Raw genomic sequence first — 56,377 nt, forward strand, 5'->3', positions numbered from 1 at the left:
TTTTTTATTATTTGTATTTACGGGGCGAATTGGATCTAGTGGCATTTTAAAGAAAATATTATGGCCGCAATGGGTTGCAACGATCACTTTAATTCCATTAACCATTTTTTATTTTGGTGGGATTTCAATCATTGGCTTTATTGCAAATTTAGTTGCAGTGCCGATGATTAGTTTTATCATCGTGCCTGGTTTATTAGTCGTTATGATTATTTCAGTGATAAGCAATACGCTAGCTGAAACCATAATGTTTATTGTAAATTATTTATTTAGTTGGTTATGGGGGTATCTTCAGTGGCTAAGTCATCTAAAAATTGCTTTTATACATTTAATGATTTATCCATCTATATGGTTTTTAATTTTGGCTTTAGCTGGCATTTTACTACTATTTTTACCTAAAAGTTTTCCCAATCGATATTTTGGTAGCATCTTTATACTGCCGCTATTATTTTATCGACCCAGTTGGCCTGAAGCTTGTTTAGCTAAATTAACATTGTTAGATGTTGGTCACGGATTAGCAGTAATTTTTCAAATGAAACACTATGTATTAATTTATGATACAGGTGGTGCAGTGACACCAAATCTTACAATGAGCGATATGGCAATTATTCCTTACTTAAAGGCCTTTGGTATTAGTAATATTAATCGACTTGTGATAAGCCATAGTGATTTAGATCATAGTGCGGGAGCTAAAAGCTTATTACAACAATTAGAGATTAATAAAATAGATGCTTCATCAAATAAACATATTCCAGTTGCTTATCTAAATAAGCTTAGTCGGTGTCAAGAAGGGCAAAGCTGGCAGGTTGGTCAAGCAAGTTTTAGCTACTTGAATCCAGTTTATTTAAGTACCAGTGCAAGTAAGAATAATCTATCATGTGTTTTGAAAATATCGATGCCTTATTTAAGTATTTTGCTACCTGGAGATATTGAAAAAAAAGCGGAAGGGTATTTAGTTAATTACCATTATGGGCAATTAAAATCTGATATATTGATTGCCCCTCATCACGGCAGTAAAACATCTTCTACACTACCTTTTTTAAAAGCAGTCTCTCCTAAAGTTATTCTAATTGGTAATTCAATTACAAAGTTACGCTATTTCCCTCATCAGTCAGTCATTAAAAACTATCATATGCTTAAGATTGATTATTTAGATACAGCAAACTATGGAGCCATAGAAATTACGCTCTTTAAAGGGGGTAAAATATTAATTAACACAAGATTAAATACGAAAAACTCATCGTTGACTCGATAATTGTTTCAATAAGCGGTAAGATTATAGTTAGGGTAGCATTAGATGTTATCTTAAATGATAAAGATGAACAAAAGTTGTAGTTTAATAATTGGCTAGGAATTAACGTTAGGCTACAGAAATAAATTATGTATGATGGAGGTTATGACATATGCAAATCCAAATTACAGGGCGTCACTTAACTGTTACTGAAGCAATGAAAAGTTATGTCGAAGAGAAAATGAGTAAATTAGTAAAACATTTTGATCATATTATTAGTGCGCATGTGATTATGTCAGTTGAAAGAGAGCATCATCGTGCAGAAGCTAAAATTGAGGTTCCAGGTAAGGATATTGTGGCGCATGCAGATGGTGAAAATATGTACGAGGCAATTGATTTATTAGAAGCAAAGTTAGACCGTCAAGTTAGAAAAAGAAAAAATCTAATGAAAAATCATCATGTAACGAAAAAAGATAAGTTCGAATCATTTGAATCAGCAACGCATGAATCATTTGAAGAAGAAGAAGAGGAAGGAAAATAGAGATAAGGAATGTCTACATTATCAAATTTTATTATTCCTGAACGCGTTGTCAAAGGGGCCTTAATTAATAGTCGCAAACGTGTTTTTGAAGTATTAGGCCATTTATTAGATACACCAGAAGAAATTGGTAGTGATCTTATTTATCAGAAACTATTAGCGCGTGAACGTTTAGGTTCAACCGCTGTTGGTCATGGTGTTGCATTACCGCATGCTAGAGTTCAAGGGGTTTCATTGACGAAAATGGCAATTGTACTATTAAATAAACCAATTGAATATGATGTTCCAGATAATCAAGAAGTTGATATTTTTGTTGGTGTTATCTTCCCTGAAGATGTTAAAGGTATTCATTTGGATTTTATGGCACATGTTACAGAACTTTTACGTTCAGAATCGTATCGTAAGAAAATAAGAGAAGCCGATTCAAATGAAGCTTTATATCAAATTCTAACAGAAACAGAAACAGAAAGATGACCTTATGAACATAGAAAATTATTCAACTCATGGTGTTTTCGTAGTCGTTAATCATCAAGGTATTTTACTTCAAGGAAAGCCTGGTGTTGGTAAAAGTGATTTAGCATTAAACTTATTAGATAAAGGTCATACATTGGTTGTTGATGATTTAATTCTTTTTCGTCAAAAAGATGATAAGTTAATCGGTTATGGAAATGATCATAGTTATGGTAAAATTCATATTCGTAACTTAGGTGTATTAGATTTAGCTGATAGATATTCGATTGTAGATGAGTATCAATTAGATAAGATTATTTGGTTATCAGATGAGCAAACGATTGATTCTGCATTACCTACACTTGAGCAAGCAAATGTTTTAGGGCAAAATATTCCGTTATTTCGATTAACGACTGGTAGTAATCGACCCTTAGCCGTATTAGTCGAAGCAATTACAAATATTAAATGTGAAATATGAGGTAGCAATGAATAAACTAATAGTGCTAACAGGGCGTTCTGGCTCAGGAAAGTCAACCGTTTTGCATTTATTAGAAGACTATGGCTATTTTTACATTGATAATTTACCAGCTACTTTATTAGAACAAACGATTAGGCAATTAGAAATAGAGTATCCATTACGTGATATCGTCATTGCATTAGATTCTGGAAGTTTAAATAAGATAGAGCATTTAGATTATGTGCTAGATGGTATTGAACAGTCAACCAAAACGCATTCACTTGAGTTATGGTATCTTGATGCTTCAGATGAGCAATTAATTACACGCTATAATGAAACAAGAAGAAAACATCCACTATCACATGGCATTGAGTTGCCATTATCTAAAGCACTAGAAGAAGAAAAGCAAATATTAGCGCCAATAGCTAATCGAGTAAAAAAAGATATTAATACATCGGAGTTATCTATACACCAATTAAAGCAGTTGATTAAACAAGCTGCTGATATTATTTATAGCAGTGTTCAAATTAATTTATTTTCATTTGGCTTTAAATACGGTATGCCAAGAAAGATGGACTTTTTATTTGATGTTAGATTACTACCTAATCCTTATTGGGATCAAAAGCTAAGAACATTAAGCGGTCTTGATGAAAAGGTAGTGCAGTTTTTTGCGAAATTTAGACAATCTGAACGTTTAGCAAGTGATATTGCCAAATTTTTAAATAGTTGGATTCCTGAGTTTGTTAATAAAGACAGAAGTTATTTAGATATCGCAATTGGCTGTACAGGAGGCCATCATCGATCAGTATTTATTGTTGAGACAGTAGCTAAGAAATTATCCTTAAGCGATATTACTATTTCAACATTTCATAGAGAGTCAGATAAATGGTAGAAGTTTTGTTGATTACACATGGTAAAATAGCTGAAAGCATGTATCAAGTTGCAGAAGGTATTATGCCTGAGAAAGCTAAATCAATTCATATTGTGCCCTGGAGTTTAAGTGCTGGAGCAAAATATGCACCTGAGAATTTAGAGACTGTAATTGAAGATATTGACCAAGGTGATGGCGTTTTGATCTTAACAGATATTTGTGGTGCAACACCTTATAATGTTGTTAAACATTTGACACAAATTACTACAAATGAAGTGCGCGTAGTTTGTGGTCTTAATTTACCAATGTTGTTAAGAGTATTAAATTATATAGAGAAGCCATTAGATCAGTTAGTTGATATTGCTTCTGATGGTGGTCACCGTGGAATTATTGCCGAATGAGGTCTAGCAATGAGTGAGTATAAACAGACAGTATCGATTAAAAATAAGCTTGGGCTTCATGCAAGAGCAGCTTCAAAGCTTGTGTCATTGGCTAGCCGCTATGAAAGTGAGTCAAAATTAATTGTTTTACCATCTCAAGTTGCTGCTAACTGCAAAAGTATTATGGGGTTGATGATGCTAGCTGCTTCATGTGATACAAATGTTGTTATTACCGCAAGTGGTCAAGATGCTAAAGATGCAGTAGATGCAATCGTACAACTAATCAATCAGCGATTTGGTGAAGCTGAGTAAATATAAAAAAATCAAAAAAATATAAATTTTTTTCTTTTCTTAAGATTTCTTTAAGATTTCTCTAATACAATCTGTTGGTAAGTTAAGAGCTAACTAAGAAAGAGGTTAAGCAAATGGCTAATCAATATTGCGGTAGTTTTGAACATGTTATTCAAAATAAATTTAATTGTACAGCTGAAGATGCTTTAAAGCAATGTGTTGATGAAGGGCTAACTTATGCAGAAGCTGAAGAAAAGTTAGGTTTTAAACATGGTACGATTCGTAAGTGGGCTAAACGCTTTGATTTAAAACTTCAATCAGGTGAGCCATCGGAAGAAACACATCAAGAGAATTTTGAAAAATTCTTCCGTCAGCAAAGCATGAATCGTTATAACTTTTTATCTCGCCAATGGCTAGCATTGGGCGCTGCTTAAAATGAATTTGATAGGGTTGTTGCAAAGGAAGGGGGGCCTTTCTTAAACTTTAGGGGGTTGTTTGACGCTTCTTGTTATGATTTAACATGGAGTTTATATTTGGGTAAAAATGAGGTGTTGCTTGTGTTGTTTGAAAAATCCTCATTTTACTCGAATAGTAAGCGAGACCAATGTAATTTATGTCTTAATGTTTGATAGTAGCTATAATCTGTTGGATGTAGTATCGTTAATTCAGTTTTATCTTTACGAATTATAATTTGATCTGTTGCATTTAAATCTGAATGACAATGACCATCAAAACTTACTAAAGGTTTTGGATCATTATATTCTGCTACGGTAATCTCAATGGTACTTTCAGCAGAAACAACAATTGGCCTTGATGTTAGAGAGTGTGGAAACATAGGTACGAGTTCAATAACATCTAAAGAAGGATATAAAATAGAGCCACCAGCAGATAATGCATGTGCAGTAGAGCCTGTGGGTGTGGCAATGATAATACCATCAGAGCGTTGTGAAAATGCATATTGATTATCAATACTAACCCAAAATTCAAATAAGCGACTACTATGACCACTTGATAGTACAATATCATTGACTGCCGTCATAGAACCAGTTTTTTTCTTACTTTTAATGACATCTGTTTTTAGGATAAAGCGCTTTTCAGTGGTGTAATGACCATTTAATAGTGCATGCAGTCGTGTTTTTATTTCATCGGGATTAATATCTGCTAAAAAGCCTAGTTTACCTCGATTAATACCTGTAATAGGGATATGGTGTTCACATAGATTGGCTAATTTCCGTGCTGCATTGAGAAAATTACCATCACCACCAACAACAATTGCAAGTTCAGCAGTTGTAGCAATTTCTTTTAATGTATACCCTTTGGCTTGTACATGGTGAGTGAAACTATCAGCAGTTTCTTTTTCCAGTAAAATGTTAATATTTAAACTAACTAAGTAATCATATAACTCAGAGACAGTTTGTTCGACTAATGGGTTACAATGTGTGCCAATAATTCCGATGCTATTAAATTTTATGCTCAAAAGTGATAGCCTTTTGAATAGATAATCATAGAGAGTATTGTAGAGAGCCTTAAAATCAAATGCAAATTGAAAACGAAGGCTAAACAAAAAATAAAATAAATTTTTTTCGTGTAGCTTAAAAATTATTTAAACGCTTAAATTTCTGTATGTTAGCAGATTATGTTGCAAAGGCATATTAAATAACTTAATGATTTTGAATCACTATAATTGTCTTTGACAAAAAGTAATTTTACGATTATGTTTAGGGTTATAAATGAAAAATTAAAACGATTAATAGTCTTGTTAGGATAACATTTAAATAGTGTTGAAAAGCATATTGATGCAAGAAAAGTTACTTCTTGTATGTGAGATTGACTTGGAGGTAAATCATGACGTATTCATCATCGAAAAAGCTTGAAACTGTATCAAGATTAATTGAGCAAAGAATTCCAGCTGAGATGGCATATAGACTGATGGGGCTTAAAGAACGTCCTCAAACTCCTGATATCATACTTAGCCAAGAGGATTCGTTAGAGGCAGAAGATGATTTGATATCAGATTACAGACGTTATAAACCCAAAAATACAGCAGTTAATAAAAAATAAATAATTAATTTAGAGTTATCTGAACTTAATTTATGCAACTGAACGAAATGGAATAATTTTTTTATCTTTAACTTTTTTATTTTTTTCATCGAGAGAGCCGCGTGTGTCATAACCAAGCCATAAGGTAATTAAAAAGCCTAAAAATGCACTAATGGCAATAATGAACATGGTATAGCCAAGTCCTAAGCTATCTTTCATAATAGGTAAGAAAAAGATACCAACTGCAGCACCTACTTTACCCATGCAAGAAGAAAAGCCATGGCCTGTAGCTCTAACATGTGTTGGAAAAACTTCTGAAGCTAAAAGATAAGTGGTTGGATTTGGTCCCATATTGATTGTGAAATAAAATAAGATAAACCCGCTAAATAATAAGATAATTTGTAAACTTCCTAATATAACGGTATGACCACTAAAAGTTAAAACTAGCATAGAGCTATCAGAGATATAAGTGCTAGCTCCTAAAATACATAAGCCAATTGTCATACCAATAAAGCCAATTTTTTGTAAGCGAATTCTGCCCCAGCGTTCGATAAGGAAAAAACAGATTACACAGCCGATGACAAAGAATAAGTAAGTATAAATAGAGCCTTCAGCGGCAGCAATACCTCTAGCAATAAAGTCATGTCCATCACTTGTAATCATCTGAGCTAAAATAACAGGGGTAAATAAACCAACACCATATAATGAAATATCCATTAAAAACCAAGGTACAGAAGCCAGCGTTGTTTTGCGAAGTAGATCTTTTTTGAATAAATCACGGTAAGACACTTTCTGTTCTTCTTCTTGTGCTTCAATAGTGATATTGGCATTACCAGTTAATTCAGCAGCTACTTTTTTTGCTTTCTCAAGTTTACCTTTTGAAATCAACCAGCGAGGACTCTCTGGTAGGCTCATTCTTAGCCATAAAACTAAAATGGCCGGTACAACACCTGCACCAAGCATCCAGCGCCATGCATCTAAAGAAGGATCATTCTTTAATATAATAAGGCCTAATGCTGCACCAATTAATGCACCAATGGCTTGAAAGCTAAAACTTGCAACCATCATCTTTCCGCGCATATGAGAAGGCATTGTTTCAGAGACATAAGTTGAACCTGTTGGATAGTCAGCACCAATACCAAGTCCTAATAAAAATCGAAATGCCATTAAACTTAATGGACTCCATGCAAAAGCAGATAATGAGGTAAAGACAACAAAAAACATTACACTTAGAATCAGCATGGTACGGCGACCCATTTTATCTGTAAATCGACCAAAAATGCCTGCACCAAAAATTGCACCTAAGGGGGCCGCTGCTGCAATTAATCCTGCTTCAGCAGCACCAATTTGCCATTGATGTTGGATTAATGGTAAGGCAACAGCAATAATGAATAAATCAAAGCCATCCATAAAAACGCCCATGGCGGATAAAAACCAAATTTTTAAATGATGACGACTCAATCTTGTATTATCTAAAGACGAGCCGTTAATCTGTGAATCTGAGTCATTACTCATTATAAAATGGCCTTTTACGATATTGTTGACGTTGCTATTATAGGTCATAATTGTTACATTTTTGTTACATGGCAAACTAAAGTTTATTGAAATTGTTCGAAAATAAGTATTTACAAATAGATCTAAATAGACTAAAAAGTAACACGTCTAAATGAAGCTGTGTTAAAATCCGCTATACTTAGGATGAAAAATTGTTATTAAGACGATTAAATAAAGTTTAATAAAAAAGTTTGGAAGAAATATAAAGTTAAAAATTAGGGAGTATCTAATATGCTTATCTTAACTCGCCGAGTTGGCGAAACTGTGATGATTGGTGATGAAGTCACCGTAACTGTACTTGGTATTAAAGGTAATCAGGTACGCTTAGGCATTAATGCACCAAAGGATGTGTCTGTTCATCGTGAAGAAATCTACATTCGTATACAAAATGAACAGGATGTTGATCCTGAAGAAGAAAAGTAGTACTTGTTTAAAGAAAGTGGGTTGACAATCGTTTATTGCTGTGTAGAATCTATTTCTGTTCAATTTAAGTCATTAAATTGAATTTTCATAGAAATTGGAGAGATGGCCGAGCGGCTGAAGGCGCTCCCCTGCTAAGGGAGTATGGAAATAAAACTTCCATCGAGGGTTCGAATCCCTCTCTCTCCGCCATAAAGGCGTATTTTTACATCTCATAAAATCCCAAAAACTACTTCAAACCCTTGATTTATCGTTGGTTTTTCGTCTTATGACGTTTTTTATGATCTTATAGCCACTTTTTATAAAGTGGGGTAATTTAGGGGGTAACTGTTATAATTCAATATAAAATAAATTGAAAAGTTACCCCAGATTAATTTAGGAGTTACCCCTGCTATGCCTTTGAACAGCGCTAAAATACTAGCATTGAAGCCAAAAGATAAGGACTATAAAGCCTTTGATAGCAATGGCTTATTTATGATCATTAAAAAAAATGGTGCTCGTTGGTGGCGATTTAAATATCGCTTTCAAGATAAAGAACAAACTTTATCTTTAGGTGTTTATCCTGATGTGTCATTAAAAGAGGCTCGCCTTAAACGAGATGACTATCGTAAAGTATTAAGAGAAGGAATAAATCCAGCCGATCTAAGAAAAGAGATTAAAGCTGAAGTCAAAGGTGAGAACTTATTTGAAACGATTGCACTAGAATGGCATGAAATGAAAAAAGATCAATGGTCTCAAAAATATGCAGATGTCGTCTTAAGCTCATTAAAACGTAATATTTTTCCCTTTGTTAAAAATAAACATATCAATGATATTTTACCAACTGAAATGCTTACAATTTTAAAGAAACTAGAAGCTAAGGGTAAGGTTGAGGCAACAAAGAAAGTTAAGCAAACCTGTGGCCAAGTATTTCGTTATGCAGTAGCTTTAGGGAAGTGTGAGCGTGATCCCACACGCGATATCGGTGATGCATTAAAAACAGCTAAATCTACCCCTTATGCTTTTTTATCTCACCCTGATGATATAGCAAAACTGCTAAGAGATATTGATCAGTATCATGGTCACTTTATTATTAAATGTGCTTTAATGTTAGCGCCACTTGTTTTTGATCTGGTTACCATTAGGTAGACACTTTGTTATGGGATGAATTATCATCTTATCAACAAACCAGGAGAACTTTATGACAACTAGAAAACGTCATTCTTATGATGCTGAATTTAAACGTAATGCAGCATCGTTATATGTTAATGGTAAAAAAAGCTTATCAGAATTAACAAAGCAATTAGGAGTAGCAGAATCTACTTTATACAACTGGGTTAGTGAGTATCGTCAACGAGGAGATGAAAGCTTTAAACCCAAAGAACTCTCGGCACAAGAAAAAGAATTACTTGCGCTTAAAAAGCAATTAGCTGATGTTAGCATGGAGCGTGATATATTAAAAAAGGCGTTAACCATTTTCTCAAAGAAAAAGTAAAAAGAGCCGAGCTTTATGAATTTATTAATTTGTATCGGCGAGATTTCTCAATTGAGAGAATGGCAAAGATTTTTGGTGTTAGTCGTAGCGCTTACTATCAGTACAGTCGTGGTAACTTGTCTAAGAAAGAGATAATAAATAGCCAGTTACGCCCTCTGTTAATCAAAGCATTCATAAACTCAAAGGGAGAATATGGCACAAGGCGGTTACAGCTTTTACTTAGACGACTAGATATCTATGTCGGTCGTAAACGTATTGCTAAGCTAATGAAAGAATTGGGGCTTTATGCTAAAGCAAGAAGAAAGTTTAAGGTAACCACCAATCAAAGTAAAAGACCTTATTATGTTGCACCTAATTTGTTAAAACAAAAATTCATGGTAGAAGCTCCTAATGAGGTATGGGTGAGTGATATCACTTATGTGCCAACTAATGAAGGATGGTTATATTTAGCAACTGTTGTTGACTTATTTTCAAGGAAAGTTGTTGGCTTGGCTATGAGTCAGCGTATTACAGCTGATTTAGTTTTAAGGGCAGTTAATCAAGCAGTTAAAAGGCGACAGCCTGATTCAGGGTTGATATTACACTCTGATAGGGGATCTCAATATACAAGCCGAGTTTATCATCAATTAACTAAAAAGCATCGAATTAGATTAAGCATGAGTAGTACGGGTAACTGCTATGACAATGCTGTAGCTGAAAGTTTTTTCCATACTTTGAAATTAGCAGTTGTACATGATCAGAAATACCAAACTAGGAATCAAGCAATGCGCTGTATCTTTGAATATGTTGAAGTTTTTTATAACCGCCAAAGGATGCACTCAACGTTAAACTATTTATCACCAGAGGAGTTTGAAAGAAATTATTTTAATCAACCACAATATCCCATAGCCAAGTGTCTAGTAAAAGGTTGACAGATCAGTCTATTTATATATTTGCATCGAATAATAAACTTAAGATCTCCATGCCTTAAATCATTATGTAACTCAAAAAAATCAGCTTCTCTATCACATAATAAAATTACTTTTTGCTTATACTTATTATCTTTAAGTTCTTTTATATTCTGTGATACAAATCTGCGCCAACGGCTTGAGGCAATTGCCTCGAAATCAGAACGATGTGAAGAGTATTTTTGGCTATCTTCATAGCCCATAAAATCAAGTTCCAAAATACCCAATGGAATATCATTTGAGTCAACACAAAAGGATGTATGCTGCATTAAGCCTAATTGTATATGACTTCCTTGTTTCCCTATTACTCCTAAATCAACTTTAGCTGTATGGCTAGTATAATTATAAAAAGTACTATCTTGTATGATATAAATATGTTCACTGCTATTACTACTTATTCTTTGCAATGTACTTTGACGATGCGGTAAAAGTAAATGCATCCAATTAACTTTTGGATTACTAAAGAAGTCATATGGACATCTAGCTTCATTTTTATCATCTGTTAATGACTGAATACAGCTTCCAGGGTTGCTCAAGAGATTATCACCTATTTTAAACGCTCTTTTATTTAGCCTAGCATCATTTAAATTTATACTGGAAAGCTCTTCTTCAAAAAAACTACTAGCTGTTTGCATTATTTAGATTCAACTATATGTATTTTAAAACTTTTATTATTTAAAAGCATTTGAAGCGTAATTGCAATGTCAAGTAAGACTTAAGGTGAATTGGAAGGGCTGACCTTAAGTTGACGGTGCCCTATTTTTCTAAATATCGATAATTATTTATTTTAATATGTAAGCTTACCCTACATATTATGTTATAAATACAAAATTTTTTATTCATTGATACAGAGTTAATATGAACTTAACAACGATTTATATAGTAAGGAATATTAACATGTTTTTTGTGATTTTAGTTTTAGCAGGTATTTTCATTGGTTTATTAACTGGGTTATTTGGTATTGGTGGTGCCATTGTGATTGTACCATTAGTGAGCTTTCTACTTACTGCAAAACACATTGGTGCTTATGCTGCTTTACATTTAGCTATTGGGACATCCGTTATGACAGCAACGATTACCAATATCCCAGCTTTAATTCAACATCATAAATTAAAAAATATTCATTGGCCTTTATTTTTACGCTATTTACTCCTGGGGGGAGTCCTTGGTGCTGTAGTTGGTGCAATTCTTGCAGGATTTGTGCCAGCTACTGTACTAAAAATATTTTTTAGTGTATTTGTATTGTTAATAGCCTTTATTATGATCTATAAAGCAATTAAACCTTCTTTAGAAGATCAGACAACTAACAAAATATCCGGCATTTCACATAGTGTTATCTCTTTTCTTATTGCATTAATTTCAGGTTTAGTTGGTGTCGGCGGTGTATCTGTAATGACCGCCTTTTTAAATCGTCACAGTAAAATTCATCATGCCATTGGAACTTCAGCATTATTTGGTTTACCTGTCACTTTTGTCGCAGCTATTACGTATTTGATAGTTGGATTTAATAATCCAAATCTGCCTAGCTTTAGTACAGGCTATATCTACTGGCCAGCTGTTATTTCATTTGCTGTTACTGCCATGTTATTTGCACCTATAGGTACAAAAATAGCAGCTAGATTATCACAAAGAAAATTAAAAGGTGCGTTTGGTATCCTACTTGCAGTTGCTTCTATCGCTTCATTAGTCTAGATAAGAATAAACTTTTGCTATATTGATTTAGTTTAATAAAAATAACTCCACTAACTTATACTTTAGACAAATCTACAGACATAACGCTGAGATTGATTAGACATAATTCATCTCAATGCAAACAACAATTTTTGAATTTTTTACCACTGCCACAAAAACAAGGGTTATTTCTTTTTGGCAGGCACCGTCAACTTAACTATATCTGATTAAGAGAATACCACAACCTTGAAATTTAGGCGCAAATAGCCCGTGCTGCTTCATCCCATATTGCTTTTGACAAGTTAAATTGATAACGTTGTTCATTGGCTGAACTTTTATATCGGCTAACATTAACTGAGAATAAATTACGGGTTTTACTTATCAAACTTAAGGTATGTTGTACATGAGCTGAAAGTTTAAATTTGCTTAAAAAAACAGTCCCCATTAATATTAACACTCCAATCATTTAATTATTAATAAAATATAAATAAATGTAGTATTTTATATATTTTTAATATTTACAGGTGTTTGATAATAGGGTAGTATTAAAATCATGAATGAAAAATAATCAATTTGAAAGAATTATAATAGGGGTTGTGTAATGCCGTTATCTCAAGGTGCTCAAAGATGGTTTGAGTCAGCTCAAGAGTTTTATAACTCTCAAGATAAATATACTCTTGGTCAATATATGCATAAAGGAGAAGAAGAACAGGCAAGTTTGAAAATTGATCTTGATACTGCTCCGCAGATTTTAGCTGCAGGATATTATTTTGATTATCCGCAGCAAGCTGAAGTTAATGTAAATTTAAAAGCACAAATGCAAAAAAATTTAAGCGATCAAGAATTTACTAGGCTAGGATTAACAGATATGCAAACTGTATATGTCAATGCTTACAGCCTTCAAAATCCTGATGATCTTGAAATTAGAGCAATGCTTGACCTTCTAAACTATGAGCGTCAATTTAGACAAGCAAATATTTCAATTCAGAAAGACTCTGGTTCAACAGATATATGGAAGAAAGGTTTTGCCTGTGTAATGTCACCAAAGACTTGTGAAGCTTTAGGTATAAGTAAACCTAGCTTAGAACAAATAGAACAAGCGAAAAATACACTAATGATACAAGCAGCAATTGAAACGAACTTTACTGTTATTATTGAAAACTCAGGATTCTTTACTGAAGAAGCAATTAAAGCAAAAATTAATTATGAGTTAGACAATAATGGGATTGATTCAAAAATCCTAAATATTCCTAATGATCAAGCTATCTTAATAGCAAAAGCACTTGCAGCGAATGAGAAACAGGCACCAGAAGACCAAAAGTCATTTCATAGCGTCATTTTAAATGCATTAAGTGTTCAGCATCCAATGTATAATTATGTTTTGGAACGATTTGAGTCATATATTGAATTAGAAAAAACTAAAGAATTACAATCAGAGCTATCAAATGTAGCAAAACAAGACTACTTATTAAAATTATCGAATGCAAATGATAGAGAAATAACAATAAATACACTTAGCCCAGAAGAAGCCATAGAATTATTTGACTGTATTAATAGTCGATATGACCAAAATCCTTTTATTGGTATCTTAATTAATGATAAAAAATTTATTGTAGATTTGAAAAACCAATATGATATTGGCCTATCAGTTATTAGGTCTTCTACGAGCCTTTCTTCGAATGAAAAAAGTTTATTGACTATAAGTGATATTATAAAACTAGGTCAATTTATTGAAAATACCAATGAAAGTGGTCAGGAATGTTCTGAAGGAACTCCTTTAGTTATTAATGCTTATTTAGCATCAATATACCAAAATAAAAATTATGGAGAAATCGCAACCAGACTAGCAGAAGATGTGCATATCCCTGAAAAAGATGAACAGAAGTTTTTAAGAGTATCATTAGAGCGAAGTCTGACACGAGAAGAATCTCAGTTAGTAATAAATTCTTTAAGTGATCAACAAATTGGAAATATTTACTTTAATGTTGTGTCTTTTAGTCAGCCGTGGAAAGAAGCATTAAAAGAAGAATTAAGTGTTGTTCAAGTAGATCCTCAAGTAGTGGCTGTACTACATAAATTAGAGCAACCATCATTTTCTATGTCTGCTCCGAGTTCATTATTTGCAACTCAAGCCCAAGAATTTCAACAGAATTCAACTATACCAAAGTTATTTGATAATTAAATATAGTTAATCTGATGCTATTTCTAGTAGCTGAGTATTTTTGTAGCTATGAGTTATTGCAGTTGAATTGGACTATAGGTATATCTAGAATAGTTAAATACATGTTGTTAAGAATGGACTCATCACATGTTAAATTAGCCTATACCCTTCCAATTCACCTTAAGTCTTACTTGACATTGCAATTACGCTTCAAATGCTTTTAAATAATAAAAGTTTTAAAATACATATAGTTGAATCTAAATAATGCAAACAGCTAGTAGTTTTTTTGAAGAAGAGCTTTCCAGTATAAATTTAAATGATGCTAGGCTAAATAAAAGAGCGTTTAAAATAGGTGATAATCTCTTGAGCAACCCTGGAAGCTGTATTCAGTCATTAACAGATGATAAAAATGAAGCTAGATGTCCATATGACTTCTTTAGTAATCCAAAAGTTAATTGGATGCATTTACTTTTACCGCATCGTCAAAGTACATTGCAAAGAATAAGTAGTAATAGCAGTGAACATATTTATATCATACAAGATAGTACTTTTTATAATTATACTAGCCATACAGCTAAAGTTGATTTAGGAGTAATAGGGAAACAAGGAAGTCATATACAATTAGGCTTAATGCAGCATACATCCTTTTGTGTTGACTCAAATGATATTCCATTGGGTATTTTGGAACTTGATTTTATGGGCTATGAAGATAGCCAAAAATACTCTTCACATCGTTCTGATTTCGAGGCAATTGCCTCAAGCCGTTGGCGCAGATTTGTATCACAGAATATAAAAGAACTTAAAGATAATAAGTATAAGCAAAAAGTAATTTTATTATGTGATAGAGAAGCTGATTTTTTTGAGTTACATAATGATTTAAGGCATGGAGATCTTAAGTTTATTATTCGATGCAAATATATAAATAGACCAACTGGTAAATCCGCTAGAGCAAGAAAAAATAGAATTACAGAGTTATTAAAAAAGCAATTTCCTCTTGGTAGAACAATAATTGAACTTACACACCCAAAAACTCATAAGGAGTATAGTAGTTCATTTACTATGAAATCATTAGAAAATGTGTTGATACCGCCAGTGCATCGTGGTGCCAATCATAGGCAAAACAAGCTAGATCCCGTTAAAATGAATATAGTTGAAGTAAGCAACGATGATTTAAGCTGGTTATTATTGACTAACTTACCAGTAAAAACTTTTAATCAAGTAAGATTTGTTATTGAGTCATATAAAAAGCGTTGGCATATTGAAACCTTTCATAAGGTTCTGAAAACTGCTTATGATGCTGATAAAATTTATTTACATCACTCTAGAGATGCAATTCAAAATCTCTTAACAATGATAAATATAGCAGCTTATCAAACTTATTATTTAATTTCTCAATCCAGACTAGATGTTCCAATCTTAGCGAAAGAAATGTTTAGTATTGAAGAAATTCAAGCTGTAAATGTTTATTTTTCAAGTAACATAAATGACATCCCAACATTAAAAGAATTTTATGCTATGGTCGTCAAATTAGGCGGTCATAAAAATGAAAGAAACAAGCATCCACCTGGTATTTTAGTTATTTATAGAGGAATAAAAAAATTAAACCATATCACCCAAATGTATAAAGTTATGATGTCAAGTAAGACTTAAGGTGAATTGGAAGAGTCTACTCTAACTTGACCTTTAGCAGCTATTTGAGTTGTTGTATGTGAATACTCCTTTGCGATAGCTCTATCTTTTGCTGTTGAAATTCCTGTTCCTCCAGAAGTATCAGGAGTATAGTCTTCAATAGATTTACTACTAGAGGCAGACATACCAACTTTAAAAGCGCTATTTGGATGTTGTAATGTTCCTCTATAAATCTCACCAATATAGAATTTTACTTTCTTGCCTTGGGGGTAATATTCATCCCAACCATCATTAGGGCAGTTTGCTTCAAGCGCATCAATTAAGTATAAAGAAAAGGAATGATTATTGAATGTTGTCTCATCTGACTTAAAGTAATTCTGTAATATTTGGATTGATTTTTCATCTGAAGTAGAGCTTGATAACTGATCTTTTAAATCTTGTATATGATCATACATCTTATTATCATGCCTTAACCAGGTAAACCAACCACTAGTATAGCCTGGGCGTTCAGTACTACTAGAGTAATTTTCAAGTGCATCGTCAAATATCTTTTTATAGTCAGTCATCATCATTCGCCATTTAAAATTGTATTGTTTAAATGATAATCAGATTATTAATTGATTAATACTGTTAAAATACTGTATTCAATAGGCGATTTGTGCATAACTAGATACAAAACATGTAAGTTGGCTTATAAAATAGGTGGGCTCAAATTTGAGCCCATTAAAAAGTTTGTTGAATTTAATCTCCTAAATTTTTAGGAGGTTATCTAGGGTTCCCCAAACTTGGGGCACTAAATTAGTTTTACCGCAACGCGGCTAAACCCCTATTGGTAAGGATTCAACTAGAATGATTATAATTATTTTTGAAGTATGTAATTGAATCAATAAATTTTTCAGCTAAATTTTTATTGTAGATATAAACTTTCTTAATGGTATGACCAGTATTTCTTTTTAATACAACGATATAATAATTTTTTTTAGAATAAAGTTCTATTTTATCAATGGATGCATAATATATTCGACTTTCATGTTTGTATGCTTGAGTAGTACTCTTTGACGTAGTAAGTGCTGATGAGTAAATTATAGTAGAACCACTTTTACCTGATGTCTTACTAATTACACCATCACTTAAAGCTATATATTTATTTGTTATTAAGATGCTCCTTGGGCGGAATTTTTCAGGTTGTTCTAAAAAAGCTCTTTCAATCGTGAAAAGAGCTTCATTTTCGTTTAATTGTTTTGGAGAATAAGGTATTTTAGTTGCACAACTTGCGAGCAACAAACAAATTACAAACAGAAAACAACTTTTAGTGTATATGTTCATTTGTTCTACTTTTTGACTGTTCATTTTTCTTTAAGTGTAATCTTAATTACAATGCTTTTTATGAATTATTAGCTTGATTGCTTATAAAATCTAAAAAAGGTACTTTCAACCCAAAACTTAGTGGGGGTGATTCACCCGCCAAAAGCCTATTCTGCGTCACAAAAAAAATTGATTTCGTTTCGCTTTTTTATTCTAAAAATATGAGTCCATAAATAATCATTAAAGAATATGAGTGATCACAACGTCTTAAAATTTTAGCTATAATATGATCAAAAAAACGAAATGGCTTAAGTGATGATTTCGGTTTTTGGCGTTAAATATTTAGAGCTATGGAGTTTTAAGTTGTAGTAAATCCCATAAATTACCATATAAGTCTTTAAACACAGCAACAGTACCATATTCTTCTTCTGAAGGGTCTCTAACAAATTCAACGCCTTTACTTTTCATATTATTATAATCACGCCAGAAATCATTTGTATTTAAAAATAAAAAGACTCTTCCGCCTGTTTGATTGCCAATAAAAGTATGTTGTTCTGGTTTAGATGCTTTAGCAAGAAGGATAGAAGTGCCTTTTGAATTAGGAGGAGCAATAACAACCCAACGTTTATTTTGCTTAGGTTGGTAAGTGTCTTCTATTAATTCAAAATTTAGCTTTTGAGTATAAAATTGAATAGCTTCATCATAGTCTTTAACGACAAGCGCAATATGTACTATTGATTGTTCAACCATATTCATGGGTATTTTCCAAATGTGAAATTAAAGATATCATATGATAAATGATGATAGTTATATGCGTCAATTTAGAAAATTTCACCATCCTTATTTTCGTTTTTAGCAATTTTCGCTAATAAGGCAAATTTTAATTAGCGGAGGTGAAAATAAGAAAACGCCTTATTTTCGATTTTTGCCATTTTCGAAAATAAGAGATATACTTCATGAATAGATTTAAATGAGAATTAGTTGATCAGTTATGGAAATTCGCAATTCACCAGCAGGTACAATTACTAAAACCTTAAAGGGGTATTATGCCTATAAACCAAATCCATTACCGCCAGAGATTAAATGGGATACAGCTTTAATTAATAGCCTATCTAGGGCTGACCATATTTTGGGTCGATTGTATATGGAAGGTGAAAAGCTGCCAAATCCTCATTTACTTATGCGCCCTTTTATTACTCGTGAGGCTGTACTTTCAAGTAAAATTGAAGGAACTCAAGCAACGTTAGGTGAGGTATTAGCCAATGATGCGGGTATTCATGTTGATCGTAATAAAGATGATTTACAAGAAGTACAGAATTATATATTGGCTTTAGATTATGCATTAGAGCGATTAGCCCATTTGCCAATGTCGCTACGATTGATAAAAGAAATGCATGAGATTTTAATGCAAGGAGTTAGAGGTTCGCATGCCACACCAGGTGAGTTTAGAAAAACACAAAACTGGATAGGTACACCAGGGTGTACTTTAAATTCAGCGAAATTTGTACCACCAGAGCCAGGTGATTTAATGAATTGCTTAGGCGAGTTTGAGTCATTTTTACATGATAGAAGTTTACCGCCTTTAATTCATATTGCTTTATGTCATTACCAGTTTGAGGCAATTCATCCATTTTTAGATGGTAATGGTCGTATTGGTAGGTTGCTAATTACATTATTATTAATAGAGCAAAAGCAGTTACCTTCACCACTTTTATATTTAAGTGCATTTTTTGAGGCTACTCGAGATGAATACTATAAGCAGTTATTTAATATTAGTAGCCAAGGTCAGTGGAATCAGTGGCTTAATTATTTTTTAAATGGTGTAGCTATTCAGGGCTTAGATGTATTATCCAGAGCTGAAAGAATTAATACTTTAATTAATAATTGGCAACTTCAAGTAGCAACTAGTTCATCTGATATTGCTCAAGAGATTGTAAAGTATTTAGCTGTGAACCCATATTTCACGACAAGTAAAGTTGCTGAAATGTTAGATGTTGCATTTACGACAGCACAACGTGCCGTCTCAAAGCTCGAATCTCTGAATATTATCAAACAAACGAGTGAAGGTGAACGTAACAAAGTGTACTGTTCGACAGATATATTAACAATTTTAGAAGAACCAACGAAGCTCACTGAAACAATGGATGGTGATTTATATTAAGTCCTTATTTTCGTTTTTGACGATTTTCGCTAATAAGGCGAATTTTAATTAGCGGGGGTGAAAATAAGAAAATGCCTTATTTTCGATTTTTGCCATTTTCGAAAATAAGAAAAGATCTAATTAAAGTTTCTTTAATAAGCATTAGCTTAATTAAAGGAAAACAGCTTATCCTTTAATAACGCAGATTTAATTACATTAAAATAACAAGTTATTGGCAATATAATATATTTGGTTTGTTTTACTCTTAAAATGTCTAGTATTACTAGAATTTTGGCAAGTAGTTTAAACTCATCAATTAGAATTTTGCCTGTTGAGTTTATTTTAATCTTAAAATCTAAAGTATCACTTTAGAATATGCGTCTATTTTAAACCATAAGATAATTTAGGATGACTTAAAACTAATTGATTTCGCACTAGCAAAAAACTTTTTTAACCCTTAAGTAAAAAAAATAATGTGGGGTAACTGTGGGGGTAACATAAAAATTTTAATTTAAAAATAGATTATAAATTAATTAGTTAAATATAAGTTGGTTTCCCTCTCTCTCCGCCATAAAGGCGTATTTTTAGATCTCATAAAATCCAAAAAAATGCTTCAGATTTTAGTTCTAATATGGTTAAAAAAACGAAATGGGTTAAGAGGTGATTTCGGTTTTTAGCATAAAATATTTAAAGCTATGGAGTTTTAAGTTGTAGTAAATCCCATAGATTACCATATAAGTCTTTAAATACAGCAACAGTGCCATATTCTTCTTCTGAAGGAGCTCTGACAAATTCAACGCATTTACTTTTCATATTATTATAATCACGCCAGAAATCATTTGTATTTAAAAATAAAAAGACTCTTCCACCTGTTTGATTGCCAATAAAAGTATGTTGTTCTGATTTAGATGCTTTAGCAAGAAGGATAGAAGTGCCTTTTGAATTAGGAGGGGCAATAACAACCCAACGTTTATTTTGCTTAGGTTGGTAAGTATCTTCTATTAATTCAAAGTTTAGCTTTTGAGTATAAAATTGGATAGCTTCATCATAGTCTCTAACAACAAGTGCAATATGTATTATTGATTGTTCAACTATATTCATGGGTATTTTCCAAATGTGAAATTAAAGATATCACATGATAAATGATGATAGTTATATGCGTCAATTTAGAAAATTTTCATCATCTTTATTTTCGAAAATAAGAGAGAATCTAATTAAAGTTTCTTTAATAAGCATTAGCCTAATTAAAGGAAAACAGCTTACCCTTTAATAACGCAGATTTAATTACATTAAAATAACAAGTTATTGGCAATATAATATATTTGGTTTGTTTTACTCTTAAAATGTCTAGTATTACTAGAACTTTTGCAAGTAGTTTAAACTTATCAATTAGAATTTGGCATGTTGAGTTTATTTTAATCTTAAAACCTAAAGTATAACTTTAGAATATGCATCTATTTTAAACTATAAGATGATTTAGGGTAACTTAAAAATAATTGATATCGCATTAGCAAAGACTTTATGAAATTAATATTTTATATTTATTTTTCTAATATAGAATTCATCTTTAAATATTTAAACTATATTGGATTTTATATGAAAGAAGAGATTAAGAAATTAATGACAGCTAATGTAATTGATGAAATTAGAAAGTTTATTAAATCTCAGGGTTTTACTGAATTATCCACTGAAGAGAAAATTGAAATATTAAACGATCAAAGACTTATACCAGAGCTTATAAAAATATTAGAACCTGAAGAATTTAATGGGTTACCAAGTGATAGAAAGATGGCTGTATTAAATCAACAGAATCGATTTGGTCAGCCAGTGTTACATGTAATTGCAAGTCTTCATTCTGATCAATTTGATTTAACACTAAATATTATAAGGTCAGTATCAGATGAGCAGCGTATTGCGTTAGCTAATGGAGCTGATCGCTTTGGGAATACATTATTAGATTTATATACAGAGAGAGATGATCAATTTGCTTCTATTTCAAAATTATTGCCTAAGTCAGATGATAGTAGTAATTTAAATCAATATGGTAGTGATGATTTAACAGAATTTAAACAAGAAGAAGAGCAAGACCCTTTAATATTAGAGGAGAAAAATATTAAAAGTGAGCCTCCTTATCTAATGAATGAAATGCAAAAAACTAAATATGGGTGTTTGAAGCATCTTTGTTTTGGTTTGTGATCGCTTGTTAAAAATAATAATTTAGTTTTTAGATTTAATATACATATCTCCCCAAGCTTTTAATTGTTTTAGTATAGGCTTTAATTTTGCACCCAATGGCGTTAAAGAGTATTCAACTTTTGGCGGTACTTGATGGTATACTTTGCGATTGACAATGCCTAACGCCTCTAATTCCCTTAGTTGCAAAGTTAACATACGCCTTGTAATGCCATCAATAGATCTTGATAATTCATTAAATCTAACTGTGTTATCTAATAGACGAAATAAGATAACACACTTCCATTTACCACCGACAACGGATGAAGCAATTTCGATGGGACAGTCAATTAAATGATCATTATCTTTTAGTTTCATAGTTACACTTTAGTTACTAAGTATCAAAATTGTACGTACTTGTAATTTTATTACTAAATATTATAATTTTCAAATCATATATAAAAATAACAATAAAAAGGGGTTAATTATGAAATATGATACGTTAATTATTGGTGGTTCATCTGGAATTGGATTAGCTAGTGCATATCGTCTAAAGGCTAACAATTTAAATGTACTAATTGCTTCAAAAAATGCTAAAGCAAAAACACAATTAAGTGATGATGGCTTTGGTTTAATTAATTTAGATTTAACTAAGTCAACAGATATCGAAAATGCGTTAAAAGAAAATCAAGCAATAAAACATATTATTATTACAGCAATCTACCCACTTCTTTTTGATAGTTTAGATCAGCTAGAAGTCAAAGATGCCAAAGCAGCGTTTAATAAATTTTGGGATTATATGATAGTTATAAAGTATGCAATTAGACAATTAAAAGCAATTGAATCATTTACACTAGTTACAGGCTCGATTGCTTATAAAAACTTAGCCAATATTTTATCACCTAAAATTACCAATTTAGCCATTAATGAAGCAGTTAAAACACTTGCGATTGAATTAAGTCCAATCAGAATTAATGCTGTTTCACCTGGTCCTACGGATACGAGCTTTTATGATCAAATAAGTGATAAAGAATCCTTATTTGATTCCATGAAACAAAGTGTGCCATTAAAACGAATTGCAAAATCTGATGAAATTGCTCAAGCAATAGTGTTAGCAACGCTTAATTCAAATATAACAGGATCAATTATTAATGTTGACGGTGGTGCTTATTTATAAAAGGTTTAAGGTTTTTTAGGTAATAATACTTCATAAACAGGCAGGAATATTTCTTTATTTTTTAAGGCAAAATTACAATTATTCTTAACCACCTTACCAACATAATAGCGATTATCAACATTTACTCTACAAATATAAACATAGTGACCTCGTTCATAGCCTCCAAAGACAGGTATATTTTTAGGTAACTGATGATTAACCTTAACTGTTTTTGAAGTGGTTTTTGAATTGCTAGGAACATAATTTTTGGTATTTGCATTTATAAACACAGGATTATTCAGATAACGAGAGTGGTTTGTATTACCTATATAGGGAATTTCAGTGCCAACTTTATTACCTGCTTGCCAATAACCAGCTACTGTCGCGATTAAAACATTATATGTGGTTTTAGTATAAGCACGCCCTGCATAAGTAACAACGCAGCCTTTAGCTGTAATCATACCAGGGTAAAGATAGCCAGCATGATAAGCCTGACAAATACCAAAAGCAGACTGGCTTGAATCTACTTTATAAATCGAAGCATCAGACTTTACTTCTTTAGAGTTTATCCAAGAAAAACCATTATTCGCTTGCAAATTGAGTGTAAGAGTTCTATTGATTGCTGCTATTTGCACTTTTACTTCAACTAAACTTTTCATAATGCGATCAAGTTGATATTCTAAAGCGGCTTCTTTGTCTTGTAAAATTAGTAACTCTTGTGCTGAACTTAATTTAGGTGTGGGTTTAGTGTCTGGTTCAGGTAAATACCTGATATTAGTAGCCATAGTGACAGAATTACAAACAAACATTAAAAGCCCAATAACATTAATGATTACTTTTTTATTACTCATGATGATTAAATCTCCAATGTATCTATTAATTAGTTAATAGCTTAAATTAATAATAACTTAAAATTTTACTAGTAATATATCGTATACATTGCAGTGTTTATTTTCAATCATTATTGTAATTTAAGATATATTATTAAATAATCATATCAAGATGTTAAAAATTAACTTATAAGTAATTTTATAATATAAGTTATTTATTTTTTAAATAAAATTATTTCAATTTGATTGATTTTATAATAGAAAATTTTGGTTTAATAATTTAAATTAATGTAATATTTTTGTAAAAAATACAATATGGACTATTATCATTATGCCTGGATTAAATATTAATAATGAAGAGCTAGAACTTATTATTGAGGTCTTACATAAGCTACAGCAACAAAAGGCAAAAGAAAGCGGATTACAAATAGAAAAAATTATTCCATTAGATAGATATAAAGAACACTTAAGAAAAAAAATTGCAGACAACCCAGAGAGTTTTATCAATTTTGCAATCACAACTTTAGATTATGATGGATATCATCTTAATGATGCACTTTTTCAAAGTATTGGTAGGGCAAAAAATATAATAAATGACCTGCAAAGCAAGCAACCTAATTTGTTTTCTGAAAAAAGTCATGGTGTTATTCAACCAATGACTCCAGATTTTCATATGTTAAATGAACAAGAAGAAATAAGTCAGAATAACCAACTTTCAAAATCATGGTAAAGTATATTATTTTCTTTTATGATTTAAATAATATCTTTTAGTAAGTATTGCTCAAATATTAATCTAAAATATAGTTAACTATGCTGATTTGTAAGCAAAATTTAAATTCATTTATGTTAAACATCAAATTTATAATTACAAAATAATATAATACATATATATTATTTTATATGCTTTGTTAATTAAATAATCTAATTTTTATATCAAATATTTATCTAAATACTTGAGATTTATTTCTAATTAACTTACTATGCCTGCGTTTATCAACTAATGAGATTTTTATTATTATGAAAATACTTTCTTATCGATTTATCATATTATGTTTCTTGTTTTTATCATTTAATGCGCTCTATGCATCAGATGACAGTAAGTCAGAAAATGATCAAACTACGACACAAGATGTAGAACAAAAAAATAAATCAGTCACTAATACTTCAGAAAAAGCAAAATCAACGCCGACAACTAAAGATGCTGTTAAAGGTGATCAGCCAGCTACTAAAAAGGATAAGGATAGTAAAGCAAAAAAATCAAAAGACTATAAGTTTTTACAGTTTAATCTAATGCGTAGTCAAGATGCACGTCTACCTTATCATGCTGAAGATACTACTTATTTAGAAATGGAGTTTGGTGGTCGTTCAGGCTTTGTTGATTTATATGGTTATTTAGATGTCTTTGATATTTTTAATGATAGCTCAGATGACCGTCATGGCGGTGATAATTTATTTTTTAAAATTCAACCACGTTTTTCATTAAATGATATTTTAAATAAAGATTTAAGCGTTGGTCCAATTAAAGAATGGTATATCTCAACGTTAGCTGAGGTGGGTGATCGAGAACTGTTTAATATGTATATCGGTCCAGGTGTCGATGTCATGGTGCCTTGGTTTGGTAAAGTAGGTGTCAACTTATATGCACGCTATGTAAGAGAGAATTATGGCGCACCAAATGAAAATACTTGGGATGGTTATAAATTATCTATCAATTGGTTTAAACCATTTTATACATTTAAAAATGGTAGTTTTATATCTTATCAAGGCTACTTTGATTATGGCTTTGGTATGGATACTTATGATGATACTCGATCAAGCTATTCAATCGAATGGTTTAATGGGTTTTATTGGCATTATCAGTCATTTGCACTTGGTTATGGTTTAAAATATTTTGGTAATATGACAGGTATTAAAAATGGTAGTTCAATACCTGGTGGTGGTACTCAGGATACAACCGGATGGGGGCAGTACTTTGATATTACTTATGTATTTGCCTAATAAAAAAGACTAAAATCAAGCAAAATTCTTAAAAAAATTTACATATAAACTAACAAAATTGTAATATAGTTTGATAAAAACATAAGTAATTAGCCTGAAAATTGAGATAATTAATTTTAAAAAATTAATATGAAATAATAAGTTATAAAATGCAAAATCACTTAAATACAGAGTAATTTTTTGCAACAATTCATCACTTTCATTTTGGGTTGTTTTTGCTACAATGAAATCTCCTAAAGTGTTGTTCCTTGTGTATGGGAGGTCAATATTTATCAGGCCAGATAATGTATCTCCCATTCATATTTTAACTTTCAGAAATTTTCAGTTTTTTAATTTAAAGTTAATGCTTCTGTTTCATCAGCTTGTTGATTAGCTTCATCATTAACATTAAATAGATGAGGTACCCGTTGTTTAATTCGTTGTGTTTTAGCCTGTATATCTATATGAGTAAACGCACATATATATTCCATTTGTACTTCTTTGGGTAAGCTTCCTCTGATGCTCTTATGATCAATAAGCATTTTCTCTCTAATTGGTGCTGGTATTTCTTTAGCATTAGTTTTTTCATGAAGTATTTCACTAAAGTCAGTTGGTATAAGATCACCAGATGTAAGTTTGATAAAATTTCTAGAGCATGCATTGGCCATATAAAAGCCATTTTTTGCCAGAGTAATGATTGCTTGTTGTACTTCTTGATGTGATGGTTCGCTACCTTTTATATCAGGTTTTTTTATAAACGGTTGTGAGTTTATGGTTATGATTTCTGCCATATTGTGCTGATTATAAAGTTCTTTATAATATAAGGAACACATGCTACATTCATATTCTAATTTTAAATTTTTTTTACTAACCTTATGAGTTTTCATTGATAATACCCCTCCCTTATTATTCAGAAACAATAGTCTAAAATAATTTTAGTCACTTTTCCACACTGGTAGGGCACCAAAACTTTGCACCGTTGGCATCACTTCAATTGAATTAATATTGACATGTTTAGGCATTGAGCTTGCAAAAAAGACAGTTTCAGCAATATCTATAGCAGTTAATGGTTTTGTATTATGATAAATCGATTGTGCTTTTTGAGCATCACCTTTAAAGCGAACATTGGAGAATTCTGTATCAGCCAAACCTGGTTCAATGTTGGTAACGCGTATATTCTTGCCTAGTAAATCAGCTCTTAAACCACGAGAGAACTGAGCAATAAAAGCTTTTGTTGCACAATAAACATTACCACCAGGGTAAGGCCAGCTGCCGGCAATTGAACCAATATTAATAATATGTCCCAAATTATGTTTGACCATTTCAGGTAAAATTAAATGTGTAAGATCAACAACCCCTTTTATATTGACGTCGATCATCTGGTTATAGTCAGTTTCAGGTAGTTTATCAAAAGTATATGTTCCTAATGCAAGGCCAGCATTATTGATTAAAATGCCAATTGGTTTAAAGCTTTCAGGTAAGTCAGCTAAAAACTGTTTAATTTGTCCTTGATTGGTAATATCGACTTCAGCGATATAGCACGGTGCATTTTTTTCAAACTTATGTTGTAGCTCTACTAAGCGTTGATAGCGTCTTGCAATTAAAATTGTAGGATAGCCATGCTGATTGTAAATTTCAGCACAAGCTTTACCAAACCCAGAAGAAGCGCCAGTAATTAATACAATTGGTTTCATCAGAACTCACCATAAAAATTATTATATTTGTCATTAGCATAATCTTAATGTAGATATTGCAAACTGAAAAGTTATATTGTAGCAAGTTCACTATTTTAAAATTTAGAAAAATATATTTTATTATTTTTAATATTATATATGATTATTTTTGATATAATTTATCTCAGTTTAACGATCATTTATATTTCTTGATCAAATAGTTAATGGGGGGCGTTAATGAAATATTATAATTTACTCGTTATTGCGAGCATTACTATAGGTGCTTTATCTAGTACAGCTTTGGCAAATAATACAATATCTGATAATAATGACAATGTTGTACTAAATAGTGAAAGTACATTACTTAATATAAATAATTTTCCAAATGTTAGTCATGATAGAAAAAAATCAACATTTACTGGTTTTTATGTTGGTTTGGGTATCAATGCAAATCATATGGATTATCATTATCAGTCAACAGCAAAAAATAATAATTTCAAACAAAACAAATATGGCTTATCACTACTATTGGGCTATGGTTATCAATTTAAAAATAATCTCTATTTAGGTGCTGAAGGTCAATTAAGCTATTATCCTAATAATTCAGCATCAAGCAATATCTTAAATTTACCTGCAAATGAATGGGGTAATTTTTATGTTGGACTTGCTCCAAAATATAGCTTTAGCCTACATCTATTGCCAGGTTATGTTTATCATTCATTTTTATTTTATGGTGTAATTGGCACATCTTTAACAAGTTATAATAATCAATTTGGCTATCATGCCTCGCAGTGGAATAAAAATAATAAAAATGGTCATGATTCTGTTTATCTTCAAAACCAAGTTTCAGCATTAGCACTTGATCTAGGGTTAGGTATTAAATATAAATTAATGCAGCATATGATACTTGGATTAGAGTATGATTACACCTACAGTGCGCCTATTTCAATGAATCGTTATGGGCCAGGTAATGCGAATGAATATATTCAGCCAAAAACACAATCGATTAATTTTAATATTAACTATTTATTTTAAGCTAGAAGTTTTTATTTCTAAGTTGGGGGGATTTTATGAATATTTATCAAAAATCATTTGCTGGGCTTATGATGCTAAGCATAGGATTAACAACTGCATTTGCAGATAGTGCCTTTACTGGATCTTATTTGGGTGTCGGTGAAAGTGCAACTTTCAATAACTTTCGATACAGTCACTCACCTTCTTCAGGTGGAAGAAATCAAGATTTTAAAAAGACAAGTACAGAAACTTCTATTTATGTAGGTTATGGTTATGAATTTAAAAATAATTATTATCTAGGTGTTGAAAGTGGCTTTCAATATAATTTTGACCGTTCATTATCAAATAATGAATTTAATTTTCCTAGTGATAAATGGGGTAATTTTTATGCTGGTATTGCACCACAATATAGTATTTATTTTGATTTAACACCGGGTTATGCAGTTACAGATAACTTACTTATTTATGCTATATTTGGTGCTTCATATACACAGTATCGTACTAATTATGGTTGGCAAGTATCTAGCTGGAGTAAAAATAAATTTGCTAGTACAGATAAAGTATTTATGTCTTCACCAGCTTATTCAATCGCTGCAAGAATAGGTTTAGGTATTAAATATAAAATTACAAAGCATATTGTGACAAAGCTTACTTATATCTATAGCTATGGCTCTCCTATGAGTGCATCCTATTGGGTAGATGGTAGTTTTCTAAATTATGAATCACAATCAATCAGGCCACTATCACAATCGGTTATGATTGGATTAGCATATCAATTTTAAAGCTTATCAAAAAAGTGCTGATTATGAATTATTCGACAATATAGCATTACGGTGCTATGATTTCATATGTTTTATATGTGTTGAATCAATTTAATATGGTTAGGGTGAGCTTATGAAGAAAACGATTCATTTAGCAGGTATTTTATGTGGGCTATTTACGGTAAACTCGGCATTAGCCGAAAGTTACCCATCAGATATTAGTCCTTACTCAAAAAGCTTTGTTTATCAAGAGCAGCCCTATGATCCAAGTATTGCAAAACCACTGATCCCTAAAGTAATGAACTTTACAGGCTATTTCTTGGGTGTCAGTGTTATGGAGACTTTTTTCCATTATGATGTTACCGCTAGTCCTCAAGGGGGCCAATTTAGTAAAAATAGTCCTGGTATTTCTTTATTTTTTGGCTATGGCTATGAGTTTAAGAATGGTATTTATTTGGGTGGTCAAATCAATGCGGTATGGTATCCGTTTTCTCAATTAGATAATAACGAGTTTGGTTATTCAGGTAGCGGCTATCGTAGTGGAATTGCACCTGTTGCATCAATGAATCTTGACTTTAATCCCGGTTATGAAGTAATTAATCATTTATTGTTATATGGAATTATTGGAACTGGGTTAGAAGTTTATCGTTATAATTATCAGCTAGAGTCAGGTAGTACAACGACCAACCTGATTGATGATTCAACTGATGTTTCTGTTACATTTCGTTTAGGTGGTGGTGTAAAATACCAATTTAGTAAGCATTTCATGCTTAATTTAGATTATGTTTTTGCTAAAGGTTCTCCAATTAAAGATAATGGTGCCTCTAATACATCACAATCTTTTAGACCACTCGATCAAACTATTGAGTTAGGTATTGCGGTAAAATTCTAATCTAAATTAGATTTTTGCCAAATTTCAAAATCAAAAGCGTATTCATTATGCTCATTTTTTGGATAGAATTGATGCTGTGTTTTTTGCCATAAATTACTATCCCAATCTGGGAAAAAAGTATCACCTTCAATATTGGCATCAATTTTTGATAAATACATTTTTTTTACTAAAGGCATATAAAGCTTAAATAATTCGGCACCACCAATAACAAAAACTTCAGGTTCATCTTTTACTAGCTTATCGATTTGCTCAATATCATGACATATCTCAATGCCATTTGTTTTATAATTTTTTTTGTGTGTTAAGATAATGTTACGTCTTTTGGGTAGTGGACGACCAATTGACTCATATGTCTTTCTTCCCATAACAATCGGTTTGTTGAGTGTATATTGTTTGAAGAGTTTTAAATCATCACTAATCTGCCATGGCAGTTGATTGTTCTTACCCATTACTCGGTTTTTGGCATACGCAACTATAAAGGAAATCATTTGATAATTTTTTTGGTTTATTTAAAGTGTCTTAAGTGTGCCAGAAATTACATTACTTTGCCAAGCAATGTATAGTGTTTATCTGAAAATTTAAAATTGCTTGAGATATATCTTACAAGTTGAAGGTCAAAATTGCTATATATTCGGTTATTTAGAATTGCTAATATACTAACTGAGAGAGCAGGGAATATAGGCAAGGAGCCTTAAAAAGGGAACCTTCACAAGGGTGTCGACATGAAGTTAGCACAGTGAAGTTGGATATGGATAGCTAAAACAAGGGATAGTTTGTCTGGGAAGACATAGATGATGTGTTAGAGTCCCTGCTCAAATTTAACAGGAAGTTGAAGTTTGATTGATTCCGCTATAGGCGGAATTTTTGTTTTTGAGAGATCTAAGTTTTTTAATAGTTTTATTGCGATGGTATCTAATTGGCTATAGCCACTAGAATGGATTAATTGGACACTTTTAATAGAATGTTTGGGTGTTAAGATAAATCGAATTAACACATAGCCATGATGATTTTGATACAGTGAAGGATTAATTTGCCAAAGGCGTAATTGTAATTGTTGATTTAGCGATTTGAGTAATTGTGTTATTGTATAATTAGATAACTTTTTAGGTGTTGGTTGTGATGAAATATCTAAAGCACTATTTTTAGAACTATTTTTGTTTACTATAGCTTTAGCTTTTTCTTGTCTATCTTGATTTTGTGGTTTTTTTTCGATTATTTTTTCTTTGGGCTTTGTTTTTGAAGACTGAATCATTGCTTTGGGTGAAATATATTGATTTATTAGCTGTTCAGAAATTATATCATGTGTATTTAGTGGATGCTCTTGATGCTTATTTTGATACTTTGATTTTTTAGTATTAATTAAACTTGCATAAATAATGGCTTTTATTTGATTTGAATGTGGTTGAAGGCTTAATGGTGTTTGATCATTTATTAAGGGAAGTAAACTAAATACAATAACTAGGTGTGCTAAGATAGAAATTAGCCAACCAATTGTATTTATTGCTTTCATTTATTAGCCTTCATATATTATTTAAATCGATAGGTAATGGTTAGAGAGCCATTAATACCATTGCCTGGATAATAATTCCACTGATGATTGATATCCGTAACGTATTGATTGTATTTTTCGTTAAGCAAATTATTGATTCGTAAAGATATGATCCAAGGGAGTAATTGATAGTTAATTGCAGTATTAATTAACCAATAAGCTTGAACTTTGCCATCAGCATTGGCAAAGTCACCATCGGCATATTGACTACCATGATACTGTGCTTGTAGGTACCATTGATAATGATCCAAAAATGAGAACCGACTATGAACTTCATAATTTGTATTAGGGATTCCTGGAACAGAGTTACCTTCTAAAGAAGTACCATCGGCTAGCTGCCCACTTTTAAATTTTGCAACATTAAAATTAATGCTCATGCCAATTAGTAGTTTTTGATTAATGGTAATCGTGGTGATTAAATCACTACCGTATTGAAAAACTGGTGGTAAGTTAACATTGGTACCGGGAAACGGGTTAGCTGATGGTTGACTTGGATCATAAGCAATTTGATTATCAATCCATAGAATATAAAGATCACCACTAAATTTAATGGGAATTAGTTGATGGTTTTTATAGATTTGTGTCAATGTGAAACCGTTGGAGGTCTGAGGCTCTAAGCCAAAACCTGACTGAATTTCAGGCGTTAAATTAGATTGATCAATAAATGGTAACTGATAGTTATGCGCAAATGCAATACCACTATGTAAGTTAGGACTAAAGCGATAGGTTACACCTAGATTATAAGAAAGTGGGTAATACGTTTCATTACTTGGTGGGTTTGTTGTTGCTGGCATTGTACTGTAATTAATAAAGCTGCCATGATCATAGCTAATGCCATAGCTTATTGCTTGGGTGAATTGCCATTGATTTAATGATTCTTCAAATTGGTTGGTATTTAATAAGCTTTGTCGATAGGCATTATTAATTGATGAGGTATTAACAAATGACTCATAACGGTAATTGATACCAGCACGTATTGAAAATGTTCTGTCTAAATTTTCATTACTAAAAAAAAGATTTAAATTTGGAGAAATTGAGATTGTTTGATAGGTTTGTTCAAAAGAACTACCCCATTGTGGGAAATAGCCTTGAGCATCTATTTGACGGTATTGTAATTGGCTTTGGAAGCTTTGTTGTTCAGTTAATTGATGTTGCCAATTACTTTGAAGGTTTAAACTACGTTCTTTATATATCTCCCAACCAGATGAAGCTTGATAAGGGTTTTGATTATATTGATCTTCAGTTAAAGCGCCTGGGAATTGACTATTTTGAGATAAATAAATCAAATTACTATTAAATTCGCCTCGATCATAGTTATGCTGATAGGTAAGCATACTTTGGGATGATTGGCTATTATCATGATTTCGATAGCCATAGCTATTATTAATAGACTGCATGATGCCTAATTGATTGTTTGAATCAATGGTTTTAGTAAGACTTGCAGATAATTGACCATATTTTGGATAAGTCGGTGTAATACTAATTTGAGTATGTTTAATTTTAGTAACAATATTGATAATGCCACCAAGCATGCCATCATGGTAATTTGTACTATCGCCATTGGTGTAAATATTAATATAATCAACACTATTGATTGGGATTAAATTAACCATACTGGCACTACTATCAAATCCAGATAATGGCTGTCCATTAAGTAGTACCTGCGCTCTTAAGCCATGAATATAAAAAATAGGGTTACTACTTGTTTGGCTATAGACTTGTACCGTACTTAGTTGTTTTATAGCTTGTGTGATCGTTTTAACACCACTTGATGTAATTGTTTTATGATCAATATGAAAGTTTAAATTGGCTGTTGGTGATATTGTAGTTTTTATTTTTTCTTGTGTGTTATCATCTTGATAGCTTGAAATACCAGGTAACTGGTAAGTTGTTTCAGCAACTAGTTGATTAGCCCAAAAGAGATAAATGCTGAAAAATAGCAGATTTATTTTTTTTCTCATATAAATAAATAAAAAGTTAGCTTAAGATGTTATTTGGAAAATAGTCGCAAGTTTAGATAAATATGATGACAAAGGCAAGTATTAAGCTTAGGTGTTTTTTGCACATTTGATTTTGTTTGATTAAGCTTACAGTCATAAGATGGCAAATTGGAGAAAGGTATGGAATTGGCCAGATTATTAAAGCGGTTTAAAAATCGCTTAAAGGCAATTTACATTTTACCAAAAGAATCAGTTTCGATGCATCGAATTTTAAATATCTCATTATTTGTATTTATTACCTTGATTATGGGGTTTTTGACGTTAGTAAACTATATGCAGTTGGATAAACAAAATGAAAAGTTATTTAATATTCAAATGGTACATGCTGCAGGTTTGGTTGATGTCTTAGTTTCTATGAATATTCAACATACATCATTACAAGCATTAGCTAAATTATTAAATACTGAACAAGCACAGAGAATTACAGATAGCGATGTTAAAGCTTATACAAAACCTCAAACGCAAGAGTTTTATAATATTTATAGCGAAGCGTTCTTTTTTCAAGTCTATAGTCTAAAGGATCATCATATATTACTTAAATCCTCTAATGCACCAGATAAGCCATTAGGTGTGCCTTATGGCTTTAGTACAGCAAAATCAAAAGATTCGATTGAATCTAGTTGGTATGTTTTTAGTATGAGAAGTCATTACCAGCCTATAAGAATTGTTATTGCAGTTAATCAGAGTTTTAAAAATCAAGTTGTGATGGAATTATTTTGGACACTGTTAAAGGAAATCTTATGGTTATATGTCATATCAGCAGTGATGCTAATGCTTTTAGTTAGAATTATTTTTGCACCATTATTTAAAATTGCTCAAGCATTAAGAAAACGTAACCCAAGAAGTATTGAACCATTAGTTGTTAAAAAAATTCCTAAAGAAGTACAGCCGTTATTAGATCAATTAAATCAATTATTTATTAAATTCAATCAAATACTAGAGAGAGAAAGCCGTTTTGCAGGTGATGCAGCACATGAATTAAAAACTCCTTTAGCAGGTATAAAAGCACAAATTGAAGTTGCACTGAATTTAAATGATATTGATTTAATTAAGGAAAAAATGATCGTTGCACTGAAAAATATGGATCGTTATTATCATATTATTGATCAATTATTAACGCTTACTAGGCTTGAGCCAAATAAAGCTTTACAGTCAAGAGTTGAGACAATAGAAATCAATCGTTTTGCTGCAGAGTGGGTTGCTGAAATGGTACCTGTAGCAATGCAAAAATCAATAGAGTTAAGTTTAAATCGTTCGGATGAACCTGTTTATATTCTAGCAAGTCATGCTGCACTTGATGTATTATTTCGTAATCTTTTAGATAATGCCATTCGTTACACACCTGACAATGGGCAAGTTATGTTAAATATAGTTCTAGAAGATGCAAATGTGCTGATAGCAGTAATTGATAATGGTATTGGTGTCAAAGCGGAGCAATTAGAGCGTATATTTGATCGATTCTATCGTCAAACAGGTACAAAAGAGCAAGGTAGTGGACTTGGGCTATCTATTGTTAAAGAGGTTGTTAGATTGCATGATGGTTCTGTGATTGCCAAACATGTTGCTTCAGGTGGATTAGAAGTTCAAATACGCTTGCCAGTCTGTCACAATGATCATCATGATATAAAAAAAGTATAGTTAAGGGTTAATATGCAAAAAGTAGAAGGCATTCGTTGGCTTTCGTTTGATCAGTTATCATTAAATGAGCTATATAGTATATTAAAGTTAAGGTCAGATATTTTCGTTGTTGAGCAAGTTTGTGCTTATCCGGATTTAGATAACTTAGATCAAAAATCATATCATGGATTATTATATCAAGCTGATCAGTTGACCGGTTATATTCGTATCTATCAAACAGATAGTGGACAGTGGACTTTTGGTCGTGTTGTTGTTAACCCTGCGTATCGAAAACAAAAGTTAGGTACTTATTTGGTGAAAGGGGCATTGGATAAAATAAAAGAGTTACATAAAAACGCTACAATTATCATTGGCGCACAAGCCCATTTAGAAAGTTATTATCAACAGTTTGGATTTATTACCTTATCAGAGCCTTATGATGATTATGGCATTTTACATGTTGATATGAGACTAGAATCTAGCTAGTTTCTCTCTTTCTATATTGGTAAATGCGCATTAAATAAAAAATAAATCGCCCAATAAAAAGCCCTGCGGTAACGCCATAAACGCTTAGCATTGTAATTGTAAAGTATAGGTTATGTATTAAATTGGGGTTATCACCAACTTTAAAGCCAAAGTAATATTTAGATATAAAGATAATTAGTATCAAAATCAACGTTAGCCAGCTACCAGGTAATATGATTATATATTTATTGTTTTCTTTAGTTGCCTGTGCACCAATAAAGCAAGCGATAATAAAGCCTATGATAATACCAATGACTAAGGCAATAGCATAAGCTAATAAATTAATACCATGTAGATTGGTTTGATTAATCAATGACTCAATCGATAAGATTAAGAAAATGGCAGGAATAATAGCAAGTTTACTAATTGGTTTATGGCTTGGTTTGCTAGCTTTAATACCAATAAAGAGTAAATAAATAAATAATACATAAACCCACCAGGGTGTATAGGCTAAGGTATAGTAAATTGTAGTTATAATATTATTCATAATTAAATTAAGCTCCTTTGACTGTTATTATATTTTATTCTTTTTGAAGTCTAGCATTGCATCAAAAAATGATTAGTTAATTTTATAATAATCAAATGGATGGTGATTATAAGCCAATTATTTGCTAGAAAGCAAAATTAAAAATTATGCTTCATGGGCTAACTATTTTGTATAAGGAAATGAGATTATATAATTAGTTGGGTTGTCTGGACATTCTTTTAATCCACACTCTAAGTATAAAGAGATGATATTCGCAATTAATAAAGCAATAAATAGTAAAAATGCAATAGATGTAAAAGTGCGCAATAATTTGTTTTTTGGTTTGACAACTTTTTCAGAATCTTTCTTTAAGTGATACTGTCTGGGTATACTTAAAATAATTGCAATATAGATAATCGCAAGGGCAGCAAAAATAAATACCCAAGTATACATATGTAATCCTAATACAGCACTACCATAACCTTGATCGCCAGGTTCAATATGTAATAAAATTTGTCGCATGGCAGTCATTGCAGTAATAATTGCTGCGAGAATTGATAATGCATAATGACTGGGTCGTGGTTGATAATGAATATTTAATAAAAAGCCAAAACAAATAGCTAATAAACCAAGTCGTTGGAGTAAGCACAAAGGACAAGGTAGTTCATTAAAAATAAATTGAAAATAAAAAGCAATGATTAAAACAATAATAATACCAAGGATATCAATAATGTTAATAAGACGCAAAAATCGACTGACTTGCTGATCATTCATAATACGCTCCTTTATAAAGAAATGGGTAATTGATCAGTCATATGATGATAAAGTACTAAAGCATAGAGTACTAAAAAGATAATAAATAAGAAGATACCAAGCTTGCGACTAATAAACCAACTAACTAAGATTGTGATTAAATAGAAAATAAAACTGATTAATATCCAGGGCATATTGATTTCCTTACTTCCTACTTTTACGTTATTTAAGTTTCAACTAAAGTTTAGTTGAATAATAGTTAAAAGGTAATAAGAAAAAATTATTGATATATTAATATTAATATATTTTACCAATTATAATTTAATTATTATGCTTGAATATAGCTAGTTTAAAGAATGAATATAGAGGTGGTTAGATGAAAAATTCAAAAGAAATTATCAATACAGACCAAGTAAATAATTATCAGCATTATGGTTTTAGTCAAGCAGTGGTTCAAGGTGATTATGTATTTGTAACAGGTCAAGCTGGTTTAGATGCCAATGGCAATTTAGTTGGTCACTCAATGAAAGAACAAGCATATAAAACATTTGAAAATATGGGGATTATATTAAAAGAAGCATCACTATCATTAGAGCATATTGTTTATATGACTTGCTATATTGTATCACTTTCAAAGCATGGCCCTGACTTTTGGCAAGTACGAAAAGAAGTAATGCCTAATAGTCATTATACGAGTACATCCATTGGTATTAGCGAGTTAGTACAAGAAGGGCTTTTATTAGAAATTCAAGCGATAGCGCATCGATAATAATTGTTTCTAAAGAAAATAAATAAATTGAATCTGAAGTATAAAAGCACTAGTATTGGAATACTTAGCATAATAAACTAGTATAAATATAATTCAGATTATGAAATTTAATAGAACTTATTTTTCTTTTGGTACGATTTCAATGGCGTTTTTTATGTGGGGTTTATTAACGTCATTAAATGATATTCTAATACCACACTTAAAGGCACTTTTTACACTAAGCTATGCACAAGCAATGTTGGTTCAATTTGTTTTTTTTATGACTTATGCGATTCTATCAATTCCATTATCACGACTTTTGCATTGGTTGGGTTATCGTTGGACAGTAGTCATTGGTTTCTTAGTTGCAGGAGTTGGTTGTCTTGGGTTTTGGCCTGCTGCAGGTTATGAAGTTTATGCTTACTTTTTAATTAGCTTATTTGTCTTGGCAGCCGGTATCGTTGTTCTACAAGTTGCTGCAAACCCTTATGTATCCTTATTGGGAAATAAAAAGAGTGCATCTGCTCGCTTAACATTTGTTCAAGGTTTAAATTCTTTAGGTACAACGATTGGACCTATTATTGGTGGTGTTTTTATTTTAGGCGCTATTGCTAAGGCTGGCAATGATATTGAAGCTACAGTTAGAGCAATTCAAATACCTTATTTAGTACTAGCAATTATTATGTTCGTGCTTTGTTTATTTTTTATGATTTTTCCTTTGGCTAAATTAAAAAATGATGTCGAGCATGATGAAAATGAGCAATATTCAGGAGAAGAAAAACAAATTTGGAAGCATAAGCATTTAATTTATGGATGCTTTGCAATTTTTGCTTATGTCGGTGCAGAAGTTACCATTGGTAGTTTTTTGGTTAATTACTTTGGTAGTGAGCATATATTAAAGTTAGTGCCTGAAGAGGCAGCGAAATATGTTGCATTTTATTGGGGCGGTGCAATGATTGGTCGACTATTAGGATCTATCGTTTTGACAAAAGTGCATCCACCTAAAGCCGTTTGCTTTAATGCCGTTATTGCAATTATCTTAGTTGCTATTTCAATTTTATCTTATAGTCATATTGCCATGTGGGCAATTTTAGCAGTTGGCTTATTTAATTCAATTTTATTCCCAACTATCTTTAGTTTAGGTGTCAGAGAGCTAGGTTCAAAAACCTCTTTAGGTTCAGGGCTATTATGTGTTTCAATTGTCGGAGGTGCGATAATACCATTAGTTCAAGGTATACTTGCAGATCATATTGGCTTAACCTTATCTTTTATTGTGCCTATTATTTGCTATTTATATATCTTCTTTTTTGGCTTTTATGGCTATGATGCCAAAGTTAGAATTGAATAAGCCTTTATTTTATGTTTTTTTAATGATTAATAAGTGACGATGTGCATTAATTTTAGGTACATTTAATGGTATTGTTTGAATATCAAATCTAGCTTTTTGATCAAGTAGTTTAATTTCATCAATTGGATTAGTTCCTTTCATAGCCAAATATTCGCCATCAAATTTTAATAAATGTTGGCATAGTGTTACCATTTGAGTAAGTGAGCTAAAGGCACGAGAGATAACATAATCAAAGCATTCATTGGGTTGATAATCTTCAACTCGAGTATGTATGACATCAACATTATCTAACTTAAGTTCGAGCATTACTTGACGCTGAAAACGTGATTTCTTAATATTACTATCAAGTAAGGTTATGTGTTTTTCAGGAAATAAAATTGCAAGTGGAATACCAGGTAAACCAGCGCCACTACCAACATCGATGATTTGCTTTTTTGTAACATAGGGTGCAATAGATAAGCTATCATATAAATGATGAGAGTACATTGAAGATTTTTCTCTAATTGCAGATAAATTATAGGCTTTATTCCATTTAAATAAAAGTTCAATGTATTGTTCAAATCGTTCTAACTGTTGATCTGTAACGGATATATTAAGTAATTTGAGTGTTTTTTCAAGCATTTAAACGAGTGCCTAAATAGGTTGATATTAGTGATTGTCTTGGATTATAAGCTAACTGGAAGAAATGTAAATATACAGGTCAACTAAGCCGTTTTAAATATCAAAATTTGTAATATTTAAATTTCAGGTATTCATAGCAAAATTGATTAACCAAGCATATAATTAACGTAGTATTTATTCTAAATTTTTGAGATTATGGAACATACAGGGTTAATATTTACATTTTTCTTAATATTTTTTGGTGCTTCTATATTTGCAACGGTTGCTCTATATACAAGGCAAGCGATCATTGTTGCCTATATTGCGCTTGGGATGTTAGTTGGGCCTTATGGACTTAAATTTGTCCAAAGTACTGAGATGATATCAGAGGTATCTGACTTTGGTATTATGTTTTTATTATTCTTATTGGGTTTACATCTTCAATTAAAAAGTTTAATCGAAATGTTAAATAAAATGGTAATTATTACCGTTGTTAGTAGTCTTGTATTTGCAACGATTACTATTGTTATTTGTTATGAGTTTGGTTTTAGTTTTGTTGAAAGTTTGCTCGTTGGTGTATGTATGATATTTTCAAGCACCATTATTTGTTTGAAGCTAATGCCAACGACAGCACTACATCATCAGCGTATTGGTAATATCGCCATTGGTATTTTGCTATTACAAGATATTATTGCTATTTTTATGTTAACCGTATTAGATTTATTAACAACAGGTGCAACTGAGTTTAACTGGTGGCGCTTGTTAATGATGTTTATTGCATTACCAGTACTCGTATTAATCGCTTATTATGCGGAAAAATTTATATTATTTAAGTTATTAAGGAAATTTAATCGCTATAAAGAATATATCTTTTTAGTTGCAATTGGTTGGTGCCTAGGCATGAGCCAATTGGCAACTACATTGGGTATTTCAAGTGAAATTGGTGCATTCATCGCAGGTGTTACCATCGCAAACTCTCCAATATCACAATATATTTCAGAAAATTTAAAACCTTTAAGAGATTTTTTCTTAATTATCTTTTTCTTTTCAGTGGGTGCAGGCTTTAACTTTCCTTTAATTATTGATGTTTGGCAAGTGGTGTTATTATTAACAGTGATCATTATGATCATTAAACCTATTGTCTATGGTGCATTATTTGCAATTTTTGGTGAGAAGAAGAAAACTGCACTTGAAATTGGTGTTAGATTAGGCCAGGGTAGTGAGTTTTCATTATTACTTGGGTTTATGGCCTTTCAGGCAAGTGTATTAACCTCTCAAAGTTATACAGTAATACAAGCAGTAACGATACTAACGTTTATCATTTCTTCTTATATTGTTGTTTTATTTTATCCAAACCCAATTGCAATTTTCGATCGCTTACGTAGAGATTAGCTAAGTTAACTAAAATTCTTCATTTTTAAAATTGACACCTGCATCTGGATTTTTGTTTGGGTCAATAAGATGATTCATATACTGTAAATAAGCATTTCTTGTTGCCACATAAGGATCGAATGCAAATTCAGTTAAGCTATTATATTGAGGCAGATAAATTGCTGATTGGTTTAATCCATAAATACCTGCAGTTGCAAGATTAAGTGGGAAAGGTATTTTACTATATTGTAGTGGATATAAATAATAATCTGGGATTAAGCCTATGGTATCTCGTACAGTTGAAGGGCCTATGATTGGTAGGACTAAATAAGCAGAGTTTGTATAACCCCATTTGGCAAGTGTTAGGCCAAAAGTTTGTGTGTGTCGATTAAGACCAACAGTTTTTGCGACATCAAAAAAACCAAAGACACCAAAAATTGTATTTAAAACTAAGCGGCTACTATCAACGAATGCATAGTACCACTCAGCTTGAAGTAAATCGTTAGTGATATTGCTAACATTACCAAGGTTTGTAAAAAAGTTATTAATACCACTTCTAAATTCACCAGGAACTGTATAAACATAAGCATCAGTTGCAGGGCCTACAGCATATTTATAAGCTTTATCATTAAAATTAAAAATAGCACGATTCATTGGTTCGTAGGGGTCTGGATTACTTTTAGTCGCACAACTTGAGATAAACAGTACTGATAGCAATAGCAGTATAGAGTTAATAACCTGTTTATGCATTGATATTTCCAAGTGTTGTTTTAAATTACTTAAAAGCCGCATTATACTTTCTATTAATTGCCTGTGTACACTTATTTTTTAGTGGTATACTATCTTAGTATACGTTGTTTTTGAAAATAATGTTCAAAAACAACGAGGCAAGATTATTAAAAAAATTTAATTATGGTATAAAAAATATTCGAGTTTTAATGTGATGAATGTCGATCAAAAAGAAATAGAAAAGTTTTCAGAGTTGTCAAATAAATGGTGGGATGCTCGTGGTGAGTTATGGACTTTACATGCAGTGAATCCATTACGAGTTGAGTTTATTCAGCGTAATATCAATTTAAATGGTAAAAAAGTACTCGACGTCGGCTGTGGTGGTGGCATTTTATCTGAGGCAATGGCCAAAGCTGGTGGTGATATAACAGGTTTGGATTTAAGTGAAGATGTTCTAAAAGCTGCAAGGTTACACATAGAAGATCAGGCGATTCATGTTAATTATGTCTGTCAAAATATTGAAAGTTATGCCGAAGAAAACCAACAGCGATTTGATGTAATTACATGTCTTGAAATGCTTGAACATGTGCCAGAACCAGAGGCGGTAATTAATGCTTGTTATCAGGCATTAAAACCAGGTGGAATTGCATTTTTTTCTACATTAAATCGAAATGCTAAATCTTATCTTTTAGCTATTATTGCAGCAGAGTATGTTATGGGGATGATACCAAAAGGAACACATCAATATCATCGTTTTATTAAACCCTCGGAATTGGTTCAATGGAGTCAATCAATTGGATTTGAGCCACATGAGATCACTGGAATCCACTATAATCCTATTATAAAGCAATTTAAATTAGGAAAAAATGTTGATGTTAACTACATCCTTGCCGTTAAAAAACAAAATTAAAGGCATTTTTTTTGACTTAGATGGTACATTAGAAGATACAGCTGGTGGTATTTTAGCAACGGTTGAATATATCTGTAATCGCTTTGATATTCCTTATGCCGGTGATGATAAATTGCGTCCTTATGCAGGTGAAGGTTTAGTTTACTTAATGCGTTTATGTCAGGCTGATTTGGCTGATGAAGTATTACAGCAAGGTTTTTTAAGTGGCTTATTATATTATCGTCAAGAAGGTCATCGTTATAACCGCCCATTTCCAGGTGTTGAGGGTTTATTATCATTATTAGATCAACAAGGTATAATTTGGGGCATTGTTACCAATAAAGTACGCTCTATTATTAAGCCATCATTAGATAATTTACCTTTACTGCCTTTAAGTGAATTAATTATTTGCCAAGATGATTTACCAAGACATAAGCCAGATCCTTTACCATTAAAAGAGATTTGTTATCGAAGTGGTATTACACCTGAAGAAGCATTATTTGTCGGTGATTCACTAAGCGATATGAAAGCTGCCGAAGCTGCAGGGTTATATGGTATTTTTGTTACTTATGGTTATGGTAAATATAATCAATTAAAGGCATCTGGGATAAAAAGTGGTACAATTGACCATTTGGATGAATTAAAAATATGGCTTACATCTACCAGTTAGAACAATTTGAAACCAACCCGAAATTATATAGTCATTTATATTACTGTTATCGAAAAGTATTTGATGAGCAAACTAAACAGAAATTGATGTTATTTGAAAATGTACACTTTCAGATGATTAAAACTGCTTGGTTTTATCAAGATCAAGATGTGGCTCGGCAAAAATTAATTTGGTGGCATGAAGAATTAAAAAATACTTTTAATGGATCACCACAGCACCCAATTAGTAAACAATTAAATCAAATTGATTTAACAAATAATCAACAGCAATTAATTATAGAAATGAGCGAATATGCATTAGCGTTTGTAATTTATGATAGTCAGGTTGATTCATATGAAGTTTTAGTGAGTCATTTGATTAATTATTTTTATGCTTTTGAAAAATTGAAAGCTTCTTGTTTTGTTAGTAATGATTTGGAAACTAATATAAGACCAATTGCAGAGATAATTGCATTAGTACATTATATTTATTTTTTACCTGAATTAATGAAAAGAGATTTATTGTTACCAACAGATAGTTATTTAAATCACTACAACGTCACGTTAGCACAATTAAAACAATATAAGCTATCAGAGGGCATAACTTATTGGCTTAACTCATTAAACAAACAAGTTCAAAAGATACATAAAACGTTAAAATCACAGTTAAACTTAAAAAGTAAAAAGCAATTAAAGCCTTTAATGATTAATTTAAACCTGTGGTTAAAATTATTAAAAGAAACTAAAAAAAATAATTATGATTTATTTAATACACAGATTCAGTTATCGCCTGTGCAGATGTTATTACAAAGTGTTTAGTTTTTTGCTATAGCTTATTTGATATTATATTTAAAATTTGATATATTGATTCTATGGTGGGGTGGTTATTCAGTAATTTTTATAAAATAATTCGCTCCAATTAATAGTTTTAGTTGAATTGGGGGGAGTTATGTCAAATATTACAAATAGAGATTTAATTGAATTTTTTGAGAAAAATCCTAAGGCATTAGTTCTTTTATTTTGGGATGGTGTAAAAACAGTTGATTCAAAGTTAAAAACGCCATCAGAAATAGAAAAACAAGAACAAGGTTATTTTAAAGCATTAGCCAGTGCATTTTTAAATCGTTTGGGCTCAAATACAGAATTAACATCAAATGAGATTAAATCACTACATAAAGACTGTCAGAATAGTGTCAATGGATTGAATAAAAATGTGGGGATGGGCTTTACTGCAGGTATGCAACAATTTGAAGCTAAAATAAGTACCTTAGAACAATTTAAAAGTCACCTTGATCATCACCTAATGATTAAACAGCAATTAGATAGTAAGGGTAGCTTAAATGAAGAATATAAAGAAGATATACTTAATCTGCATATGCAGCTATATGATAAAAATTTCAAAAGAACAGTTCCTATAAATGAACTAGTGAATACAAAATTAGATAATAGTGATATTGAAAGATTTAATAAAATTACATATATAAATTTATATGATAATAACTCTCTTGTGTCTGAATTGGTTAATTCTATTTTAGAGCAGTACCATAGTAATATAAGTGCTAGTCAAACCGAAGATGATAAATTAACTGCTATTATCAATATGGCTCAATCTTTAGAACGATTGCATCCTTTTACTGATGCAAACTGTAGAACACTATGTATGGTACTTTTAAATTTAGAGTTAATAAAAAATGGATTACTGCCTAGCCTACAGGATAACCCAAATTTATTTGAATCATTGCCAGCTACAGACTTAGTGAATAAAATAAAGGAAGGCCAACAACGTTTTCAATGTTTGTTCAATGATGAATTAACAATTGATCAACTAGAGTATAGACTTGAAAATAATCAGCTTGAAAAAATATCTAGTAGTTGGCTAAATGATGATTTGCTTGATAGTGAGATAGTTTCACAAATGATACAGTTAATTACTGATGTTGGTAATGACATTAGTCATAATACTAGTGACTCTGATGTGTTTTATAATGAGCTAAATAATCAGCCTAAACTATTGTTTATGGATAGTTTTTGTAATTTTGAAGATATAGAAGAAAGCTTAAATCAATTTAGTAACTAAATAGTATTTATATAAAAAAGTAATTAATTTTTAACTATATTGGTTTATGCGGGGAGGCGTATTATGTTAAATTTAGATAATCTATATCGAAATCGATTTCAAATTCACAAAGTTCATATTTTAAATCTTAATCTTAATGGTGATGAATTGAGTCAAAAATTTGAACCTGGTATAAAGCCAGGGCAAAGGTATTATGATGCACCTAGTGGTAATCAAGCAAATTTAAGTAGTAAAAAAGTTAATCTAGCTTATATTCAAGAGCAAAAGCAAATTGTAAAAGACCAAAATATACAATGGGATAGTCGAAACAGTTTTACATGCGAAGAATATGAAAGATTATCAGAGTTACGACAGCTGCAGTTAGAAAGACTACATGCAATCAAAGATGAAGTTAAAGGTATTGTTACTTTTCAAGGTGCAAATGCAGCTTTAGATGAATTAACGGAACAATCAGTTTTGGAACGTATCAATAAAATAAAAGATGTTGTCTATTTTGAAAAGAAGGAAAATGTATTTCAAATTAATCACTGTGCACGCATTATTAATTTTTATAATGATCAATTTGCTCAAAGTGATGGTGTACTTGACGCGGATGTAAAACAGTTATTTCTTAAAGAGTGTGGCTTGCCATTAGATACAAATATTGATCAAGTATGCCAATATGAAAGAAAAGTTGATCAATTAGCTACTAAAATTAATTATTTAAATACCCATTCAGAAAATTATTTCACATTTCAGAATTATCAAGGAGCAGAGCTATTAGGTAGTGTTATAGCTAAAATAATGAAACTAGATAATATAGAGAGTAATTATAGTGCGATAGAGCAATTAGATTTAGCAGATGAGACAATAAGTCAGTTTATTAAATTTATTAACACAAAAGATATAGAGTCTATTTTAAATGAGCATGAAATTATTTCTTCCAAATTAAACTTCACAGATATGTTTAAATCTCAAAATTGTGTAATTTTAGGTGATGTAAAATATACAGTTCCAAGAGATTTATATAATCAATGTAAGCATTTTTTTGAAAGTAATAGTCATAAAATTTCAGATAAGCATTTAGAAAAATTAACTTTTAGAGAAGACTTTATCAATGGTAGAGAAAAGTCTACAAAAAATCCTTTAATTATTTTTCTAAACGCTAATATAACTACAAATGAAAAAACGGTAGGGCGGGCGGTTAAATAACAATAGTGCTATTAGAATTTAATAAAAATTACAAAAATTAAAAATTCGCACTTCAATGAACATTAACGCTTGCACTTAATGGTGCAAACCTATATACTTTGCGCAAATTTTAATCCTTTAATAGAGATAGGAACTAGTTTAAAGAGAATGAAAAGACTTCAGATAAAGCCTTTTTTATTATTTCAGTTTGCTTTGCTTGTTGTTGGCTCTTTAATCGCGTTTGCTTTTTCATATCAGTCTTTTATTTCCTTTTTTTTAGGTGCAGTTATTCTATTTGTCGGTAATATGCTAATGCTATTGAGATTCTTTTTAAAACCGATATTGTTCACAGCACCAAATGAAGTCTTATTATTGTTTTTAGGCGAATTTTTAAAGTTATTAGTCATCGCAGTCGGTAGCGTGTTAGTCGCAATGTACATTAAAGTTAGTTTTGGTGTATACTTGATCGGATTAATTTTACTGCAGGCAGCTATGTGGATGATGCCTTTATTTATAAAGTAAGAGAGACAAGGAAACTATGAGTGAAATAACAGAAGATTTAACATCATCAGGTTATGTTAAACACCACTTACAATCTTGGCAAATTCATTTCGGTGATAGCAAGTTTTGGGCATTAGATTTAGATACGATGATTGTATCGATTCTTTTGGGTGTTTTATTTTTAGGTGCATTTTATATAGTTGCAAAAAGAGCAACATCAGATGTGCCTGGACGCTTTCAGAATTTTGTTGAATTAATTTGTGAATGGATAGATAACACAGTTGCTGAATCCTATCACAGACCCCGTGGTTTTGTAACACCGCTTGCAATTACAATTTTTGTTTGGGTGCTTTTGATGAACTTTATGGATTTATTACCTGTTGATCTAGTGCCGTGGCTTATTAGTAATATTAGTGGTATTCCATATCATGAAACTTATTTTAGAATTGTGCCGACAGCAAACCCATCATTAACTTTTGCTTTATCTATTAGTGTCTTTATTTTGGTTGTTTTTTATAACTTAAAAGCGAAAGGTATTTTTGGCTTAGGTAAAGAAATGTTAACAAGTCCATTTGGACCATGGTTATTTCCACTAAATATTGCATTTCGTTTAATTGATGAGTTGGTAAAACCATTATCATTGTCACTACGACTATTTGGTAACTTATTTGCAGGTGAATTAATTTTTATACTAATTGCCTTATTACCATGGTGGATACAATGGCCTTTAGGTGGCTTATGGGCAATATTTCATATTTTGGTTATTGTCATTCAAGCCTTTGTCTTTATGATGTTGACAGTGGTCTATTTGGCAATGGCACAAGATGAACATTAGAAAAATTTTGAAGTTTAAAAGTAAAAGCGTAATCAAACACTAGAAACTAAGGAGTAACGTAAATGAACTTAAGTCAACACGCAATCGATTTGTTAACTCAATTAAATGGCTTAACTGCAGTAGCAGTTGCACTTTTAATTGCGTTGCCAGCACTTGGAACAGCTGTCGGTTTTGGTGTGCTAGGCGGTAAATATTTAGAAGGGGTTGCTCGTCAACCTGAATTAGGTGGTATGTTACTAGTTCGTATGTTTATTGTGGCTGCCTTCGTAGATGCATTTGCTGCAATCTCAATTGCGATGGGTTTCTACTTATTATTTGCAAATCCATTAGCTTCGGTTATTCTTGCTTGAATTGATAATTAATCATTTAAACTTAGATGTTTTAAGTAGGTAACCATTAGGAGATGATATGAATATTAACCTCACCCTGATTGGTCAGATGATTACTTTTGCAATTTTTGTTGCATTTACGATGAAGTATGTATGGCCGCCATTACGTGTAGCTTTACATGAACGTAAGAAAAAAATTGTAGAAGGCTTAGCTCAATCTGATCGTGCAGCGAAAGAATTAGAATTAGCACAGCGTCAGGCTAAAGAAATTATAAATGAGGCTAAAGCTCAATCGACTGTTATTATTGAGCAAGCAAATGAGCGTGCTCATAAGATGGATGAAGAAGCAAAAGAAGAAGCGCGACTAGCAGCTGAACGTATCAAGCATGCAGCATTATCTGAAATTAATTCAGAAAAGCTTCGTGTGCGTGATCAATTGAAGCATGAAGTTGCACAAATTGCTATTTTAGGTGCCGAAAAAGTTGTTGGTAATCAATTTGATAAAGCAGCAAATGATCGAGCATTGGAAAAATTAATGGCTGAGATTTAGAGATTCAAAAAGGTAAGAAAAAACGATGGCGGAACTTTACCATTTAGCTAGGCCGTATGCTAAAGCAGCATTTGAATATGCAGATGAAAAGGGTGTATTGAAAGAATGGTTATCATTATTTCAGTTAGCTGAGAAAGCAATTTTATGTGATGAAATTACTCAGTATTTAAATCACCCTGAAGTATCTCAAATTCAAATTGTTCAAACAGTAATTAGCATTTTAAATATACAGGATCAAGCATATATTAATTTATTAACTGTAATCGCTCAAAATAAACGCTTGGCTTTATTTGGTGCTATTAGTGAGCTGTATGCTGATTTTAAAGCAAAAAAAGAACGATCAGTTTATGCAGTGATGACCTCTGCTTTTGATCTGTCTGATCAAATTGTATTAGCAATGAAAAATAAACTTGAGCAAAAATTTAATGCTGAAGTTAAGCTTGAGACACAAATTGATCCAAGTTTGATTGGTGGCGCTGTAATACAAGTAGGTGATTTAGTAATTGATGGTTCCGTATTAGGTAATTTTCGACGTTTAAAACAAGAGCTTTTAGCTTAAAGTAATTGGTAGGTAAATGGTTATGACATTAAGTGCAGCAGAAATTAGTACTCTGATTAAAGAAAAAATAGAAGGCTTTCAAGCTAAAGCGGAAACATTAGCTGAAGGTACAATTGTTAGTGTCTCTGATGGTATTATTCGTATTCATGGCTTAGAAGATGTTGCTTATGGTGAGATGATTAAACTTCCAGGTGATGTCTATGGTTTGGCTTTAAACTTAGAGCAAGATTCAGTTGGTGCGGTTGTTCTAGGTGAATATCTTCATTTAGAAGAAGGACAAAAAGTTTACTGTACAGGCCGTATTTTAGAAGTTCCAGTTGGTCCTAACTTGCTAGGTCGAGTGGTTGATGCATTAGGAAATCCAATTGATGGGAAAGGTGAAATTACTTGTAATGAAACATCACCCGTTGAAAAGGTAGCTCCAGGTGTTATTTGGCGTCAATCAGTAGATCAACCAGTACAAACAGGAATGAAATCTATTGACTCAATGGTACCAATTGGCAGAGGTCAGCGTGAATTAATTATTGGTGACCGTCAAACAGGAAAAACTGCTGTTGCAATTGATACGATTATTAATCAAAAAGGCACTGGCATTAAATGTATTTATGTTGCCATTGGTCAGAAAGCTTCATCAGTAGCTAGCGTGGTAAGAAAGCTAGAAGAATACGGTGCTATGGAGCATACAATTATTGTTGCTGCCAATGCAGCAGATTCAGCAGCATTACAATTCTTAGCGCCATATGCTGGTTGCTCTATGGGTGAATATTTCCGTGATCATGGTCAAGATGCGTTAATTATTTTTGATGACTTGACAAAGCATGCTTGGGCTTATCGTCAAATTTCATTATTACTTCGTCGTCCACCAGGGCGTGAAGCGTATCCTGGGGATGTTTTCTATCTTCATTCTCGTTTACTTGAGCGTGCAGCTCGTGTTAATGCTGAGTATGTTGAAGCATTTACTAAAGGTGAAGTCAAAGGAAAAACTGGTTCATTGACTGCATTGCCAATTATTGAAACACAAGCAGGGGATATTTCAGCATTTATTCCAACAAATGTAATCTCTATTACAGATGGTCAGATCTTCCTGGAATCTAGTTTATTTAACGCAGGTATTCGACCTGCAATTAATGCTGGTAACTCAGTCTCTCGTGTTGGCGGAGCTGCCCAAACTAAGATTATTAAAAAACTTGGTGGTGGTGTACGTTTGACGCTAGCTCAATTTAGAGAGTTAGAAGCATTTGCGCAGTTTGCATCTGATTTAGATGAAACAACAAGAGCACAGTTAGAACGTGGTCAACGTGTCACAGAATTAATGAAGCAAAAACAGTATCAGCCATTATCTATTGCTGAGATGGCTTTATCGCTATTTGCTGTAGAAAAAGGCTATTTAGATGATGTTGCTTTAGATGAAATTGGTCGTTTTGAGCATGCTTTACATGAATATGCTAAAGCACAGTATTCTGAATTAGTTAATGAAATTAACTTAACAAGTGACTATAACGAATCAATTATTGAAAGATTAAATGAGGTTCTAACTCAATTTAAACAAACACAATCTTGGTAAGGCTAAAGTATTATGGCAGTCGGAAGAGAGATTAGAACTAAGATCAAAAGTGTTAAAAATACACAGAAGATCACACGTGCAATGGAATTAGTTGCTGCAAGTAAAATGCGTAAAGCACGTGATAGAATGGAAGAAGCAAGGCCTTATGCGGATTATGCAAGAAGTTTAATTGCACATGTCGCTAAAGCACACCTTGAATATAAGCATACTTATTTTAATCATCGAGAAGTCAAACGTGTTGGTTTTATCATTGTGTCAACTGAGCGAGGGCTTTGTGGTGGTTTAAATATTAATTTATTTAAACAAGTGTTAAGTGCAATTAAGCGTTATCGAGACAAAAATATTGAAATTGATGTCTGCTTAATTGGTGCAAAAGCAGAAAGTTTCTTTAAACGTCTTGATCTAAATATTGTATCTTTGGTGACAAAATTAGGTGATAAGCCAGGCGTTAAAGATTTAATTGGTTCAGTTAAAGTAATGCTAGATGCTTATGATGACGGTAAAATTGATCAGTTATTGTTATTCTCAAATGAGTTTGTTAATACGATTTCACAAAAACCACGTATGGTCCAATTATTGCCGGTTGTGCCTGATGAGCAGGAATCATTGGATTATCATTGGGATTATATTTATGAGCCCGATGCAAAAGAACTATTAGAGATGCTTGTTGTGCGTTATGTAGAGTCACAAGTTTATCGCGGTGTAGTAGAGAATATTGGTTGTGAGCAAGCATCAAGAATGATGGCAATGAAAAGTGCTACTGATAATGCAGGTGCGGTGATTAATGAATTAAATCTGCGTTATAACAAAGCAAGACAAGCGGCAATTACACAAGAAATATCAGAAATCGTCTCTGGTGCTGCAGCGGTTTAATCTAAGTTTTGAATGAATGAATAAAGAGGCATGAAGTAAAATGACAACAGGTAAAGTAAATCAAGTTATCGGTGCGGTAATTGATGTTGAATTTCCTAGGAGTGAAATTCCTAAAGTGTATGATGCATTAGTGGTAGATGAAACAGGGCTTACACTTGAAGTGCAACAGCAAATTGGTGATGGTATTGTTAGAACGATTGCTATGGGTGCAACCGATGGCCTTAAACGTGGGTTAAGTGTTAAAAATACAGGTGATCCAGTTAAAGTTCCTGTTGGCCATGAAACTTTAGGTCGTATTATGGATGTTTTGGGAAATCCGATTGATGAGGCAGGCCCTATCAATGCTCAAAGACGTGATCCAATTCATAAGAAAGCACCAACATTTGAAGATCAGGCATTAAGTTCTGATATTTTAGAGACAGGGATTAAAGTTGTTGACTTAATCTGTCCGTTTGCTAAAGGTGGTAAAGTTGGTCTTTTTGGTGGTGCTGGCGTTGGTAAGACAGTAACGATGATGGAGCTTATTAATAACATTGCAAAAGAGCATAGTGGTTACTCTGTTTTTGCTGGTGTTGGTGAGCGTACACGTGAAGGGAATGACTTCTACCATGAGATGAAAGAATCCAATGTATTAGATAAAGTATCTTTAGTTTATGGGCAAATGAATGAGCCTCCAGGTAACCGTCTACGTGTTGCATTGACAGGTTTGACGATTGCTGAGAGTTTCCGTGATGAAAATCGTGATGTATTAATGTTTATCGATAATATTTATCGTTATACTTTGGCGGGTACTGAAGTATCAGCACTTTTAGGTCGTATGCCATCAGCAGTAGGTTATCAGCCAACATTAGCTGAAGAAATGGGTGTATTACAAGAGCGTATTACTTCAACAAAAACAGGCTCAATTACCTCTGTGCAAGCTGTTTATGTGCCTGCAGATGACTTAACAGATCCATCACCTGCAACGACTTTCTCTCATTTGGACTCTACGATTGTATTATCACGCCAAATTGCAGAATTAGGTATTTATCCAGCGGTTGACCCACTAGATTCAACTTCGCGTCAGCTTGATCCATTGGTCGTTGGTCAGGAGCATTATGATGTTGCTCGTAGTGTTCAGCAAACACTGCAACGTTATCAAGAACTAAAAGATATTATTGCTATTTTAGGTATGGATGAGTTATCAGAAGATGATAAGTTGATTGTAACTCGTGCTCGTAAAGTACAACGCTTTTTATCTCAACCGTTCTTTGTTGCTGAGGTATTTACTGGTAACCCTGGTGCTTATGTACCATTAAAAGAAACCATTCGTGGCTTTAAAGCGATTGTTGAAGGTGAATATGATCATTTGCCTGAGCAAGCATTTTATATGGTCGGTACCATTGATGAAGCGATTGAAAAAGCTAAATCTTTATAAGATAAAAGGTTGTTAAACTTATGTCTGATGAAAAACAAAAAACAATTGCAGTTAGTGTTGTTTCTCCTGAAGGTGAAGTTTTTTCAGGTAAAGCATTATCGGTCGTTGCCAAAGGTGCTGATGGTGAACTAGGTGTTCAGTACGGCCATACGCAACTGTTGACATCACTGCCTCCAGGGGCATTACGTATCCAGCTTGAAAATAATGATGAGAAAATTCTTTTTGTAGAAGGTGGTATGTTAGAAGTTCAACCTAATCAGGTGATTATTTTAGCTGATACTGTTGAGCGACCAATGGATGTTAATGAACAAGCCGCTAAAGAAGCAAAAGAAAGAGCAAAAGCATTATTGGCTAAATCAAAGCATGATAAAATCTCTTTTGATAAAGCTCAATTAGAATTAGCAGAAGCTGAAGCAAGATTACAAGTACTTGCGTTAATGCGTAAAGTTAAATCACATTAGTTGTGCTGCTAAATAGGCTTATTTAGCAATTTATTAGACCTTTTTATTCAAAATATAATCTTTCTAAAGCAATAATAATTTATTTTGTAAATTATTTTCATTGCTGTTGTTTTAACTAAATTATTTTATAGATCTGGTAATTAAAGGCTAAAATAATCAACTTTTATGTATATTTTTTATATCTTATTTAAGATATTGATATATTTTTTATTGATTTCTCTAATTGATTGTGTATAATTCGATTTTATGTAATATAGCATATAATATATTACATATTTTATATATAATAAGTCTTGAGGAGACAATAAAATGAAAAAATCAATATTAAGCTCACTAGTTATGATAGCTTTAAGTTCAACAAGCTATGCTGCAATGAATAATGCGCCTGCACAGACAGGGCTAGTATTTGAAGGTCAGATTTCAGCAAACCATACTGGTAGTCTTAGTAATGTTACTCATCAGTGGCCAAATGGTTATAATATACTAACTACTCATGATTCAACAAATCATCGTAATGTTGGTATTGGTGGCGGTGTATTTCTTGGTTATGATTTCGCTATTACTCCAAATATGACAGTTGGTGCAAAGGTTGGTTATCGTAACTTACAAGAATCAAATAATGTAGAAAGTACTTCAACTGCAACTACTCCTGTTAGCGGTTCAATTACTCCAGATATGCCGATTTATATACCGCCTAAAATGAATATTCCAGCAAGTGGTTCAATTACTCCAGATATGCCAATTTATGTGCCGTCTAAAATGGATATTCCAGCTACTAGTAGTTATAGCTCTTCAACTAAACTTAATAATATTCAAAGTATTCCTCTTCTTGCTACCTGGAACTACTTTTTTAACTCTGGTTGGTTAGTGGGTGCTGATGCAGGTATTGATATTCAGAAGTTAAGTGTTAGCTCTACTTATTCATATACTCATAATGGGCGAACACAAAGTCGCAGCAAAACTTTTTCACAGTGGAATATAGCTCCAATGGTTGGCTTAACTGGTGGTTATAAATGGCAAAATGGTATCGCACTAACAGGTAATTTAAGTTATGTCTTTGGTAAAAACCCAAGTGACTTAGATAGTGGTAGTTATCAAGATCCAGAAATTAAAAATACTGGCGCATTAGCTGTATGGACACTGGGTATTAATCTAAGTTATACCTTACCTTTATAAACTATATATTAAAAGAGATGTTTTTATATCATCTCTTTTATAGATTTTTGCTGATCATGCACAAATTTCAATTACATTAATTCTACAATATATCATTTTTTATATTAATTATAAAAAAATTTTCTAAAAGCATATTTTTTATAATTATTATATTGATTTTAAATTATTTAATCTTATTTAAAATTATAAAATAAACTTTAACATCATAATTTGTTCATAAATTTTCTTGTCTATTTTAAAGTTCATTAACTATACTGCCATTGAGTTTAGATTTTTTAAGTAGAGATCGGTACTAAGGAGACTCACCATGAAGAAAGTCATATTCACTTCAACAATTGCAATTGCGTTAAGTTCGATAAGTTATGCAATGACAAGTAAAGCAACAGCAAAATCAGGTTTAGTATTTGAAGGACAATTTTCTGTAAATGCAACACCCCAAAATACGTTTGACTATGCTAAAGATAATAATACTAATACGAGCTCTGATGAAAGAAATGGTGGTATTGGCGGTGGTTTATTTATTGGTTATGATTATGCATTTAACCCTAATATAACTGTTGGTGGTAAAGTCGGTTATCAATATCTATATGAAGTGAATTATTTAAAGCTTGATGGTACTACTCATGGAGATATTGATGTTAAATTAAGCATGAATAACTTTCCTATCTTAGCAACTTGGAAATACTTTTTTAATTCAGGTTGGCTAATTGGTGCTGATGGAGGTATTGTGATTCAGAAATGGACAGTTGATGGTACTGACTCTACAACTAGTAGAACAGATAATCATAGTTCTCAATGGAATGTTGCACCTATGCTTGGTGTCTCTGGTGGTTACAAATGGCAAAATGGATTAGCATTAACTGGTAGTTTAAGTTATATTTTTGGTAAAAGTACAGATGAACTATCTGATAGTGATGATAATAATGCACTGGCAGTTTGGACACTGGGTATTAATCTAAGTTATACACTGCCATTATAACTTCAATAGTGTTAAGGTATTAAAAAATACCTCATTAAAATTTTCAAATTTTTTATAACTTCTAAAATTATATTTATTTCTTTTATTTTGGCAAATAATGATATATATTACCCTGGTTTTACAAGTAATTAGGGTTTTTATGATGAAAAAATTATTAATTTCACTATCTTTATTATCTTTAATGTCATCAGTATATGCTACAGATACAACATCTGCAAAATCTGGTATTGTTTTTCAAGGGCAGGTCTCTGCAAATTTTACACCAGATCAAACGCTTGATGGCGTAAATAATAATAGCCATTTTATTAGTTCACCTGAGACTTATAATGGTGGTCTTGGTGGTGCATTATTTGTTGGTTATGATTATGCGATTAACTCTAATATGACAGTTGGTGGTAAAGTTGGTTATCAATACGTCTATACAGTCAATGAGTATCAAGCTTCATCAGTATTTGGTAATGATCCCGATATAAAATTAAATATGAATAATATACCGGTATTAGCAACCTTTAAATATATCTTTAACTCAGGTTGGTTATTAGGCGCTGAAGGTGGTATTGACATCCAGAAGTGGACATTAAAGCGTGATGGTAATAATGGTTATATTAATGA

67 protein-coding genes and 1 tRNA gene (2 of these 68 cut by a window edge) are annotated in these 56,377 nt (G+C 31.9%); 47 read left to right on the top strand and 21 right to left on the bottom strand.

Translation table 11 applies throughout. From position 1 onward, the window contains the following. The 8 genes from KFE69_01930 to KFE69_01965 form a co-directional block, all read left to right on the top strand. Window positions 1-1,252, top strand: the 3' portion of a protein-coding gene (locus tag KFE69_01930) for a DNA internalization-related competence protein ComEC/Rec2 (GenBank protein ID UTW42924.1). It extends 917 nt beyond the left edge of the window; 1,252 of the gene's 2,169 nt are visible here — the last part of the coding sequence; its start codon lies off the left edge, out of view; it ends in the stop codon at window positions 1,250-1,252. A gap of 148 nt (window positions 1,253-1,400) precedes the next feature. Further along, window positions 1,401-1,769 (top strand): ribosome-associated translation inhibitor RaiA, encoded by a 369-nt coding sequence (gene raiA / locus KFE69_01935; GenBank protein UTW42925.1) that lies wholly within the window; start codon window positions 1,401-1,403, stop codon window positions 1,767-1,769. Between the two features lie 9 nt (window positions 1,770-1,778). Next, window positions 1,779-2,240 (top strand): PTS sugar transporter subunit IIA, encoded by a 462-nt coding sequence (locus tag KFE69_01940; protein ID UTW42926.1) that lies wholly within the window; start codon window positions 1,779-1,781, stop codon window positions 2,238-2,240. Between the two features lie 4 nt (window positions 2,241-2,244). Beyond that, window positions 2,245-2,694 carry a hypothetical protein gene (locus KFE69_01945; protein ID UTW42927.1) on the top strand — a complete coding sequence of 150 codons (450 nt, stop codon included), beginning with the start codon at window positions 2,245-2,247 and terminating at the stop codon, window positions 2,692-2,694. Window positions 2,695-2,701: 7 nt separating this feature from the next. Further along, on the top strand, window positions 2,702-3,565 hold the full coding sequence (gene rapZ / locus KFE69_01950; GenBank protein ID UTW42928.1) for an RNase adapter RapZ: 864 nt from the start codon (window positions 2,702-2,704) through the stop codon (window positions 3,563-3,565). Next, on the top strand, window positions 3,559-3,945 hold the full coding sequence (locus KFE69_01955; protein UTW42929.1) for a PTS fructose IIA subunit family protein: 387 nt from the start codon (window positions 3,559-3,561) through the stop codon (window positions 3,943-3,945). Before rapZ ends, KFE69_01955 begins: the two co-directional genes overlap by 7 nt. A gap of 9 nt (window positions 3,946-3,954) precedes the next feature. Then, entirely contained in the window at window positions 3,955-4,236 is a 282-nt protein-coding gene (locus tag KFE69_01960) for an HPr family phosphocarrier protein (protein ID UTW42930.1), read from the top strand. A gap of 113 nt (window positions 4,237-4,349) precedes the next feature. After that, the gene (locus KFE69_01965; GenBank protein ID UTW42931.1) at window positions 4,350-4,649 is read left to right on the top strand and encodes a helix-turn-helix domain-containing protein; all 300 of its coding nucleotides are present in this window, start codon (window positions 4,350-4,352) and stop codon (window positions 4,647-4,649) included. A gap of 146 nt (window positions 4,650-4,795) precedes the next feature. Here the strand turns inward: KFE69_01965 and KFE69_01970 are convergent, their stop codons facing one another. Next, the gene (locus KFE69_01970; protein ID UTW42932.1) at window positions 4,796-5,692 is read right to left on the bottom strand and encodes an NAD(+) kinase; all 897 of its coding nucleotides are present in this window, start codon (window positions 5,690-5,692) and stop codon (window positions 4,796-4,798) included. Window positions 5,693-6,060: 368 nt separating this feature from the next. On the opposite strand from KFE69_01970, the gene KFE69_01975 reads away from it, so the two are divergent. After that, window positions 6,061-6,276 carry a hypothetical protein gene (locus tag KFE69_01975; protein ID UTW42933.1) on the top strand — a complete coding sequence of 72 codons (216 nt, stop codon included), beginning with the start codon at window positions 6,061-6,063 and terminating at the stop codon, window positions 6,274-6,276. A 30-nt stretch (window positions 6,277-6,306) separates the two neighbouring features. Here the strand turns inward: KFE69_01975 and KFE69_01980 are convergent, their stop codons facing one another. After that, window positions 6,307-7,770 (bottom strand): MFS transporter, encoded by a 1,464-nt coding sequence (locus KFE69_01980; protein UTW42934.1) that lies wholly within the window; start codon window positions 7,768-7,770, stop codon window positions 6,307-6,309. A gap of 270 nt (window positions 7,771-8,040) precedes the next feature. Between KFE69_01980 and csrA the strand changes: the two genes are divergently transcribed. The 5 genes from csrA (at window position 8,041) to KFE69_02005 (ending at window position 10,614) form a co-directional block, all read left to right on the top strand. Beyond that, complete coding sequence (csrA, locus tag KFE69_01985; protein UTW42935.1) at window positions 8,041-8,232, top strand: carbon storage regulator CsrA; 192 nt, start codon at window positions 8,041-8,043, stop codon at window positions 8,230-8,232. 96 nt (window positions 8,233-8,328) lie between these two features. After that, a tRNA-Ser gene (locus KFE69_01990) sits at window positions 8,329-8,421 on the top strand. A gap of 201 nt (window positions 8,422-8,622) precedes the next feature. Beyond that, window positions 8,623-9,357 carry an integrase arm-type DNA-binding domain-containing protein gene (locus KFE69_01995; protein UTW42936.1) on the top strand — a complete coding sequence of 245 codons (735 nt, stop codon included), beginning with the start codon at window positions 8,623-8,625 and terminating at the stop codon, window positions 9,355-9,357. A gap of 52 nt (window positions 9,358-9,409) precedes the next feature. Next, window positions 9,410-9,703: a transposase gene (locus KFE69_02000; protein ID UTW42937.1), complete on the top strand. Its 294-nt coding sequence runs from the start codon at window positions 9,410-9,412 to the stop codon at window positions 9,701-9,703. Then, window positions 9,664-10,614 carry an IS3 family transposase gene (locus tag KFE69_02005; GenBank protein UTW43947.1) on the top strand — a complete coding sequence of 317 codons (951 nt, stop codon included), beginning with the start codon at window positions 9,664-9,666 and terminating at the stop codon, window positions 10,612-10,614. The genes KFE69_02000 and KFE69_02005 overlap by 40 nt, the downstream gene beginning before the upstream one ends. Here the strand turns inward: KFE69_02005 and KFE69_02010 are convergent. Beyond that, the gene (locus KFE69_02010) at window positions 10,572-11,285 is read right to left on the bottom strand and encodes a hypothetical protein (protein UTW42938.1); all 714 of its coding nucleotides are present in this window, start codon (window positions 11,283-11,285) and stop codon (window positions 10,572-10,574) included. The two genes, KFE69_02005 and KFE69_02010, sit on opposite strands and share 43 nt — an antisense overlap. A gap of 262 nt (window positions 11,286-11,547) precedes the next feature. Here KFE69_02010 and KFE69_02015 point away from each other — a divergent pair, with 262 nt between their 5' ends. Beyond that, a complete protein-coding gene (locus KFE69_02015) occupies window positions 11,548-12,342 on the top strand; it encodes a sulfite exporter TauE/SafE family protein (protein ID UTW42939.1) in 795 nt (264 codons plus the stop codon). A gap of 112 nt (window positions 12,343-12,454) precedes the next feature. Here KFE69_02015 and KFE69_02020 read toward each other — a convergent pair whose 3' ends face one another. Together KFE69_02020 and KFE69_02025 are read right to left on the bottom strand one after the other, a co-directional pair. Beyond that, window positions 12,455-12,523, bottom strand: coding sequence for an SEC-C domain-containing protein (locus KFE69_02020; protein UTW43948.1), 69 nt, complete (start codon window positions 12,521-12,523; stop codon window positions 12,455-12,457). Between the two features lie 51 nt (window positions 12,524-12,574). Then, complete coding sequence (locus KFE69_02025; protein UTW42940.1) at window positions 12,575-12,766, bottom strand: transposase; 192 nt, start codon at window positions 12,764-12,766, stop codon at window positions 12,575-12,577. Between the two features lie 156 nt (window positions 12,767-12,922). On the opposite strand from KFE69_02025, the gene KFE69_02030 reads away from it, so the two are divergent. Both KFE69_02030 and KFE69_02035 read left to right on the top strand, forming a co-directional pair. Beyond that, on the top strand, window positions 12,923-14,503 hold the full coding sequence (locus tag KFE69_02030; protein UTW42941.1) for a hypothetical protein: 1,581 nt from the start codon (window positions 12,923-12,925) through the stop codon (window positions 14,501-14,503). 243 nt (window positions 14,504-14,746) lie between these two features. Beyond that, complete coding sequence (locus KFE69_02035; protein UTW42942.1) at window positions 14,747-16,132, top strand: IS4 family transposase; 1,386 nt, start codon at window positions 14,747-14,749, stop codon at window positions 16,130-16,132. Here the strand turns inward: KFE69_02035 and KFE69_02040 are convergent. From KFE69_02040 to KFE69_02050, 3 genes are all read right to left on the bottom strand, one after another. Beyond that, window positions 16,129-16,677, bottom strand: a complete 549-nt coding sequence (locus tag KFE69_02040) for a hypothetical protein (protein ID UTW42943.1) — start codon at window positions 16,675-16,677, stop codon at window positions 16,129-16,131. The two genes, KFE69_02035 and KFE69_02040, sit on opposite strands and share 4 nt — an antisense overlap. Before the next feature lie 274 nt (window positions 16,678-16,951). Next, window positions 16,952-17,461 (bottom strand): hypothetical protein, encoded by a 510-nt coding sequence (locus KFE69_02045; GenBank protein UTW42944.1) that lies wholly within the window; start codon window positions 17,459-17,461, stop codon window positions 16,952-16,954. A 303-nt stretch (window positions 17,462-17,764) separates the two neighbouring features. Next, window positions 17,765-18,166: a VOC family protein gene (locus tag KFE69_02050; protein ID UTW43949.1), complete on the bottom strand. Its 402-nt coding sequence runs from the start codon at window positions 18,164-18,166 to the stop codon at window positions 17,765-17,767. 241 nt (window positions 18,167-18,407) lie between these two features. On the opposite strand from KFE69_02050, the gene KFE69_02055 reads away from it, so the two are divergent. Further along, window positions 18,408-19,577: a Fic family protein gene (locus tag KFE69_02055; protein UTW42945.1), complete on the top strand. Its 1,170-nt coding sequence runs from the start codon at window positions 18,408-18,410 to the stop codon at window positions 19,575-19,577. A 672-nt stretch (window positions 19,578-20,249) separates the two neighbouring features. Here KFE69_02055 and KFE69_02060 read toward each other — a convergent pair. After that, on the bottom strand, window positions 20,250-20,657 hold the full coding sequence (locus KFE69_02060) for a VOC family protein (protein UTW42946.1): 408 nt from the start codon (window positions 20,655-20,657) through the stop codon (window positions 20,250-20,252). Between the two features lie 495 nt (window positions 20,658-21,152). On the opposite strand from KFE69_02060, the gene KFE69_02065 reads away from it, so the two are divergent. Then, window positions 21,153-21,752 (top strand): hypothetical protein, encoded by a 600-nt coding sequence (locus tag KFE69_02065; protein ID UTW42947.1) that lies wholly within the window; start codon window positions 21,153-21,155, stop codon window positions 21,750-21,752. 21 nt (window positions 21,753-21,773) lie between these two features. Here KFE69_02065 and KFE69_02070 read toward each other — a convergent pair whose 3' ends face one another. Further along, the gene (locus tag KFE69_02070; protein ID UTW42948.1) at window positions 21,774-22,106 is read right to left on the bottom strand and encodes a helix-turn-helix transcriptional regulator; all 333 of its coding nucleotides are present in this window, start codon (window positions 22,104-22,106) and stop codon (window positions 21,774-21,776) included. A gap of 109 nt (window positions 22,107-22,215) precedes the next feature. Here KFE69_02070 and KFE69_02075 point away from each other — a divergent pair, with 109 nt between their 5' ends. Further along, on the top strand, window positions 22,216-22,905 hold the full coding sequence (locus KFE69_02075) for an SDR family oxidoreductase (protein UTW42949.1): 690 nt from the start codon (window positions 22,216-22,218) through the stop codon (window positions 22,903-22,905). 5 nt (window positions 22,906-22,910) lie between these two features. Here KFE69_02075 and KFE69_02080 read toward each other — a convergent pair whose 3' ends face one another. Next, entirely contained in the window at window positions 22,911-23,735 is an 825-nt protein-coding gene (locus KFE69_02080; protein UTW42950.1) for a DUF3421 domain-containing protein, read from the bottom strand. Window positions 23,736-24,045: 310 nt separating this feature from the next. Here KFE69_02080 and KFE69_02085 point away from each other — a divergent pair, with 310 nt between their 5' ends. Together KFE69_02085 and KFE69_02090 are read left to right on the top strand one after the other, a co-directional pair. Next, window positions 24,046-24,444: a hypothetical protein gene (locus KFE69_02085; protein ID UTW42951.1), complete on the top strand. Its 399-nt coding sequence runs from the start codon at window positions 24,046-24,048 to the stop codon at window positions 24,442-24,444. 287 nt (window positions 24,445-24,731) lie between these two features. Continuing rightward, entirely contained in the window at window positions 24,732-25,712 is a 981-nt protein-coding gene (locus tag KFE69_02090; GenBank protein UTW42952.1) for an outer membrane protein OmpK, read from the top strand. Between the two features lie 329 nt (window positions 25,713-26,041). Here KFE69_02090 and KFE69_02095 read toward each other — a convergent pair whose 3' ends face one another. Next, window positions 26,042-26,578 carry a hypothetical protein gene (locus KFE69_02095; protein UTW42953.1) on the bottom strand — a complete coding sequence of 179 codons (537 nt, stop codon included), beginning with the start codon at window positions 26,576-26,578 and terminating at the stop codon, window positions 26,042-26,044. A 48-nt stretch (window positions 26,579-26,626) separates the two neighbouring features. Further along, window positions 26,627-27,385 (bottom strand): SDR family NAD(P)-dependent oxidoreductase, encoded by a 759-nt coding sequence (locus tag KFE69_02100; protein UTW42954.1) that lies wholly within the window; start codon window positions 27,383-27,385, stop codon window positions 26,627-26,629. A gap of 216 nt (window positions 27,386-27,601) precedes the next feature. On the opposite strand from KFE69_02100, the gene KFE69_02105 reads away from it, so the two are divergent. The 3 genes from KFE69_02105 (at window position 27,602) to KFE69_02115 (ending at window position 30,031) form a co-directional block, all read left to right on the top strand. Continuing rightward, window positions 27,602-28,399, top strand: coding sequence for an outer membrane beta-barrel protein (locus KFE69_02105; protein ID UTW42955.1), 798 nt, complete (start codon window positions 27,602-27,604; stop codon window positions 28,397-28,399). Between the two features lie 35 nt (window positions 28,400-28,434). Further along, window positions 28,435-29,160 (top strand): outer membrane beta-barrel protein, encoded by a 726-nt coding sequence (locus KFE69_02110; GenBank protein UTW42956.1) that lies wholly within the window; start codon window positions 28,435-28,437, stop codon window positions 29,158-29,160. A gap of 112 nt (window positions 29,161-29,272) precedes the next feature. After that, a complete protein-coding gene (locus KFE69_02115) occupies window positions 29,273-30,031 on the top strand; it encodes an outer membrane beta-barrel protein (protein ID UTW42957.1) in 759 nt (252 codons plus the stop codon). Here the strand turns inward: KFE69_02115 and KFE69_02120 are convergent. From KFE69_02120 to KFE69_02130, 3 genes are all read right to left on the bottom strand, one after another. After that, window positions 30,028-30,519, bottom strand: a complete 492-nt coding sequence (locus KFE69_02120) for a dihydrofolate reductase (protein ID UTW42958.1) — start codon at window positions 30,517-30,519, stop codon at window positions 30,028-30,030. The two genes, KFE69_02115 and KFE69_02120, sit on opposite strands and share 4 nt — an antisense overlap. A 311-nt stretch (window positions 30,520-30,830) precedes the next feature. Continuing rightward, window positions 30,831-31,541, bottom strand: coding sequence for a TonB family protein (locus KFE69_02125; protein ID UTW42959.1), 711 nt, complete (start codon window positions 31,539-31,541; stop codon window positions 30,831-30,833). Between the two features lie 17 nt (window positions 31,542-31,558). After that, entirely contained in the window at window positions 31,559-33,541 is a 1,983-nt protein-coding gene (locus KFE69_02130; GenBank protein UTW42960.1) for a TonB-dependent receptor, read from the bottom strand. 159 nt (window positions 33,542-33,700) lie between these two features. Between KFE69_02130 and KFE69_02135 the strand changes: the two genes are divergently transcribed. Together KFE69_02135 and KFE69_02140 are read left to right on the top strand one after the other, a co-directional pair. Next, on the top strand, window positions 33,701-35,218 hold the full coding sequence (locus tag KFE69_02135) for a GHKL domain-containing protein (GenBank protein ID UTW42961.1): 1,518 nt from the start codon (window positions 33,701-33,703) through the stop codon (window positions 35,216-35,218). Window positions 35,219-35,230: 12 nt separating this feature from the next. Then, on the top strand, window positions 35,231-35,683 hold the full coding sequence (locus KFE69_02140; GenBank protein ID UTW42962.1) for a GNAT family N-acetyltransferase: 453 nt from the start codon (window positions 35,231-35,233) through the stop codon (window positions 35,681-35,683). On the opposite strand, the gene KFE69_02145 is transcribed toward KFE69_02140, so the two are convergent. From KFE69_02145 to KFE69_02155, 3 genes are all read right to left on the bottom strand, one after another. After that, a complete protein-coding gene (locus KFE69_02145) occupies window positions 35,676-36,209 on the bottom strand; it encodes a hypothetical protein (GenBank protein UTW42963.1) in 534 nt (177 codons plus the stop codon). The genes KFE69_02140 and KFE69_02145 overlap by 8 nt on opposite strands. A gap of 162 nt (window positions 36,210-36,371) precedes the next feature. Continuing rightward, window positions 36,372-36,962, bottom strand: a complete 591-nt coding sequence (locus tag KFE69_02150; GenBank protein UTW42964.1) for a disulfide bond formation protein B — start codon at window positions 36,960-36,962, stop codon at window positions 36,372-36,374. 11 nt (window positions 36,963-36,973) lie between these two features. Next, window positions 36,974-37,135 (bottom strand): hypothetical protein, encoded by a 162-nt coding sequence (locus KFE69_02155; protein ID UTW42965.1) that lies wholly within the window; start codon window positions 37,133-37,135, stop codon window positions 36,974-36,976. Window positions 37,136-37,317: 182 nt separating this feature from the next. Here KFE69_02155 and KFE69_02160 point away from each other — a divergent pair, with 182 nt between their 5' ends. Together KFE69_02160 and KFE69_02165 are read left to right on the top strand one after the other, a co-directional pair. Continuing rightward, a complete protein-coding gene (locus tag KFE69_02160) occupies window positions 37,318-37,710 on the top strand; it encodes a RidA family protein (protein UTW42966.1) in 393 nt (130 codons plus the stop codon). Window positions 37,711-37,810: 100 nt separating this feature from the next. Further along, window positions 37,811-39,037: a sugar MFS transporter gene (locus tag KFE69_02165; protein UTW42967.1), complete on the top strand. Its 1,227-nt coding sequence runs from the start codon at window positions 37,811-37,813 to the stop codon at window positions 39,035-39,037. Between the two features lie 9 nt (window positions 39,038-39,046). On the opposite strand, the gene rsmG is transcribed toward KFE69_02165, so the two are convergent. After that, window positions 39,047-39,658, bottom strand: a complete 612-nt coding sequence (gene rsmG / locus KFE69_02170; GenBank protein ID UTW42968.1) for a 16S rRNA (guanine(527)-N(7))-methyltransferase RsmG — start codon at window positions 39,656-39,658, stop codon at window positions 39,047-39,049. 195 nt (window positions 39,659-39,853) lie between these two features. Here rsmG and KFE69_02175 point away from each other — a divergent pair, with 195 nt between their 5' ends. Beyond that, window positions 39,854-41,029: a cation:proton antiporter gene (locus KFE69_02175; GenBank protein UTW42969.1), complete on the top strand. Its 1,176-nt coding sequence runs from the start codon at window positions 39,854-39,856 to the stop codon at window positions 41,027-41,029. 9 nt (window positions 41,030-41,038) lie between these two features. On the opposite strand, the gene KFE69_02180 is transcribed toward KFE69_02175, so the two are convergent. After that, window positions 41,039-41,758 (bottom strand): VacJ family lipoprotein, encoded by a 720-nt coding sequence (locus KFE69_02180; protein UTW42970.1) that lies wholly within the window; start codon window positions 41,756-41,758, stop codon window positions 41,039-41,041. Window positions 41,759-41,951: 193 nt separating this feature from the next. Here KFE69_02180 and ubiG point away from each other — a divergent pair, with 193 nt between their 5' ends. From ubiG to KFE69_02265, 17 genes are all read left to right on the top strand, one after another. Continuing rightward, entirely contained in the window at window positions 41,952-42,647 is a 696-nt protein-coding gene (gene ubiG, locus KFE69_02185) for a bifunctional 2-polyprenyl-6-hydroxyphenol methylase/3-demethylubiquinol 3-O-methyltransferase UbiG (protein ID UTW42971.1), read from the top strand. Next, entirely contained in the window at window positions 42,610-43,296 is a 687-nt protein-coding gene (locus KFE69_02190; GenBank protein UTW42972.1) for an HAD-IA family hydrolase, read from the top strand. Before ubiG ends, KFE69_02190 begins: the two co-directional genes overlap by 38 nt. Continuing rightward, window positions 43,275-44,093, top strand: coding sequence for a hypothetical protein (locus KFE69_02195; GenBank protein ID UTW42973.1), 819 nt, complete (start codon window positions 43,275-43,277; stop codon window positions 44,091-44,093). The genes KFE69_02190 and KFE69_02195 overlap by 22 nt, the downstream gene beginning before the upstream one ends. A 130-nt stretch (window positions 44,094-44,223) precedes the next feature. Next, complete coding sequence (locus KFE69_02200; protein UTW42974.1) at window positions 44,224-45,351, top strand: Fic family protein; 1,128 nt, start codon at window positions 44,224-44,226, stop codon at window positions 45,349-45,351. Between the two features lie 63 nt (window positions 45,352-45,414). Continuing rightward, a complete protein-coding gene (locus KFE69_02205; GenBank protein UTW42975.1) occupies window positions 45,415-46,542 on the top strand; it encodes a hypothetical protein in 1,128 nt (375 codons plus the stop codon). A gap of 147 nt (window positions 46,543-46,689) precedes the next feature. Beyond that, window positions 46,690-47,043 (top strand): ATP synthase subunit I, encoded by a 354-nt coding sequence (locus KFE69_02210; GenBank protein UTW42976.1) that lies wholly within the window; start codon window positions 46,690-46,692, stop codon window positions 47,041-47,043. Window positions 47,044-47,059: 16 nt separating this feature from the next. Further along, on the top strand, window positions 47,060-47,857 hold the full coding sequence (gene atpB / locus KFE69_02215) for a F0F1 ATP synthase subunit A (GenBank protein ID UTW42977.1): 798 nt from the start codon (window positions 47,060-47,062) through the stop codon (window positions 47,855-47,857). Window positions 47,858-47,919: 62 nt separating this feature from the next. Beyond that, entirely contained in the window at window positions 47,920-48,207 is a 288-nt protein-coding gene (atpE, locus tag KFE69_02220) for a F0F1 ATP synthase subunit C (GenBank protein ID UTW42978.1), read from the top strand. 58 nt (window positions 48,208-48,265) lie between these two features. Next, on the top strand, window positions 48,266-48,736 hold the full coding sequence (locus KFE69_02225) for a F0F1 ATP synthase subunit B (protein UTW42979.1): 471 nt from the start codon (window positions 48,266-48,268) through the stop codon (window positions 48,734-48,736). Between the two features lie 25 nt (window positions 48,737-48,761). Next, the gene (locus tag KFE69_02230) at window positions 48,762-49,295 is read left to right on the top strand and encodes a F0F1 ATP synthase subunit delta (protein ID UTW42980.1); all 534 of its coding nucleotides are present in this window, start codon (window positions 48,762-48,764) and stop codon (window positions 49,293-49,295) included. Window positions 49,296-49,317: 22 nt separating this feature from the next. Beyond that, entirely contained in the window at window positions 49,318-50,859 is a 1,542-nt protein-coding gene (gene atpA / locus KFE69_02235) for a F0F1 ATP synthase subunit alpha (GenBank protein UTW42981.1), read from the top strand. Between the two features lie 12 nt (window positions 50,860-50,871). Beyond that, window positions 50,872-51,732: a F0F1 ATP synthase subunit gamma gene (gene atpG / locus KFE69_02240; protein UTW42982.1), complete on the top strand. Its 861-nt coding sequence runs from the start codon at window positions 50,872-50,874 to the stop codon at window positions 51,730-51,732. Between the two features lie 40 nt (window positions 51,733-51,772). Then, complete coding sequence (gene atpD, locus KFE69_02245; protein ID UTW42983.1) at window positions 51,773-53,149, top strand: F0F1 ATP synthase subunit beta; 1,377 nt, start codon at window positions 51,773-51,775, stop codon at window positions 53,147-53,149. A 20-nt stretch (window positions 53,150-53,169) separates the two neighbouring features. Beyond that, window positions 53,170-53,610 carry a F0F1 ATP synthase subunit epsilon gene (locus KFE69_02250; protein UTW42984.1) on the top strand — a complete coding sequence of 147 codons (441 nt, stop codon included), beginning with the start codon at window positions 53,170-53,172 and terminating at the stop codon, window positions 53,608-53,610. Window positions 53,611-53,919: 309 nt separating this feature from the next. After that, window positions 53,920-54,786 (top strand): hypothetical protein, encoded by an 867-nt coding sequence (locus KFE69_02255; GenBank protein ID UTW42985.1) that lies wholly within the window; start codon window positions 53,920-53,922, stop codon window positions 54,784-54,786. A 307-nt stretch (window positions 54,787-55,093) separates the two neighbouring features. After that, window positions 55,094-55,765, top strand: a complete 672-nt coding sequence (locus KFE69_02260) for a hypothetical protein (protein ID UTW42986.1) — start codon at window positions 55,094-55,096, stop codon at window positions 55,763-55,765. A gap of 142 nt (window positions 55,766-55,907) precedes the next feature. Further along, window positions 55,908-56,377, top strand: partial view of a hypothetical protein gene (locus tag KFE69_02265; GenBank protein ID UTW42987.1) — the 5' portion only. It continues 217 nt past the right edge of the window; 470 of the gene's 687 nt are visible here — the first part of the coding sequence; its start codon is at window positions 55,908-55,910; its stop codon lies off the right edge, out of view.

Source organism: bacterium SCSIO 12844, assembly GCA_024397935.1.
Taxonomy (GTDB): Bacteria; Pseudomonadota; Gammaproteobacteria; order Francisellales; family Francisellaceae; genus M0027.

Excerpts from the sequence above, each read along its gene's own strand:
- KFE69_02145 (UTW42963.1), bottom strand. The coding sequence starts at position 36,209 with ATGAATAATATTATAACTACAATTTACTATACCTTAGCCTATACACCC.
- KFE69_02135 (UTW42961.1), top strand. The coding sequence starts at position 33,701 with ATGGAATTGGCCAGATTATTAAAGCGGTTTAAAAATCGCTTAAAGGCA.
- KFE69_02160 (UTW42966.1), top strand. The coding sequence starts at position 37,318 with ATGAAAAATTCAAAAGAAATTATCAATACAGACCAAGTAAATAATTAT.
- KFE69_02035 (UTW42942.1), top strand. The coding sequence starts at position 14,747 with ATGCAAACAGCTAGTAGTTTTTTTGAAGAAGAGCTTTCCAGTATAAAT.
- KFE69_02115 (UTW42957.1), top strand. The coding sequence starts at position 29,273 with ATGAAGAAAACGATTCATTTAGCAGGTATTTTATGTGGGCTATTTACG.
- KFE69_02200 (UTW42974.1), top strand. The coding sequence starts at position 44,224 with ATGTCAAATATTACAAATAGAGATTTAATTGAATTTTTTGAGAAAAAT.
- KFE69_02055 (UTW42945.1), top strand. The coding sequence starts at position 18,408 with ATGGAAATTCGCAATTCACCAGCAGGTACAATTACTAAAACCTTAAAG.
- KFE69_01945 (UTW42927.1), top strand. The coding sequence starts at position 2,245 with ATGAACATAGAAAATTATTCAACTCATGGTGTTTTCGTAGTCGTTAAT.
- ubiG (UTW42971.1), top strand. The coding sequence starts at position 41,952 with ATGAATGTCGATCAAAAAGAAATAGAAAAGTTTTCAGAGTTGTCAAAT.
- rapZ (UTW42928.1), top strand. The coding sequence starts at position 2,702 with ATGAATAAACTAATAGTGCTAACAGGGCGTTCTGGCTCAGGAAAGTCA.
- KFE69_02255 (UTW42985.1), top strand. The coding sequence starts at position 53,920 with ATGAAAAAATCAATATTAAGCTCACTAGTTATGATAGCTTTAAGTTCA.
- KFE69_02070 (UTW42948.1), bottom strand. The coding sequence starts at position 22,106 with ATGAAACTAAAAGATAATGATCATTTAATTGACTGTCCCATCGAAATT.
- KFE69_02015 (UTW42939.1), top strand. The coding sequence starts at position 11,548 with ATGTTTTTTGTGATTTTAGTTTTAGCAGGTATTTTCATTGGTTTATTA.
- KFE69_01995 (UTW42936.1), top strand. The coding sequence starts at position 8,623 with ATGCCTTTGAACAGCGCTAAAATACTAGCATTGAAGCCAAAAGATAAG.
- atpB (UTW42977.1), top strand. The coding sequence starts at position 47,060 with ATGAGTGAAATAACAGAAGATTTAACATCATCAGGTTATGTTAAACAC.
- KFE69_02205 (UTW42975.1), top strand. The coding sequence starts at position 45,415 with ATGTTAAATTTAGATAATCTATATCGAAATCGATTTCAAATTCACAAA.
- KFE69_02150 (UTW42964.1), bottom strand. The coding sequence starts at position 36,962 with ATGAATGATCAGCAAGTCAGTCGATTTTTGCGTCTTATTAACATTATT.
- KFE69_02090 (UTW42952.1), top strand. The coding sequence starts at position 24,732 with ATGAAAATACTTTCTTATCGATTTATCATATTATGTTTCTTGTTTTTA.
- KFE69_02155 (UTW42965.1), bottom strand. The coding sequence starts at position 37,135 with ATGCCCTGGATATTAATCAGTTTTATTTTCTATTTAATCACAATCTTA.
- KFE69_01940 (UTW42926.1), top strand. The coding sequence starts at position 1,779 with ATGTCTACATTATCAAATTTTATTATTCCTGAACGCGTTGTCAAAGGG.
- KFE69_02050 (UTW43949.1), bottom strand. The coding sequence starts at position 18,166 with ATGGTTGAACAATCAATAGTACATATTGCGCTTGTCGTTAAAGACTAT.
- KFE69_01960 (UTW42930.1), top strand. The coding sequence starts at position 3,955 with ATGAGTGAGTATAAACAGACAGTATCGATTAAAAATAAGCTTGGGCTT.
- KFE69_02075 (UTW42949.1), top strand. The coding sequence starts at position 22,216 with ATGAAATATGATACGTTAATTATTGGTGGTTCATCTGGAATTGGATTA.
- KFE69_02140 (UTW42962.1), top strand. The coding sequence starts at position 35,231 with ATGCAAAAAGTAGAAGGCATTCGTTGGCTTTCGTTTGATCAGTTATCA.
- KFE69_02080 (UTW42950.1), bottom strand. The coding sequence starts at position 23,735 with ATGAGTAATAAAAAAGTAATCATTAATGTTATTGGGCTTTTAATGTTT.
- KFE69_02110 (UTW42956.1), top strand. The coding sequence starts at position 28,435 with ATGAATATTTATCAAAAATCATTTGCTGGGCTTATGATGCTAAGCATA.
- KFE69_02260 (UTW42986.1), top strand. The coding sequence starts at position 55,094 with ATGAAGAAAGTCATATTCACTTCAACAATTGCAATTGCGTTAAGTTCG.
- KFE69_02010 (UTW42938.1), bottom strand. The coding sequence starts at position 11,285 with ATGCAAACAGCTAGTAGTTTTTTTGAAGAAGAGCTTTCCAGTATAAAT.
- KFE69_02130 (UTW42960.1), bottom strand. The coding sequence starts at position 33,541 with ATGAGAAAAAAAATAAATCTGCTATTTTTCAGCATTTATCTCTTTTGG.
- KFE69_02195 (UTW42973.1), top strand. The coding sequence starts at position 43,275 with ATGGCTTACATCTACCAGTTAGAACAATTTGAAACCAACCCGAAATTA.
- KFE69_02065 (UTW42947.1), top strand. The coding sequence starts at position 21,153 with ATGAAAGAAGAGATTAAGAAATTAATGACAGCTAATGTAATTGATGAA.
- KFE69_02180 (UTW42970.1), bottom strand. The coding sequence starts at position 41,758 with ATGCATAAACAGGTTATTAACTCTATACTGCTATTGCTATCAGTACTG.
- atpG (UTW42982.1), top strand. The coding sequence starts at position 50,872 with ATGGCAGTCGGAAGAGAGATTAGAACTAAGATCAAAAGTGTTAAAAAT.
- KFE69_02000 (UTW42937.1), top strand. The coding sequence starts at position 9,410 with ATGACAACTAGAAAACGTCATTCTTATGATGCTGAATTTAAACGTAAT.
- KFE69_01975 (UTW42933.1), top strand. The coding sequence starts at position 6,061 with ATGACGTATTCATCATCGAAAAAGCTTGAAACTGTATCAAGATTAATT.
- KFE69_02105 (UTW42955.1), top strand. The coding sequence starts at position 27,602 with ATGAAATATTATAATTTACTCGTTATTGCGAGCATTACTATAGGTGCT.
- KFE69_02125 (UTW42959.1), bottom strand. The coding sequence starts at position 31,541 with ATGAAAGCAATAAATACAATTGGTTGGCTAATTTCTATCTTAGCACAC.
- KFE69_01965 (UTW42931.1), top strand. The coding sequence starts at position 4,350 with ATGGCTAATCAATATTGCGGTAGTTTTGAACATGTTATTCAAAATAAA.
- KFE69_02100 (UTW42954.1), bottom strand. The coding sequence starts at position 27,385 with ATGAAACCAATTGTATTAATTACTGGCGCTTCTTCTGGGTTTGGTAAA.
- atpA (UTW42981.1), top strand. The coding sequence starts at position 49,318 with ATGACATTAAGTGCAGCAGAAATTAGTACTCTGATTAAAGAAAAAATA.
- KFE69_01955 (UTW42929.1), top strand. The coding sequence starts at position 3,559 with ATGGTAGAAGTTTTGTTGATTACACATGGTAAAATAGCTGAAAGCATG.
- KFE69_02210 (UTW42976.1), top strand. The coding sequence starts at position 46,690 with ATGAAAAGACTTCAGATAAAGCCTTTTTTATTATTTCAGTTTGCTTTG.
- KFE69_02250 (UTW42984.1), top strand. The coding sequence starts at position 53,170 with ATGTCTGATGAAAAACAAAAAACAATTGCAGTTAGTGTTGTTTCTCCT.
- atpE (UTW42978.1), top strand. The coding sequence starts at position 47,920 with ATGAACTTAAGTCAACACGCAATCGATTTGTTAACTCAATTAAATGGC.
- KFE69_02175 (UTW42969.1), top strand. The coding sequence starts at position 39,854 with ATGGAACATACAGGGTTAATATTTACATTTTTCTTAATATTTTTTGGT.
- KFE69_02040 (UTW42943.1), bottom strand. The coding sequence starts at position 16,677 with ATGACTGACTATAAAAAGATATTTGACGATGCACTTGAAAATTACTCT.
- KFE69_02030 (UTW42941.1), top strand. The coding sequence starts at position 12,923 with ATGCCGTTATCTCAAGGTGCTCAAAGATGGTTTGAGTCAGCTCAAGAG.
- rsmG (UTW42968.1), bottom strand. The coding sequence starts at position 39,658 with ATGCTTGAAAAAACACTCAAATTACTTAATATATCCGTTACAGATCAA.
- KFE69_02025 (UTW42940.1), bottom strand. The coding sequence starts at position 12,766 with ATGGGGACTGTTTTTTTAAGCAAATTTAAACTTTCAGCTCATGTACAA.
- KFE69_01980 (UTW42934.1), bottom strand. The coding sequence starts at position 7,770 with ATGAGTAATGACTCAGATTCACAGATTAACGGCTCGTCTTTAGATAAT.
- KFE69_02225 (UTW42979.1), top strand. The coding sequence starts at position 48,266 with ATGAATATTAACCTCACCCTGATTGGTCAGATGATTACTTTTGCAATT.
- KFE69_02085 (UTW42951.1), top strand. The coding sequence starts at position 24,046 with ATGCCTGGATTAAATATTAATAATGAAGAGCTAGAACTTATTATTGAG.
- KFE69_02095 (UTW42953.1), bottom strand. The coding sequence starts at position 26,578 with ATGAAAACTCATAAGGTTAGTAAAAAAAATTTAAAATTAGAATATGAA.
- KFE69_02120 (UTW42958.1), bottom strand. The coding sequence starts at position 30,519 with ATGATTTCCTTTATAGTTGCGTATGCCAAAAACCGAGTAATGGGTAAG.
- KFE69_02060 (UTW42946.1), bottom strand. The coding sequence starts at position 20,657 with ATGAATATAGTTGAACAATCAATAATACATATTGCACTTGTTGTTAGA.
- KFE69_02045 (UTW42944.1), bottom strand. The coding sequence starts at position 17,461 with ATGAACAGTCAAAAAGTAGAACAAATGAACATATACACTAAAAGTTGT.
- KFE69_02230 (UTW42980.1), top strand. The coding sequence starts at position 48,762 with ATGGCGGAACTTTACCATTTAGCTAGGCCGTATGCTAAAGCAGCATTT.
- KFE69_02165 (UTW42967.1), top strand. The coding sequence starts at position 37,811 with ATGAAATTTAATAGAACTTATTTTTCTTTTGGTACGATTTCAATGGCG.
- raiA (UTW42925.1), top strand. The coding sequence starts at position 1,401 with ATGCAAATCCAAATTACAGGGCGTCACTTAACTGTTACTGAAGCAATG.
- KFE69_02190 (UTW42972.1), top strand. The coding sequence starts at position 42,610 with ATGTTAACTACATCCTTGCCGTTAAAAAACAAAATTAAAGGCATTTTT.
- atpD (UTW42983.1), top strand. The coding sequence starts at position 51,773 with ATGACAACAGGTAAAGTAAATCAAGTTATCGGTGCGGTAATTGATGTT.
- csrA (UTW42935.1), top strand. The coding sequence starts at position 8,041 with ATGCTTATCTTAACTCGCCGAGTTGGCGAAACTGTGATGATTGGTGAT.